This window comes from Arthrobacter sp. B0490, assembly GCF_002929355.1.
Classification (GTDB): Bacteria; Actinomycetota; Actinomycetes; order Actinomycetales; family Micrococcaceae; genus Arthrobacter_D.
In genome coordinates, this window is record NZ_PJIR01000004.1 from 172259 (window position 1) to 228129 (window position 55871).

Annotated in this window: 58 protein-coding genes and 3 tRNA genes (2 of these 61 running past the window's edge); 43 read left to right on the top strand and 18 right to left on the bottom strand. The window is 70.6% G+C overall.

Annotated features, from left to right (window positions below; all coding sequences use genetic code 11):
- From CXQ97_RS20550 to CXQ97_RS08810, 5 genes are all read left to right on the top strand, one after another.
- Window positions 1-600: the final stretch of a fibronectin type III domain-containing protein gene (locus CXQ97_RS20550; protein ID WP_306739667.1), read on the top strand. The gene continues 4413 nt to the left of window position 1, outside the view; the window shows 600 of its 5013 coding nt (coding positions 4414-5013); the start codon falls outside the window, past its left edge; its stop codon occupies window positions 598-600.
- 312 nt (window positions 601-912) lie between these two features.
- Window positions 913-1254 carry a thiamine-binding protein gene (locus CXQ97_RS08795; RefSeq protein ID WP_104180492.1) on the top strand — a complete coding sequence of 114 codons (342 nt, stop codon included), beginning with the start codon at window positions 913-915 and terminating at the stop codon, window positions 1252-1254.
- Between the two features lie 46 nt (window positions 1255-1300).
- Entirely contained in the window at window positions 1301-1837 is a 537-nt protein-coding gene (locus CXQ97_RS08800) for a GNAT family N-acetyltransferase (protein WP_258062440.1), read from the top strand.
- A 13-nt stretch (window positions 1838-1850) separates the two neighbouring features.
- On the top strand, window positions 1851-2663 hold the full coding sequence (locus CXQ97_RS08805; RefSeq protein WP_104180493.1) for a spermidine synthase: 813 nt from the start codon (window positions 1851-1853) through the stop codon (window positions 2661-2663).
- A 146-nt stretch (window positions 2664-2809) separates the two neighbouring features.
- Window positions 2810-4537 (top strand): sodium:proton antiporter, encoded by a 1728-nt coding sequence (locus CXQ97_RS08810; protein ID WP_104180494.1) that lies wholly within the window; start codon window positions 2810-2812, stop codon window positions 4535-4537.
- A gap of 4 nt (window positions 4538-4541) precedes the next feature.
- On the opposite strand, the gene CXQ97_RS08815 is transcribed toward CXQ97_RS08810, so the two are convergent.
- A complete protein-coding gene (locus tag CXQ97_RS08815) occupies window positions 4542-5432 on the bottom strand; it encodes a LysR family transcriptional regulator (RefSeq protein WP_258062441.1) in 891 nt (296 codons plus the stop codon).
- A gap of 130 nt (window positions 5433-5562) precedes the next feature.
- Here CXQ97_RS08815 and CXQ97_RS08820 point away from each other — a divergent pair, with 130 nt between their 5' ends.
- On the top strand, window positions 5563-6969 hold the full coding sequence (locus tag CXQ97_RS08820; protein ID WP_104180617.1) for an MFS transporter: 1407 nt from the start codon (window positions 5563-5565) through the stop codon (window positions 6967-6969).
- Window positions 6966-7751: a 3-hydroxybutyrate dehydrogenase gene (locus CXQ97_RS08825; protein ID WP_104180496.1), complete on the top strand. Its 786-nt coding sequence runs from the start codon at window positions 6966-6968 to the stop codon at window positions 7749-7751. The genes CXQ97_RS08820 and CXQ97_RS08825 overlap by 4 nt, the downstream gene beginning before the upstream one ends.
- Window positions 7752-7855: 104 nt before the next feature.
- Here CXQ97_RS08825 and CXQ97_RS08830 read toward each other — a convergent pair whose 3' ends face one another.
- Window positions 7856-9307, bottom strand: a complete 1452-nt coding sequence (locus CXQ97_RS08830) for an NCS2 family permease (RefSeq protein ID WP_104180497.1) — start codon at window positions 9305-9307, stop codon at window positions 7856-7858.
- A gap of 126 nt (window positions 9308-9433) precedes the next feature.
- Here CXQ97_RS08830 and CXQ97_RS08835 point away from each other — a divergent pair, with 126 nt between their 5' ends.
- Entirely contained in the window at window positions 9434-10045 is a 612-nt protein-coding gene (locus CXQ97_RS08835) for a copper resistance CopC family protein (RefSeq protein ID WP_104180498.1), read from the top strand.
- Window positions 10046-10129: 84 nt separating this feature from the next.
- Here CXQ97_RS08835 and CXQ97_RS08840 read toward each other — a convergent pair whose 3' ends face one another.
- The gene (locus CXQ97_RS08840; RefSeq protein WP_258062442.1) at window positions 10130-10783 is read right to left on the bottom strand and encodes an FAD-dependent monooxygenase; all 654 of its coding nucleotides are present in this window, start codon (window positions 10781-10783) and stop codon (window positions 10130-10132) included.
- A 269-nt stretch (window positions 10784-11052) separates the two neighbouring features.
- Between CXQ97_RS08840 and CXQ97_RS08845 the strand changes: the two genes are divergently transcribed.
- Window positions 11053-12072, top strand: coding sequence for a universal stress protein (locus CXQ97_RS08845; RefSeq protein ID WP_104180500.1), 1020 nt, complete (start codon window positions 11053-11055; stop codon window positions 12070-12072).
- 115 nt (window positions 12073-12187) lie between these two features.
- Here CXQ97_RS08845 and CXQ97_RS08850 read toward each other — a convergent pair whose 3' ends face one another.
- On the bottom strand, window positions 12188-12559 hold the full coding sequence (locus CXQ97_RS08850) for a metallopeptidase family protein (protein WP_258062443.1): 372 nt from the start codon (window positions 12557-12559) through the stop codon (window positions 12188-12190).
- A gap of 185 nt (window positions 12560-12744) precedes the next feature.
- Between CXQ97_RS08850 and CXQ97_RS08855 the strand changes: the two genes are divergently transcribed.
- The 13 genes from CXQ97_RS08855 (at window position 12745) to CXQ97_RS08915 (ending at window position 20909) form a co-directional block, all read left to right on the top strand.
- Window positions 12745-12817, top strand: a tRNA-Glu gene (locus CXQ97_RS08855).
- A gap of 86 nt (window positions 12818-12903) precedes the next feature.
- Window positions 12904-12977: transfer RNA gene (locus tag CXQ97_RS08860), tRNA-Asp, on the top strand.
- A 69-nt stretch (window positions 12978-13046) separates the two neighbouring features.
- Window positions 13047-13122 (top strand) — tRNA-Phe (locus tag CXQ97_RS08865).
- Window positions 13123-13439: 317 nt separating this feature from the next.
- Window positions 13440-13838 (top strand): hypothetical protein, encoded by a 399-nt coding sequence (locus CXQ97_RS08870; protein WP_104180501.1) that lies wholly within the window; start codon window positions 13440-13442, stop codon window positions 13836-13838.
- A gap of 122 nt (window positions 13839-13960) precedes the next feature.
- Window positions 13961-14425 (top strand): Asp23/Gls24 family envelope stress response protein, encoded by a 465-nt coding sequence (locus tag CXQ97_RS08875; protein WP_104180502.1) that lies wholly within the window; start codon window positions 13961-13963, stop codon window positions 14423-14425.
- A 7-nt stretch (window positions 14426-14432) separates the two neighbouring features.
- Window positions 14433-14624: a DUF2273 domain-containing protein gene (locus CXQ97_RS08880; RefSeq protein WP_104180503.1), complete on the top strand. Its 192-nt coding sequence runs from the start codon at window positions 14433-14435 to the stop codon at window positions 14622-14624.
- A gap of 35 nt (window positions 14625-14659) precedes the next feature.
- Window positions 14660-15040: a hypothetical protein gene (locus tag CXQ97_RS08885; RefSeq protein WP_104180619.1), complete on the top strand. Its 381-nt coding sequence runs from the start codon at window positions 14660-14662 to the stop codon at window positions 15038-15040.
- Entirely contained in the window at window positions 15037-15639 is a 603-nt protein-coding gene (locus CXQ97_RS08890) for a DUF6286 domain-containing protein (protein WP_104180504.1), read from the top strand. The genes CXQ97_RS08885 and CXQ97_RS08890 overlap by 4 nt, the downstream gene beginning before the upstream one ends.
- Window positions 15636-16298, top strand: coding sequence for a hypothetical protein (locus CXQ97_RS08895; protein WP_104180505.1), 663 nt, complete (start codon window positions 15636-15638; stop codon window positions 16296-16298). Before CXQ97_RS08890 ends, CXQ97_RS08895 begins: the two co-directional genes overlap by 4 nt.
- A 188-nt stretch (window positions 16299-16486) precedes the next feature.
- Window positions 16487-17833 (top strand): ABC transporter substrate-binding protein, encoded by a 1347-nt coding sequence (locus CXQ97_RS08900; RefSeq protein WP_104180506.1) that lies wholly within the window; start codon window positions 16487-16489, stop codon window positions 17831-17833.
- Between the two features lie 134 nt (window positions 17834-17967).
- Window positions 17968-18933: a carbohydrate ABC transporter permease gene (locus CXQ97_RS08905; protein ID WP_104180507.1), complete on the top strand. Its 966-nt coding sequence runs from the start codon at window positions 17968-17970 to the stop codon at window positions 18931-18933.
- Window positions 18930-19895 (top strand): carbohydrate ABC transporter permease, encoded by a 966-nt coding sequence (locus tag CXQ97_RS08910; RefSeq protein WP_104180508.1) that lies wholly within the window; start codon window positions 18930-18932, stop codon window positions 19893-19895. The genes CXQ97_RS08905 and CXQ97_RS08910 overlap by 4 nt, the downstream gene beginning before the upstream one ends.
- A gap of 3 nt (window positions 19896-19898) precedes the next feature.
- Window positions 19899-20909 (top strand): LacI family DNA-binding transcriptional regulator, encoded by a 1011-nt coding sequence (locus CXQ97_RS08915; RefSeq protein WP_104180509.1) that lies wholly within the window; start codon window positions 19899-19901, stop codon window positions 20907-20909.
- 158 nt (window positions 20910-21067) lie between these two features.
- Here the strand turns inward: CXQ97_RS08915 and CXQ97_RS08920 are convergent, their stop codons facing one another.
- The 10 genes from CXQ97_RS08920 to CXQ97_RS08965 form a co-directional block, all read right to left on the bottom strand.
- Complete coding sequence (locus CXQ97_RS08920) at window positions 21068-21913, bottom strand: hypothetical protein (protein WP_104180510.1); 846 nt, start codon at window positions 21911-21913, stop codon at window positions 21068-21070.
- On the bottom strand, window positions 21910-22719 hold the full coding sequence (locus CXQ97_RS08925) for an exodeoxyribonuclease III (RefSeq protein ID WP_104180511.1): 810 nt from the start codon (window positions 22717-22719) through the stop codon (window positions 21910-21912). Before CXQ97_RS08925 ends, CXQ97_RS08920 begins: the two co-directional genes overlap by 4 nt.
- Window positions 22720-22745: 26 nt before the next feature.
- Window positions 22746-23570 (bottom strand): ammonia-dependent NAD(+) synthetase, encoded by an 825-nt coding sequence (gene nadE / locus CXQ97_RS08930; RefSeq protein WP_104180512.1) that lies wholly within the window; start codon window positions 23568-23570, stop codon window positions 22746-22748.
- Window positions 23571-23911: 341 nt separating this feature from the next.
- The gene (locus CXQ97_RS08935; protein ID WP_104180513.1) at window positions 23912-24910 is read right to left on the bottom strand and encodes a sugar phosphate isomerase/epimerase; all 999 of its coding nucleotides are present in this window, start codon (window positions 24908-24910) and stop codon (window positions 23912-23914) included.
- Window positions 24907-26121 (bottom strand): Gfo/Idh/MocA family protein, encoded by a 1215-nt coding sequence (locus CXQ97_RS08940; protein ID WP_104180514.1) that lies wholly within the window; start codon window positions 26119-26121, stop codon window positions 24907-24909. The genes CXQ97_RS08935 and CXQ97_RS08940 overlap by 4 nt, the downstream gene beginning before the upstream one ends.
- 148 nt (window positions 26122-26269) lie before the next feature.
- Window positions 26270-27178, bottom strand: a complete 909-nt coding sequence (locus CXQ97_RS08945; protein WP_104180515.1) for a sugar phosphate isomerase/epimerase — start codon at window positions 27176-27178, stop codon at window positions 26270-26272.
- 37 nt (window positions 27179-27215) lie between these two features.
- Window positions 27216-28454, bottom strand: a complete 1239-nt coding sequence (locus CXQ97_RS08950; protein WP_104180516.1) for a substrate-binding domain-containing protein — start codon at window positions 28452-28454, stop codon at window positions 27216-27218.
- A complete protein-coding gene (locus CXQ97_RS08955) occupies window positions 28454-29545 on the bottom strand; it encodes an ABC transporter permease (RefSeq protein WP_104180517.1) in 1092 nt (363 codons plus the stop codon). Before CXQ97_RS08955 ends, CXQ97_RS08950 begins: the two co-directional genes overlap by 1 nt.
- A complete protein-coding gene (locus CXQ97_RS08960) occupies window positions 29542-30618 on the bottom strand; it encodes an ABC transporter permease (protein ID WP_104180518.1) in 1077 nt (358 codons plus the stop codon). Before CXQ97_RS08960 ends, CXQ97_RS08955 begins: the two co-directional genes overlap by 4 nt.
- Complete coding sequence (locus CXQ97_RS08965; RefSeq protein ID WP_104180519.1) at window positions 30615-32132, bottom strand: sugar ABC transporter ATP-binding protein; 1518 nt, start codon at window positions 32130-32132, stop codon at window positions 30615-30617. Before CXQ97_RS08965 ends, CXQ97_RS08960 begins: the two co-directional genes overlap by 4 nt.
- 138 nt (window positions 32133-32270) lie before the next feature.
- On the opposite strand from CXQ97_RS08965, the gene CXQ97_RS08970 reads away from it, so the two are divergent.
- The 3 genes from CXQ97_RS08970 (at window position 32271) to CXQ97_RS08980 (ending at window position 35219) form a co-directional block, all read left to right on the top strand.
- Window positions 32271-33479, top strand: a complete 1209-nt coding sequence (locus tag CXQ97_RS08970) for an ROK family transcriptional regulator (RefSeq protein ID WP_104180620.1) — start codon at window positions 32271-32273, stop codon at window positions 33477-33479.
- Window positions 33480-33610: 131 nt separating this feature from the next.
- Window positions 33611-34186 carry an orotate phosphoribosyltransferase gene (gene pyrE, locus CXQ97_RS08975; RefSeq protein ID WP_104180520.1) on the top strand — a complete coding sequence of 192 codons (576 nt, stop codon included), beginning with the start codon at window positions 33611-33613 and terminating at the stop codon, window positions 34184-34186.
- A gap of 31 nt (window positions 34187-34217) precedes the next feature.
- Window positions 34218-35219 (top strand): thioesterase domain-containing protein, encoded by a 1002-nt coding sequence (locus CXQ97_RS08980; protein ID WP_104180521.1) that lies wholly within the window; start codon window positions 34218-34220, stop codon window positions 35217-35219.
- Window positions 35220-35241: 22 nt separating this feature from the next.
- Here the strand turns inward: CXQ97_RS08980 and CXQ97_RS08985 are convergent, their stop codons facing one another.
- The gene (locus tag CXQ97_RS08985; protein ID WP_104180522.1) at window positions 35242-36021 is read right to left on the bottom strand and encodes an HAD-IIA family hydrolase; all 780 of its coding nucleotides are present in this window, start codon (window positions 36019-36021) and stop codon (window positions 35242-35244) included.
- Window positions 36022-36092: 71 nt separating this feature from the next.
- On the opposite strand from CXQ97_RS08985, the gene CXQ97_RS08990 reads away from it, so the two are divergent.
- From CXQ97_RS08990 to CXQ97_RS09020, 7 genes are all read left to right on the top strand, one after another.
- Entirely contained in the window at window positions 36093-36752 is a 660-nt protein-coding gene (locus CXQ97_RS08990) for a TrmH family RNA methyltransferase (RefSeq protein WP_104180523.1), read from the top strand.
- Between the two features lie 97 nt (window positions 36753-36849).
- Window positions 36850-37869, top strand: coding sequence for a class II fructose-bisphosphate aldolase (gene fbaA / locus CXQ97_RS08995; protein WP_104180524.1), 1020 nt, complete (start codon window positions 36850-36852; stop codon window positions 37867-37869).
- A 2-nt stretch (window positions 37870-37871) separates the two neighbouring features.
- Complete coding sequence (locus CXQ97_RS09000; protein ID WP_104180525.1) at window positions 37872-38291, top strand: DUF3151 domain-containing protein; 420 nt, start codon at window positions 37872-37874, stop codon at window positions 38289-38291.
- Between the two features lie 266 nt (window positions 38292-38557).
- Window positions 38558-38761, top strand: a complete 204-nt coding sequence (locus tag CXQ97_RS09005) for a helix-turn-helix domain-containing protein (RefSeq protein ID WP_104180526.1) — start codon at window positions 38558-38560, stop codon at window positions 38759-38761.
- A 171-nt stretch (window positions 38762-38932) separates the two neighbouring features.
- Window positions 38933-39430, top strand: coding sequence for a DUF2975 domain-containing protein (locus CXQ97_RS09010; protein WP_104180527.1), 498 nt, complete (start codon window positions 38933-38935; stop codon window positions 39428-39430).
- Complete coding sequence (locus CXQ97_RS09015) at window positions 39430-39729, top strand: helix-turn-helix transcriptional regulator (RefSeq protein WP_104180528.1); 300 nt, start codon at window positions 39430-39432, stop codon at window positions 39727-39729. Before CXQ97_RS09010 ends, CXQ97_RS09015 begins: the two co-directional genes overlap by 1 nt.
- Window positions 39726-40595: an oxygenase MpaB family protein gene (locus CXQ97_RS09020; RefSeq protein WP_104180529.1), complete on the top strand. Its 870-nt coding sequence runs from the start codon at window positions 39726-39728 to the stop codon at window positions 40593-40595. The genes CXQ97_RS09015 and CXQ97_RS09020 overlap by 4 nt, the downstream gene beginning before the upstream one ends.
- A gap of 31 nt (window positions 40596-40626) precedes the next feature.
- On the opposite strand, the gene CXQ97_RS09025 is transcribed toward CXQ97_RS09020, so the two are convergent.
- Complete coding sequence (locus CXQ97_RS09025; RefSeq protein WP_104180530.1) at window positions 40627-41226, bottom strand: hypothetical protein; 600 nt, start codon at window positions 41224-41226, stop codon at window positions 40627-40629.
- 237 nt (window positions 41227-41463) lie between these two features.
- On the opposite strand from CXQ97_RS09025, the gene CXQ97_RS09030 reads away from it, so the two are divergent.
- Complete coding sequence (locus CXQ97_RS09030; RefSeq protein WP_104180531.1) at window positions 41464-42753, top strand: adenylosuccinate synthase; 1290 nt, start codon at window positions 41464-41466, stop codon at window positions 42751-42753.
- A gap of 80 nt (window positions 42754-42833) precedes the next feature.
- Here CXQ97_RS09030 and CXQ97_RS09035 read toward each other — a convergent pair whose 3' ends face one another.
- Together CXQ97_RS09035 and CXQ97_RS09040 are read right to left on the bottom strand one after the other, a co-directional pair.
- Window positions 42834-43613: a SurA N-terminal domain-containing protein gene (locus CXQ97_RS09035; protein ID WP_104180532.1), complete on the bottom strand. Its 780-nt coding sequence runs from the start codon at window positions 43611-43613 to the stop codon at window positions 42834-42836.
- 118 nt (window positions 43614-43731) lie between these two features.
- Entirely contained in the window at window positions 43732-44238 is a 507-nt protein-coding gene (locus CXQ97_RS09040; RefSeq protein WP_104180533.1) for a DUF427 domain-containing protein, read from the bottom strand.
- An 81-nt stretch (window positions 44239-44319) separates the two neighbouring features.
- Here CXQ97_RS09040 and CXQ97_RS09045 point away from each other — a divergent pair, with 81 nt between their 5' ends.
- The 10 genes from CXQ97_RS09045 to CXQ97_RS09090 form a co-directional block, all read left to right on the top strand.
- Entirely contained in the window at window positions 44320-45126 is an 807-nt protein-coding gene (locus tag CXQ97_RS09045) for a carbon-nitrogen hydrolase family protein (RefSeq protein WP_104180534.1), read from the top strand.
- Between the two features lie 43 nt (window positions 45127-45169).
- Window positions 45170-46213: a LacI family DNA-binding transcriptional regulator gene (locus CXQ97_RS09050; protein ID WP_104180621.1), complete on the top strand. Its 1044-nt coding sequence runs from the start codon at window positions 45170-45172 to the stop codon at window positions 46211-46213.
- 141 nt (window positions 46214-46354) lie between these two features.
- Window positions 46355-48073: a ribulokinase gene (araB, locus tag CXQ97_RS09055; protein WP_104180535.1), complete on the top strand. Its 1719-nt coding sequence runs from the start codon at window positions 46355-46357 to the stop codon at window positions 48071-48073.
- Window positions 48070-48783, top strand: coding sequence for an L-ribulose-5-phosphate 4-epimerase (locus tag CXQ97_RS09060; RefSeq protein ID WP_104180536.1), 714 nt, complete (start codon window positions 48070-48072; stop codon window positions 48781-48783). The genes araB and CXQ97_RS09060 overlap by 4 nt, the downstream gene beginning before the upstream one ends.
- A complete protein-coding gene (gene araA, locus CXQ97_RS09065; RefSeq protein ID WP_104180537.1) occupies window positions 48780-50294 on the top strand; it encodes an L-arabinose isomerase in 1515 nt (504 codons plus the stop codon). Before CXQ97_RS09060 ends, araA begins: the two co-directional genes overlap by 4 nt.
- Before the next feature lie 57 nt (window positions 50295-50351).
- Complete coding sequence (gene chvE, locus CXQ97_RS09070) at window positions 50352-51467, top strand: multiple monosaccharide ABC transporter substrate-binding protein (protein WP_104180538.1); 1116 nt, start codon at window positions 50352-50354, stop codon at window positions 51465-51467.
- Window positions 51468-51576: 109 nt separating this feature from the next.
- The gene (gene mmsA / locus CXQ97_RS09075; protein WP_104180539.1) at window positions 51577-53106 is read left to right on the top strand and encodes a multiple monosaccharide ABC transporter ATP-binding protein; all 1530 of its coding nucleotides are present in this window, start codon (window positions 51577-51579) and stop codon (window positions 53104-53106) included.
- A gap of 4 nt (window positions 53107-53110) precedes the next feature.
- Window positions 53111-54346, top strand: coding sequence for a multiple monosaccharide ABC transporter permease (gene mmsB / locus CXQ97_RS09080; RefSeq protein ID WP_104180540.1), 1236 nt, complete (start codon window positions 53111-53113; stop codon window positions 54344-54346).
- 214 nt (window positions 54347-54560) lie between these two features.
- Window positions 54561-55115, top strand: coding sequence for an RNA polymerase sigma factor (locus CXQ97_RS09085; RefSeq protein ID WP_104180541.1), 555 nt, complete (start codon window positions 54561-54563; stop codon window positions 55113-55115).
- Window positions 55112-55871, top strand: partial view of a hypothetical protein gene (locus CXQ97_RS09090; RefSeq protein WP_104180542.1) — the start only. Its footprint extends 821 nt past the window's final position; only the first 760 of its 1581 coding nucleotides appear in the window; it begins with the start codon at window positions 55112-55114; its stop codon lies beyond the right edge, outside the window. The genes CXQ97_RS09085 and CXQ97_RS09090 overlap by 4 nt, the downstream gene beginning before the upstream one ends.

Sequence of the window (55871 nt, forward strand, 5' to 3'; positions counted from 1 at the left end):
GCGAACCCGGCCCTGCAGGCGGATCTGTTCGGCGACTGGCGCGAGGAGATCGTCACGCGCACGGAGGACTCGTCCGCCCTGCGCATCGCCACCACCGTCGACCCCACCGACCACCGGCTGAGGACGCTGCAGTCGGACCCGGTCTACCGGCTCGGGGTCGCCTGGCAGAACACCGCCTACAACCAGCCCCCGCACACCTCGTACTTCCTCGGACAGGACATGCAGGCGCCGGCGGCCCCGAGCATCGCCTACACGGGGGCCGACGCAGGTCCGGGCGACCTGGTCGACCCGGAGCCGGCCTTCGTGCCGGGACCGGCGACGGACCGGGACCTGAAGCCGTCGTCGCGCATCGACCTCGGTCTCGCCGACCAGAAGGTCGGCCGCGGTGCCCGCGATGTCACGCTGGAGAACCTGGAGGCGGGCGAGTGGTTCTACGCCTACCTCGATGACACCGGTCTCGGCTGGCGCCAGGCGTCCGCCGACGGGGAGATCACCGTGACCACGCCCGCCGGGACCCGTCCCGGCAACAACAGGATGGTCGTCCTCACCGCCGACGGCACGCTCCTCGGATGGGAGGCGCTCCGCGTCACCGGTCCCTGAGGGCCGGAGGTGACGGAGCCCGGACGGAAGACGTCCGGGCTCCGTCGTGCCCGCCCCCGGCCGGGCCATGCTCCGTCGGGCCTCCCGCCGGGCCGCCGCGCCGGATGCCCGGACCCGTGGCTCCTCCGCAACGGGTCCGGCACGATGCCGCGGGTCCGGGGCCCGGAACGCACACCCGCGCCGGGTGCGCGCCGCCGGAGCCGACTCCCGACGCCGCCCCGGGGCGCCCGGCAGCCGAAGCCGCCAGTCGGATACCCGTCCTCCCGCCGGCCTGCCCTGCCCACGGGCGTCGCCGCGTGCCAGACTGGGACCATGCTCGTAGCCTTCAGCGTCGCCCCGTCCGGCTCCTCCGACCTCTCAGACGAGAACCCCGACGGGTCGGTGCACGACGCCGTCGCCGCGGCGGTCGCCGTCGTGCGCGAGTCCGGCCTGCCGAACTCCACCGACTCCATGTTCACCACCATCGAGGGCGAGTGGGACGAGGTCATGGCGGTGGTGAAGCACGCCACCGACGCCGTCGCCCGCTACGGCAGCCGCGTGTCGCTCGTGCTGAAGGCGGACATCCGTCCCGGGCGTACCGGCGAACTGACCGGCAAGGTGGAGCGGCTGGAGGCGGCACTGGCCGAGCAGGAGCAGTTCGAGGGCCACTCCTGAAGCCACCCGACACCGTTCGGTGTCTTCAGGCCACTAAACTGACGACGTGACACAGCCCCTGCTGACGCTGCCCTACGTGATCCGGCCGGCCACGGTCGACGACGCCGAGGCCTACGCCCGCACGCACGTCGCCGGGCTGCACGAGACGTACGAGCGGCTCATGCCGCGCGCGTTCCACGAGTACTACGACGCCGAACTGCCCGCCATCATCGAGCGCCGACGGGCGGCCTTCGCGGACGCCGAGCGGCTCCCCGGCCGCGCACGCAGCTGGCTGGCAGCCGACGACGACGGAGAGCCCGTCGCGATCGCGACGTCGGGACCGGGACGCGACGAGGACCGGCCCGACTTCGAACTGCACCACATCTACACACTGCGCTCCACCCACGGCACCGGACTCGGGCAGCGCCTGCTCGACACCGCGATCGGCGCGAGGGCCGCCTACCTCTGGATCCTCGACGGCAATCCGCGGGCCGAGCGCTTCTACGTCCGCAACGGCTTCGTCCCGGACGGGACGTCCATGCTGTGCGGGCCCACCTGGCACCACAGGCCGATGTTCCGGATGCACCGCCCCGACCAAGAGTGAGAAGACTTCCCTGATGGCGAGACCCACCGGTCCGAGCCCCGAGATCGGCGAGTTCCCGATCGACACGGGGACCTGCGAACTCGAGCCCGACCCGTACACCCCGGACGGCTGGGTGCTGCGCATCAACGGGGTGCCCAGCTCGCACATCGACCTCGCGGATCCGCTGCACCTCGACTTCGAGTACATGCGGTGGATCGCGTCGCTCGTCGATTCCCGCTGGGCGTCCTCGGACCGGCTCCGCGTGCTGCACCTCGGTGGGGGAGCCTGCTCGCTCGCGCGCCGGTTCGCCGCCAGCCACCCCCAGGCGCGCCAGGTCGTCGTCGAACTCGACGGGCGCCTGGCCGAGCTGGTGCGCGGGTGGTTCGACCTCCCGCGGGCGCCCCTCGTCCGCATCCGGGTCGGGGAGGCCCGGGCCGTCACGGAATCGTTGAGCGAGGGCAGCCGCGACCTCGTGATCCGCGACGTGTTCGCCGGTGCCGTGACGCCGCCGCCCCTGACGACGCGGGAGTTCACGGAGGCGGCCAAGCGGGTGCTCGCGGACGACGGCGTCTACCTGGTCAACTGCGGCGACAGCCCGAACCTCGCCATGGCCCGGCGCGAGGCGGCGACCATCGCCGCCGCGTTCACCTCCACCGTGATCATCGCCGACCCCGCGATGCTGAAAGGCCGCCGCTACGGCAACGTGATCATCGCCGGGAGCGACGCCCCCCTCGGTGAGGACCCCGGACTGACCCGGGAGCTGCTCGGCGGGGGAGTGCCGGCGCACCTCTGGCGGGACGCCCGCGTGCGGACCTTCGCGGCGGGCGCGCAGCTCCTCACGGACTGACCGCCGGCGCGGCGGCGCCCGTCCGGTCCGCCGTCCGCATCGGTCCCGGGGCGACGCCGTCCCGTCGTCCTCCGGTCCCGGCGTCAAGCGGGGCGCCGCCCAGCGCCGGGACTCCCGTCCCCGGGCCCGCCCACTAGGCTGGCCGGGTGGAACTGGGACTGCTGGGCATCATCGGGATCGCCGTCCTGGTCGGCGTGGCCGTGCTGTCCAACCGCGTGGGGGTCGCGGCTCCGCTCATCCTCGTCGTCGTCGGGATCGGGCTCTCGTTTGTGCCGGGCGTGCCGAGCTTCAGCATCCCCGACGAGTGGATCCTGACCGGCATCCTGCCGCCCCTGCTCTACGCCGCGGCGATCAAGACGCCGGTGACGGACTTCCGCCGGAACCTCACGCCGATCGCCAGCCTGTCCGTGGCCCTCGTCGTCGTCTCGGCCCTCGTCACCGGGCTCCTCCTCCACGCCCTCCTGCCCGGGCTCGGCCTCGCGGCGGCCATCGCGCTCGGCGCGGTCATCAGCCCGCCCGACGCCGTCGCCGCCACGTCCATCGGCCGGCGGCTCGGTCTCCCGCCGCGGCTGCTCACCGTGCTCGAGGGCGAGGGCCTGGTCAACGACGCGACGGCCCTCGTGCTCCTGCGCAGCGCCATCGCCGCGTCCGCCGGTGCCCTGAGCGGCCTCGGTGCGGCCCTGGCTGACTTCGCCTTCGCCGTCGTCGTCGCGGTCGTGGTGGGCTACGCGGTCGGGGCCGTGACGGTCCTCGTCCGGTCCCGGCTCGACGACCCCGTGCTGGACACCGCGCTGTCCCTGGCCGTGCCCTTCATCGCCTTCCTGCCCGCCGAGGAACTCCATGCCTCCGGCGTGCTCGCCGTGGTGGTCGCCGGCATCTACACGGGGCACCACAGCGCCAGCAGGATCGACGCCCGCGCGCGCATCAGCGACAACGTGAACTGGCGGACGGTGCAGTTCCTGCTCGAGAACGGCGTGTTCCTGCTGATCGGCCTCGAGATCCGGGGACTGCTCCGAAGCATCGACCAGTCCCTGCTGACGGTCGGGCAGACGATCCTGATCGGCCTCCTCGCGACCCTCGTCCTGATCCTGCTGCGATTCCTCTGGGTCTTCCCGCTCGTGCTGCTCATGCGGCGCCTGCCGAGCCGGGCCGAGCGGCGCACGCTGCAGTTGAGCCGGGGACTGGGCCGGCTCCGGAAGCTCGGTACGCTCGATGCCCGGCAGGAGCGCCGCAAACGGGCCCTCACCCGGCTGTACCAGCGCCGCAAGGCGGACCTCGACCTGGAACGGCGGGAGGGCTTCGGCTGGAAGGGCGCCACCGTGCTCGGCTGGTCCGGCATGCGCGGCGTGGTGACGCTGGCCGCGGCGCAGTCCCTGCCCGAGTCGTTCGCCTACCGGGAGCAGCTCGTGCTGATCGCGTTCACCGTCGCCGTCACCACCCTGCTGGTGCAGGGCGGCACGCTGCCCGCACTCATCCGGGTGCTGAAGATCGAGGGGATCGACGTCGACGCCGATCGTGAGGAATCCGCGACCCTGTTCGACGAGCTGCGTACCGAGGGGCTGCGCGTGCTGGACGACCCGCAGGCGGTCATGGGCGAGGACGTCGAGGTCGACGACGACGTGCTGGACCGCGTCCGCGCCGACACGGGGATGCGGACGGAGTTCGAGTGGGAGAAGGCGCGACTGCCGGAGCAGAAGCTCGTGCGGTCGCCGCACCGCCAGTACCGCGACCTGCGACTGGCCGTGCTCGAGGCGGAGCGGCAGGCGCTGCTCGCCGCCCGGGCCCGCGGCACCTACTCCTCGCGCGTGCTGGCGAAGGCCCAGCGCATCCTGGACGTCGAGGAGACACGCCTCCGGCCCCGGAGCGGCGCGTAGCGCGTCAGCGGCGGCCCAGGAGCTGCGCCTCCATGGCCGCGGTCGCCCGGCGCAGGGCGTCGACGACGGCCGCCACCGCCGGCTGGCGCAGCGCATCGGCCCGCACCACGAGCCAGTAGTCGAGCTCCTCCGCGACGTCGGAGGGGAGGAGGCGGATCAGGTCGGCGTGCCGGTCCGCCATGAAGCAGGGCAGCAGGCCGAGCCCCGCGCCCGCCCGGGTGGCTTCGACGTGGACGAAGACGTTGGTCGAGCTCAGGGCGTCGCGCATCGTGGGCAGGAGCCGCCGGGGCGCATCGAGGCTGTCCACCTGCAGCATCGAGTCGATGAAGTACACGAGCGGGTGACGCACGGCCTCCTCGAGGGTGCCCGGCGCGCCGTGCGCCGCGAGATACTCCTCCGACGCGTACAGCCCGAGGACATAGGTGCCCAGCCGCTCCGCCTCCGCCCGGTGCACCTGCGGTTCGCCGACCACCACCTCGAAGTCGAGGCCCGTCCGCGTCTGCGAGGCCCGCCGTGTCGCGGTGATGATCTCGATGCTGAGCCGGGGGTGTGCGGCCCGCAGCCGCGCGAAGGCCGGAGCGGCGATGAGGGCACTGAAGCCGTCCGTGGCGCTCATGCGCACCACGCCCGAGAGCGCGCCGTCGTCGTCGCCCAGCCGGGCGACCGCCTCCGCGACGACGGCCGCCGCGTCCGCCGCCCGTCGGCCCAGGTCCGTCAGTTCCCATCCGCCGCTGCCGCGCGAGACGACGCGCCCCCCGAGCGCCTTCTCGAGGGCCGCGATCCGCCGGGACACCGTGGTGTGGTTCAGTCCCAGCGCATCGCCGGCCGTGGTGAAGCGCCCGCTCTGCGCGACGGCGAGCAGCACCACGAGATCCTGGGCATTGGGCGGGAGCATATCTGCAGTATCGCAGAGCAGGAGTGCCGATCTGGCCATTGGCGGACCGAAAGAGTGCAGGGATACTCGAAGGAACCAATCAGGGCCCCGACGTGGGTCCGCCATGTCAGCGTCGACAGAGGAGATCTTCATGAGCGTCAATCAGCGCTCGAACACCCCCGGTAACCAGCAGGGCGACGGAACGGCCGACGAGGCGTCGGGCCTCAAGCGGATCGTCGCGGCAGCCATGGTCGGGACGGTCGTCGAGTGGTACGAGTTCTTCCTGTACGCCACGGCGGCGAGCCTGGTCTTCGGGACCTTCTTCTTCCCCAACGCGGGCTCCGAGCTGGACGGCATCATCGCGGCCTTCCTCACCTACGCCGTCGGCTTCGTGGCCCGGCCGCTCGGAGGGATCGTCTTCGGGCAGATCGGTGACAAGCTCGGCCGCAAGCACACACTCCAGCTCACCATCATCCTCGTCGGCGTCGCCACCTTCCTCATGGGATGCCTTCCCGGCTTCGACTCGATCGGCTACTGGGCTCCGGCGCTGCTGGTGATCCTGCGCTTCATCCAGGGCTTCGCCGTCGGAGGGGAGTGGGGCGGTGCCGTGCTCCTCGTCGCCGAGCACAGCCCCAACCGGTCCCGCGGATTCTGGTCCAGCTGGCCGCAGGCGGCCGTCCCGGTCGGGAACCTCCTCGCGACGCTCGTCCTGCTGGGCATGAGCTGGATCCTGCCGCAGGACGAGTTCCTCAGCTGGGGCTGGCGCGTGGCGTTCTGGGTCTCCGCGATCATCGTGGTGATCGGGTACTACATCCGGACGCATGTCAGCGAGGCCCCGATCTTCCTCGAGGCGCGCGAGAAGATCGAGTCCGAGAAGGCCGTCAGCTACGGCGTCCTCGAAGTGGTCAAGCGGTACCCCAAGGGGGTCCTCGGAGCCATGGGCCTGCGGTTCGCGGAGAACATCCTCTACTACATCATCGTCAGCTTCACGATCGTCTACCTCAAGACCGTGCACCAGTACGACACCTCGCAGCTCCTGCTGGCCCTCCTGATCGCGCACGTGGTCCACTTCGCCGTGATCCCGCAGGTGGGCAGGCTGTCCGATGCCTTCGGCCGCAAGCCGGTCTACCTGGTCGGGGTGGTCCTCGGTGCCACGTGGGCGTTCTTCGCCTTCCCGATGTTCGACACCCTGAACCCCTTCCTGATCATCCTGGCGGTCACGATCGGCCTCGTCTTCCACGCCTTCATGTACGCGGGACAGCCGGCCATCATGTCGGAGATGTTCCCGACGCGCATGCGGTACTCGGGCGTCTCCCTGGGCTACCAGGTGACCTCGATCCTCGCGGGTTCGCTGGCACCGATCATCGCCACGGCCCTCCTGCAGGAGTACGGCAGCTGGGTACCCGTCGCCATCTACCTCCTGATCGCCTGCGCCATCACGCTGGTCGCCGTCCTGACCCTCAAGGAGACCCGCGGGATCTCCCTGCGCGACGTCGACGCGGAGGACGCGCGGCGCCACGGACTGGACGAGCCCGTCGTGGAACAGGCCAAGCCATGAGCACGACGGCGTCCCAGCCGGCGACGGCCCTGACCCCGGAGCCCCTCGCGGGCCGGCGTGCGCTCATCACGGGCGGCGCGAGCGGGATCGGTGCGGCGTGCGCCCGCGCGCTCGCCGGACGGGGCGCCCATGTCGTCGTCGCGGACCGGGATGCGGCCGGTGCCGGGGACCTGGCCGCCGACCTCGGCGGCGAGGCGTGGTCAGTCGACCTGCTCGACACGCGGGCGCTCGAGACGCTGACCCTCGAGGCCGACATCCTCGTGAACAACGCGGGGATCCAGACGGTCAGCCCCCTCGAGGACTTCGATCCCGAGGACTTCCGCCGCATCCAGCGGCTGATGGTCGAGGTGCCGTTCCTGCTGATCCGCGCCGCGCTCCCGGGGATGTATGCCCGGGGCTTCGGCCGGATCATCAACATCTCCTCGGTCCACGGCCTGAGGGCCTCGCCGTTCAAGGCCGCCTACGTGACGGCCAAGCACGGCCTCGAGGGGCTTTCCAAGGTCACCGCCCTCGAGGGCGGTGCCCACGGCGTCACGAGCAACTGCGTCAACCCCGGCTACGTCCGCACACCCCTCGTGGAGAACCAGCTGGCCGACCAGGCGCGCCTGCACGGCATCAGCGAGGAGGAAGTGCTCGAGAGGATCATGCTCACCGAGTCGGCCGTCAAGCGGCTCGTGGAACCGGAGGAGGTCGCCTCGCTCGTCGCCTGGCTGGCGGGCGACGACGCCGGCATGGTGACCGGTTCCTCCTACGTCATGGACGGCGGCTGGTCCGCCCGCTGAGCCGCGGCGGGACCCTGCTCCGGCGACACCCCGGATCCAGCGACGACGGCGGCCCCACCCGCCGTCGTCGCTTCTCCTCGCCCGGGCACGACGGCCCCGCCGGATCAGATGCCGAGCAGTTCCTCGATGGGTCCGATGCCGAAGAACACCACGAACGCCGCGGCGACGGCCCACATCAGGGGATGCACCTCGCGTCCGCGGCCCTGGATGGCGCGGATCAGCACGAAGGCGATGAAGCCCGCGCCGAGGCCGTTCGCGATCGAGTAGGTGAACGGCATGAGGGTGAACGTGAGGAAGGCCGGGAGGGCGACGCCCCAGTCCTCGAAGTCGATGCGCCCCACCTGGGCCACCATCATGAAGCCCACCACCACGAGTGCGGGGGCCACGGCCTCGAACGGGACGAGGCTGATGAGCGGCGTGAAGAACATCGCCAGCAGGAACAGCAGGCCGGTGACGACGTTCGCGAGTCCCGTGCGGGCGCCTTCACCGATCCCGGCACCGGACTCGACGTAGATCTGGTTGGAGGACACCGAGCCGGCACCGCCGGCGACCGCACCGAGCGCGTCCACGACGAGGACGCGGTTCACGCCGGGGATGTTGCCCTTGGCGTCCACGAGCTTCGCCTCGTTCGCGAGGCCCACCATGGTGCCCATCGCGTCGAAGAAGATGCTGAGCAGGATGGTGAAGGTCAGCAGGACCGCTGCCGTGCCGCCGAGGTGGCCGAAGGCGCCGAACAGGCTGACGTTGCCCACGAGGCCGAGGTCGGGCGCGCCCACCCAGGAGCCGGAGGGCAGTTCGGGGACCACGAGGGACCAGCCCGCCGGGTTCGGGTCCTGGCCCGGTGTGAAGCTGGGACCCACGTCGAAGACGGCCTCGAGCACGACGGCGAGCGCCGTCGCGGCCAGCACGCCGATGAGGATGGCCCCGCGCACCCTGCGGACCACGAGGGCGATGGTGAGGATGAGCCCGACGACGAACACCAGGGTGGGCCAGCCGATGAGGACGCCGCCGAACCCGAGGCCCACGGGCACCGTGGTGTTGGCGACGTCGGGCACCCGGCGCACGAAGCCGGCGTTGACGAGGCCGATCAGGGCGATGAACAGGCCGATGCCGACCACGATCGCCGTCTTGAGGCTCTCGGGTACCGCGTTGAAGACCGCCGTCCGGAACCCCGTGAGGACCAGCACGAGCATCGTGAGCCCGGCGAGCATCACGAGACCCATGATGTCCGGCCAGGTCAGCCCCGGGTTCGTCGCCACGGTGATGGCGACGAACGCGTTGACGCCGAGGCCCGTGGCGAGGGCGAAGGGGTACTTGGCCCACGCGCCCATGACGATCGTCAGGATGCCCGCCACGAGCGCGGTCACGGCGGCGACGCGCTCGAAGCCCAGTTCGGCGCCGGAGGAGTCGGCGCCGGCGAGGATGAGGGGGTTGAGGACCACGATGTAGCTCATCGCGAAGAAGGTGGCGAGACCGCCGCGGATCTCCCGGGAGAAGGTGGACCCCCGCTGCGTGATGTCGAAGTAGCGATCCAGCGCGGAACCAGTTTTGAGCATGGGGGATCCTCGGGCGAAGGGGCGGGGGGCGGTCGGGGAAAGTCTATCCCGGTGCCCGTCGGAGGCGCGGTTCGTGACGGCCGCGGTCCCAGCGCCCGGTCAGGGACTCCGCGTAGGGTTGGGGGCATGTCTGCCCTCCTCCTGCGCGCCCAGCATCCCGGGACGGCGCGTCGTCGTCCCCTCCGCCCCGTGACCGCGATCCTGCCGGCCGTCCTGCTCGCCCTCGCCGTGCTCCTCGGCGCCGGCGGGACGGCGAACGCCCACGACGAACTGAGCGGCACCGCTCCGGCCGAGGGCGCCACCGTGGAGGTGCTCCCGCCGAGCCTCGAGCTCACGTTCTCCAACGTGCCGTCCGGGATCGGCGCGCAGGTGCAGGTCCTCGACGAGTCCGGGACGGACTGGGCGGACGGCCCGGTGGCGATCGTGGACCGGACGGCCACCCAGCCGCTCCGCTCGGGGGCCCCGGCCGGTGCGTTCACCGTCAACTGGCGCGTGGTGAGCTCGGACTCCCACCCGATCGAGGGCACGTTCGCCTTCACGGCGCAGCAGGGCTCGACGACGGTGCCGGACGCGGCGAGCACCGCCGGTCCCGTGGAGGCGGAGGACACCACCAACGAGACGCAGACGGCCGGAGTGAGCGATTTCCCGTGGAGCATCGTCCTGATGATCGCGGCCCTCGTGGCGATCACCGTGGCGCTCGCCGTCACGGCACGCCGGCGGCTCGGCGCCGGCAAGTAGCAGGTCCCGGTCCGGCCCGGACCGGCACCGTCGGGGGCAGCCGGAGTGGACGTTCCTGCGGACGCCGTCGGGCGCCGGGGCGCGTCAGGCGCCCAGGGGGGAGACGGCCGGGTGCAGCGGGGCGATGCGGTTGAGCGCGGCGGGCCCCTGAGCCACGATCGCATCGCTCACGAGTTTCGCCTGGCGCACGATCTCGCGCGTGGTGGGCGTCAGCAGCTCTCCCACCCCGACGAGGTGCAGGCCGATGGCGCGCAACGCGGCCTTGAGGTCCCTGCCGATCGCGATGCCCATGGACCGCAGGAATTTCCGCAGTTCGTTCTGCGGGTACTTGGTCAGGACCACATGGTCGGCGAGGAGGACGCCGTCGGCCGTCTGCACGGCCCATTTCTTGCGGCCCACGGGACCCTTGATGAGTTTCGGGTGCCCGATGATGCTGAGATGCTCCGCCACGGTGGTCTGCCGGACGTCGAGCTGATGGGCGGAGGCATAGGCGCGGAGGAGCCGCATGAGTTCCGTACGCTCCGAGAGGGAGACGGAGTCCGTCATGACGGTGCGCATGGCACCCGAGTCGAAGCACTCGAGGCTCTCGACCACGATCGAACTGATGCCGCGGCGGCTCAGTTCACTGGCGACGGCGAGGCCGGACAGCCCGGAGCCGATGACCACGGTGCTCGTATGCTCCGCGGACGCGGGCGGCATGGACGCAGAGCGGACCGGGTCGAGCGGTAAGGGATCCACCGGGTCACCTCTCCACGAAGCATAGGGTTCCGTACGGTCCGGCGCCTCTTCCGGACCGTACGGACTCTTGGCTGCGAACGGGTCAACCAAGAGCACGACGCACGGAGGCAGACGGCCCATGGCCCCGGCCCCCGCAACGGGTCCTCGCAGCCTATATAACTTTTCAGACCCTGAATAGCCCGGTGGATGGACCGCGGACGAGCGGGTGCGCTACAAATGGGGGACCGGCCGCCAGAGGCGGTAGGACACGCGACCGAGGGAGGCTTGCCGTGAGCAACGAGCACGCAGAAGGCCCGTCGCACGGGCTCGCACAGCACGGGATCGTCGTCGGTGTCGACGGTTCCGACCAGAGCACGTGCGCCCTCCTCTGGGCCGCTCGTGAGGCCGAGCGGCGCGCGTCGCTGCTCTACGTGGTGACCGCCTACACCGTGCCCGTCTTCGCGGCGTCGAGCATGGACGCCGGCTACGCCACCGTGGACGACGACGTCATCCGTGAGAGCGCGCAGGCCGTCCTCACCGAGGCGCTGACGCACGTCGAGGGCATGGCCGTGGACGTGCGTCCCAGGATCGAGACGGGAGATGCCGCGGGCGTGCTCCTGGATCTCTCCGAGGAGGCCGAGCTCATGGTCGTGGGCTCGCGCGGACGCGGTGGGTTCGTGGGCCGTCTCCTCGGCTCCGTCAGCAGTGCCCTGCCCGCCCACGCCAAGTGCCCGACGGCGGTCATCCCCGTGTGCACGGGTGTGCGCCTCGGGCACCCGGAACTGGACAGGAAGCCGCGCAGGGACAGGGTCCAGGCGCCCGCCGCGGTGGAGCCGATCGTCGTGGTGGGCGTCGACGGCTCGGAGCAGGCGCGCACGGCCTCGCTCGCGGCGGCCGAGGAGGCGCGGTCGAGGGGACTCGCGCTCCGCGTCATCTGCTCGGTGGCACCCTTCAACGGCTCGCTCGCCTGGGTCCCGGCGCCCGTGGACCGGGAGGCCCTCCACGCGGACCTCGCCGTCCAGCTCGCCGCCGGCCGTGACTGGCTGAAGAGCCACTTCCCCGACGTGGACATCCGCGTGGACCTCGTGGACGGACCGCCCGCCGAAGTCCTCATCGAGGCCTCCGCGACCTCGGAGCTGCTCGTGGTGGGCACGCGGGGCCGCGGCGGGTTCGCGGGGATGCTGATGGGCTCCACGAGCCAGGGGGTCCTGCACCACGCCCGCGGACCGGTGCTGATCGTGCCGGACAAGGCGGACCCGCGCCTCGAGGACCGCAGCTCCTTCGGGCCGATGATCGCCCCCGTCCGCTAGGAACTCCCGGACGCCTCCCGCACACGGCGTCGGACGTCCCACACCGGCCCTGAGGGGCGGGATGCCCCGGCCGGGGTCCGACGCACCGGCCACCTCGCCGCGAGGCCGGGTCGCGTCAGTTCCAGCCGAGCTCGTGGAGCCGTGCGTCGTCGATCCCGAAGTGGTGGGCGATCTCGTGCACCACGGTCACCAGGATCTCCTCCACGAGTTCCTCCCGGCTCTCGCACAACCGCATGAGCGGTCCCCGGAAGATGCTGATGCGATCCGGCAGGGAGCCGGCATCCCACCACGAGTCCCTCTCGGTGAGCGGGGTCCCCTCGTAGAGGCCGAGCAGTTCGGTGTCCGCGGGTTCGCCCGGAGCAGGCTCGTACTCCTCGACCACGAAGATGGCCACGTTGTCCATGGCGCGGGCGAGGTCGTCGGGAATCTCGTCGATGGCGTCATCGACGGCTTCCTCGAACTCCTCACGTGAAATCTCGAACGGCACGCCCCGATCGTACAGACCGTGCTCCGGCCGCCCGGGAGGCACCCCCGCGTGCGGTCCCCGGAGGCCGGCCGTGATTTTGTGTATACGCCGAAGTGCCCCTATAGTCTTATAGGTCCACGACAGGGAATGATCCGCCGGAAACGCTTGCTCTCCGGAGGGTCGCAGGAACCCGACGTGTGGTCCGGGCCCCCATCGTCTAGCGGCCTAGGACACCGCCCTTTCACGGCGGCGGCACGGGTTCGAATCCCGTTGGGGGTACGCAGGAGAGGCCCTCACGGGCGGTCAGCCGGTACGAAAAGTGCTGGTAGGCTGGAACTCTTGCAAACGGCAAGTGAAGTTAGCAAGGCCCTGTAGCGCAGTTGGTTAGCGCGCCGCCCTGTCACGGCGGAGGTCGCGGGTTCAAGTCCCGTCAGGGTCGCTCAGGCGGCTGGATCCCCTCGGGGACCGGCCGGGCTGGATACGGTGATCATCGTCGCGATGATCGCAAGGCTCTGTAGCTCAGTTGGTAGAGCGTTCGACTGAAAATCGAGAGGTCACCGGATCGACGCCGGTCGGAGCCACCACAAAACCCCGTAGTTCCTCCCGGAACGCGGGGTTTTTTCGTGCCCGACGCCCGTGGTCCGACCGCCTCCCGGTCGACGTCCGGGTTCGCGCGATAGCATCGCGCCCGACGACCCCCGCCGCATCCCCGCTGGGCAGGCCCTCCGGTTGCCCGGGAGAACCACTTGGGATAGTAGTGGAGGTTTCGCGCGTTGAACCTCCGGGATCGCGCCGACACGAGAGGGCACCAGTGAGACTCCTGCATTCCGCAGCCGGGCTGTGTGCGCTCGCTGCAGCCCTCACGGGATGCAGCCCGGGCGGTCCTGCGCCCGAGGAGACCATGCTCACGATGCCCGCCAGCCCCTCCGCGGAGCCGGATACCGTCACCGGGACGCCGTCCGGGCCTGCCGCCCGGCCCGAGGGGAGCGACGCATCGGCGACCGGGGCGGCGGCCGATCCGTCCGAGCACTGCGTGATCGTGGCCGGCGGGGTCACCACGGCGATGCTCGCACCGCTGAGCCTGCGCTCGAACACGGACCCCGACGAACTCCTCGCCCTGGAGCAGCAGATCCTCGACCTCCGGGACAAGGTCCCCACGGAATTGCACGACGACTTCACGACCCTCGCCCACTCCGTGGAGGCACCCCCGAAGGGCTCCGGCACCTTCGACGAGAAACGCTTCCGGCGGGCCATGGCGCCCGTGCAGGACTGGCTCGGGGAGCACTGCACAGGCTCCTGACCCCGGCGTGCCCCGCCGTCGCGCCGGTCCGCAGGGAAGCGGTGCCCGCCCGCAGGGGTGCGTACCGCCCTGTCCCGGGCACGGTGGCTTAGGCTGGGCACAAGCGAAAGGGGCCTTCTCCGATGATCGAGCAACCTGTGGGGCGGCCGTTGCCCGTCCTCCCCGACGCACCCGCCGGACGGACGGTCATCGGTGATCCCGCCGCCGTGAAGATCGCCGCCATCGCCGCCCGGTCCGTGCCGGGAGTGCATGCGCTGGGACCGGGTGCCGGCCGTGCGCTCGGAGCGATCCGCGACGCCGTCGGAGCCAGTGAGCCCTCCCACGGGGTCAAGGTCGAGGTGGGGCAGACCCAGATCGCGGTGGACATCAGCCTGATCGCCGAATACGGCTACGCCCTCCACGCCCTCGCCGATGCCGTGCGGGGAGCCGTCTACGACGCCCTCACCGACATGGTCGGGCTCGAGGTCATCGAGGTGAACGTCGAGGTGCTCGACGTCCACCTGCCGCAGCCCGCCGAGACGAAGGCGGACCGCGTCCGCACCACCGGTTCCACGGGCGCCACGCAGATCAAGCCACCGGTCGAATGAGGAAGCCATGACGCCCACCACCACCGGCATGGCCGCCGGAGCCGTCCTCGCCTTCGCGGCACTGATCTTCGGCTTCTGGGGCTTCCTCCTCACCCTGGTGCTCGTGCTGTGCGGCGCCGTCGTCGGGCGGGTCGCCGAAGGCAAGCTCGACCTCCGCGGCGTCCTCGACGCCCTGTCCGGCCGACGCTCGTCCTCGTGACCACGGCGTCCGTTCCCGCCGCAGCCATCCACGCCGTGACACCCGCTCCTCCGCTCCGGCGCCCGGTACCCCTGTCCGGGCACAACCGCATCACCACGCAGGCGCTGACCAGCCTCGCCCGGGCCGCTGCCGCCGACGCCCTCGGCGTGCAGCCCGGCCAGGTCAGGGCGACGTTCTCGGACGACCGTGGCCTGCTGGCGCTCCTCCTCGCCCTGTCCCTGCCCGTTCCGCCCCTGGCCCGCGTCCTCGACGAGCCCGGGATCGTCGACTCCTTCGGGGGCCCGATCCTCACCCGCGCGGAGGCCGCCCGCGCCCCGATCCTCGAGCGGGTCGAGGAGCTCAGCGGCGCACGGCTGAGCCGCGTGGACATCCGGATCATCGGCAGCACGGTGAGCAGGGGGGCGAGGGTGCTGTGAGTGCGGACCCGGCCTCCCGCGGGGCGCCCGCGTCCACGGGGCGACTCGTGCGCCGTGAACTGCATTCCTCCCGGGCGCTCCCGTCGGTGGTCGTCGCGGTCCTCCTGATCGCAGGGTGCCTGCTCCTCCTGTTCGAGTCCGTGCTCAAGGCCGTGGGGGACGAGCCGTTCCTCCTCGACGTCGAGGAGGCGGCCGCGTGGCTCGGCGCCCTTCCCGGCGGAGTGCCCGGCTCGCTGCTCGGGGCTGCCTCCTTCCTGCTGCTGGTGCTCGGAGCGTTGCTCCTCCTGCTCGCCCTCCTGCCCGGACGACGCGCCCGCTACACGATCCCGAACGGGCGCGCCGCCGTCGTCGTCGACGCGGAGGTCGTGGCGTCGTCGCTGGCCCGTCGGGCGCGCGTCGCCGCCGGGGTGGCGCCCGAGCAGGTCCTCGTGACGGTGGGCCGCAGCCTCGTCACCGTGCAGATCAGGCCGACCTCCGGCGTCCGCGTCGACGCCGACGCCGTCCGGGCGGCCGTCGCGGACGACCTCCGGCGCTCCAGTGTGGAGCCCGGGCCGAGGATCACCGTGGTCGTGGCCGAGGCGGGGGTGATCGGGCAGTGAACACCACACCGAGGCTGCTCAACCGGCTCGTGCTCGGCGTCGTCGGGCTCCTCACCCTCGCCCTGGGTGCCACGGGGCTCGCCGTCCTGGCCCTGCCCGCCGTCTCCTCGTGGTGGCGCGCCGCGGCGCTGCGGGCCGGCGATGCGCTCGACGGGTTGCGGGCCCGGACCACGCTCGAGGGTCAGGCGGACACCTGGCTGTGGATCGCGCTCGCGGCCTTCCTCCTGTTCCTGATCGTGATGCTCGTCCTCTGGATCGCGGCCCAGGGACGAGGCCGGACCGGCCTGTTCGCGACGGGTGCCGGCGCGCCCGCGTCGGGCACGGCGTCGCCGGGGGCTTCCGGTCCGGCGGCCGTCGACGGCGGGACGGCGGGATCGGTCACGATCACGGCCGCGGCGGCGGAGCAGGCGCTGAAGGCCGCGCTGCTCGAACGGTCCGATCTCGCCGGTGCGGCGGTGAGCACCTGGCAGGTCCGGGGCGTGCCAGGCCTCCGGGTCCGCGTCCTCCCGCGGAAGGGGGTCCCTCCCTACGTGGTCGCCGCCGAGGTCGCCCGCCTCGTCGAAGCCCTCGACGCGGTGACCGGTTCCCGGCCGCCGGTCCTCATCAGCATCGATTCGGGTGCCCGGGTGCGCTTCACGCGGGCGGAACGCGTCAGCTAGCTCCCGTCGTGTGCGGCGGATCACAATTGCGCATCGAAGCGGTCGGCAGGGCGCGGCGGGTTGTCGAGGCGCTTTGCAAGCGCTTACGCTGACTTCATCATTCAGGGATGCTGAACACCACCGGTCGCGGGCCCCCAAGGGCCCGCGACCGGTCCGTGATGCACCCCAGGACAAAGGAGTCTGTTTCAATGGCGACCATTCGCTCACGGAAGTTGCTGCTGCCCACCGCAGCACTCAGTGTTTCCCTTCTCGCACTCGCCGGCTGCGGTTCCGAAGGATCCGACAGCGCCGGCGGATCGGGCGACGCGGACTGCGCGGCCTACGAGTCGTACGGGACGTTCGAGGACGCCGAGGTCAGCGTCTACTCGACCATCGTCGACGTCGAGGCCGAGCTGCTCGAGAACTCCTGGACGGACTTCGCGGACTGCACCGGCATCGAGGTGGCGTACGAGGGGTCGAAGGAGTTCGAGACCCAGATCGGCGTCCGCGCGCAGGGTGGCACGGCTCCCGACCTGGCCATCTTCCCGCAGCCCGGTCTGCTCGCCGCTCAGGCGGGCAACCTGAAGCCCGCTCCGCAGGCCGTCTCGGACCTCGTCGACGAGGGCTGGTCCCCGGACTGGAAGAAGTACGGCACGGTGGACGGCACGTTCTACGCGGCTCCGATGCTCGCAAACATCAAGGGCTATGTCTGGTATGACCCCGCCACGTTCGAGGAGAAGGGCTGGGAGGTCCCCGCAACCTGGGACGAGATGACCGAGCTGACCGAGAAGATCGCCGAGGAAGAGGAGATGAAGCCGTGGTGCGCGGGCTTCGAATCCGGTGAGGCGACCGGCTGGCCGGGCACGGACTGGGTCGAGGACGCGGTGCTCCGTGACCACGGTCCGGAGGTCTACGACCAGTGGGTGGCCCACGAGATCCCGTTCAACGACCCGCAGATCGTCGAATCCTTCGACCGTGTCGGAGAGATCCTGAAGGACGACGACTACGTCAACGGCGGGTTCGGCGATTCACGCTCCATCCTCTCGACGGCCTTCGCCGAGGCGGGCCAGCCCGTCCTCGACGGCCAGTGCGCCATGCACCACCAGGCATCCTTCCAGGCCGCCAACTGGCCCGAGGGGACGAACGTCGCCGAGGACGGCGACGTCTGGGCCTTCATGACGCCGCCCGTCGACCCTGCCGATGGCACCGCCATCACCGGCGGTGGCGAGATGGTCGGTGCCTACTCGGACCGCCCGGAGGTACAGGCACTGCAGACGTACCTCGCGAGCGCCGAGTTCGCGAACGCGCGTGTCTCGCAGGGTGGTGCCATCAGCGCCAACAAGGGGTTGGACCCGGCGTTGGCCGGATCGGATCTCGACCGCCAGTCCATCGAACTGCTCCAGGATCCCGAGACCGTCTTCCGTTTCGACGGCTCGGACCTCATGCCCGGCGCGGTCGGGGCCAACTCCTTCTGGAGCGGCATCGTGAACTGGCTCAACGGTTCGTCCACGGAGGAAGTCACGAAGTCCGTCGAGGACAGCTGGCCCGACTCCTGATGCACTGACGACCCGGACCGGCCTGCCCGCAGGCCGGTCCCGGTCAGGGTGTGACAGGGCGCGGCGCCACCCGCGCCGCGCCCTGTCCGACCCGCCCGACACCAGTTCGTGCTGCGCACCAAGGAGGCTGTGCTGTGGAAGATATTGCAGAAAAAGGGCTACAGGTGGTGGTGGGGCTCGCCGTCTTCGCCGCCATCATCGGCCTCATCATGTTGGTCGTCGACCGGGCGCCGAAAAGCGGCCGGGAGAAGGTCCAGATCGCCGGATTCCTGGCGCCGGCCCTCGTCCTGCTCGCCGTCGGCCTCGTGTTCCCCGCGCTGCAGACCTCGTACCTCTCCCTGACGGACCGGAACGGCGACTTCGTCGGACTCGACAACTTCGTCTGGATGTTCACGCAGCCCGAGGCGCTGGTGACCCTGCGCAACACGGTCATCTGGGTCGTCCTCGTCCCGCTGCTGGCCTCCTCGATCGGCCTCGCCTACGCGGTCTTCATCGACCGCGCCCGGGGCGAGAAGGCCCTGAAGGCGCTCGTCTTCATGCCCATGGCGATCTCCTTCGTCGGCGCGGGCGTCATCTGGCGCTTCGTCTACGCCTACAAGGGCCCCGAGCAGGACCAGATCGGGCTCTTCAACCAGATCCTGGTGTGGTTCGGACAGGAGCCGAAGCAGTTCCTGCTCGATGCGCCCGAGAACACCCTGTTCCTGATCGCGGTCATGATCTGGATCCAGACCGGTTTCGCCATGGTGGTCCTGTCGGCCGCCATCAAGGGCATCCCCACGGAGATCGTCGAGGCGGCGCGGCTGGACGGCGCCAGCGCCTGGCAGCAGTTCACCAACGTCACGATCCCGACCATCCGCGGGTCCCTGATCGTCGTCGTCACGACCATCACGATCGGCACGCTGAAGGTCTTCGACATCGTCCGGACGATGACGGCGGGCCAGTACGAGACGTCGGTGGTGGCCAACGAGATGTACACCCAGGCGTTCCGGGCCGGTGAACCCGGACGGGGTGCCGCGCTGGCCCTGGTCCTGTTCCTGATGGTTCTGCCCGTGGTCGTCTACAACGCCCGGTTGCTCCGCAAGCAGAAGGAGATCCGATGAGTACCGTGCCCCTGGAGAACACGAAGCCCCTCCTCACCGACGCGGGGGAGGACGGCCCGCCGGAGCGCCCCGCCCTGCAGAAGCGGGTCAAGCAGCGCCTGACGTCCCGCACCGCGACAGCGGCCGCGGTGATCATCGCGGTCATCTGGACCATTCCGACCTTCGGCCTGCTCGTCTCCTCCTTCCGGCCCGAGGACAACATCAAGGGCAACGGCTGGTGGAACGTCATCACCGACCGCCAGTTCACCCTCGAGAACTACGCCGACGTCCTCAGCCCCGGCGGCAGCCAGTCCCCGAACCTGCTGTCCTACTTCGTCAACTCGCTGGCCATCGTCATCCCGGGGACGATCTTCACGCTCGTCCTCGGGTCGATGGCCGCGTACATGTTCGCCTGGGGCCGGTTCAGGGGCAAGGACGGCCTGTTCATCTTCGTGTTCGCCCTGCAGATCGTGCCGCTGCAGATGGCGCTGATCCCGCTCCTCCAGCTCTTCACGCAGGTCCTGAAGTTCGGCGACTTCCAGCTGCTGCCCAGCGGCACGTACGCGCAGCTCTGGGTGGCCCACACCATCTTCGGGCTGCCGCTGGCGATCTTCCTGCTCCACAACTTCATCGCCGAGATCCCCGGAGAGGTGATCGAGGCCGCGCGGGTCGACGGCGCGGGTCACGGCACGATCTTCTGGCGGATCATCATCCCGCTCGCCACGCCCGCCCTCGCCTCGTTCGGTATCTTCCAGTTCCTGTGGCTGTGGAACGACCTGCTGGTCGCCCTCGTCTTCTCGGGCGGCGGGGCGGACGTCGCCCCCATCACGCAGCGCCTCGCCGAGATCCAGGGCTCGAGGGGCGGCGAATGGCAGCGGCTCACCGCGGGTGCCTTCGTCTCGATCATCGTCCCCCTCGCCGTGTTCTTCGGGCTGCAGCGCTACTTCGTCCGAGGGCTGCTGGCGGGCGGCCTGAAGGGCTGAGGCATGACGAGCATCGACGATGTCGCGGCGGCCCTCGGGGTGTCCACCGCCACGGTGTCCCGTGCCCTGCGCGGGCTGCCGGGCGTGGCCGACGAGACCCGCGCCCGGGTCACGGCGACCGCCAAGAGCCTCGGGTACGTGCCGTCGTCGGCCGCGTCCGGGCTGGCGTCGGGGCGCACCATGGCGATGGGCGTCCTCCTGCCCGCGATCGACCGGTGGTACTTTTCGGCGGTGCTCGAGGGCGTCGACCGGCAACTGCGTGCCGCCGGGTACGACCTGATCGTGTTCAGTCTCGGCAGCGACGGCGTCAACCGCGACCGCGTGTTCCACCGCTCGATCCTGCGCAAGCGCATCGACGCCCTCCTCGTCATGTGCATGCACCTGACGGCGGAGGAGCGGGAAGCGGTGCAGCAGCTCGAGTACCCCCACATCGTCGTGGGCGGTGCGGTCGAGGGCGTACGCCATGTCGGGATCGACGACGCCCAGGCGGCGCGGGACGCCGTCGAGCACCTGATCGGACTCGGCCACACGAGGATCGCGCACATGCGCGGCGGCGGATCGTTCGACATCGACTTCGAGGTGCCGCGCATCCGCGAGCACGCGTACCAGCAGGCCATGGCGGACCACGGCCTCGCCGTGCGGGAGGACTGGTCGGCGTTCGGCGACTTCGCGTTCGCCACCTCCCGCGTCTCGGCGCTGGCCCTGCTCGCCGACCCGACGGACCGGCCGACGGCGGTGTTCTGCTCCTCCGACGAGATGGCGTTCGGCGTGCTGCGGGCCGCGGCCGAACTCGGCATCGACGTGCCGGGCGCCCTGTCCGTCATCGGGATCGACGACCACGAGTTCGCCGAGCCCATGGGCCTGACGACCATCCGCCAGGACCCGGCGGACCAGGGCGCCTATGCGGCGGACCTCCTGCTGGGCGAGCTGCTGCGCAACGAGCCGGCGGAGTACCCGCCGGCCCGCCCCCATCTCCTCGTCCAGCGGGCGTCCACGGGGCCGCTCCGCGCCTGATCCCCGCGCTCGATCCCCGCGCCCCCGCCCGCCGTCGTTCCCGGCGTCGTTCCCGGTGTCCGACGCCCACACAGGTGTCGACGAGGGGCGCGCCGGGACCGCCCGGGCACGAGGCCCGGACGACGGGAACGACGGCGGTGCCCCCCGTCGGCGCGGCGTCAGGACGCGCGGGCGAGCTGGCGGATCGGGATCCACCGTGAGGCGAGGCGCCGGTAGGAGGCGGCCGCGCCCATCATGTCCGCCTCGGCGAGGCTCTCGATGCCGAGACGCACGTCCATGGGGGAGTCGTCCGGGAAGACCCGGTCAGCCACCGGCCCGTAGTCCACCTCGACCACGGCGTCGCGCCGGAACACCTCGAGCCACTCGACGATCTCCGTGAGCTCGTCCAGCAGGTCCATCTCCGGTGCGCCGATCGCGAGCTGGGCGACCGAGCGCCTGCCACGGTCGATGCAGTCGCCGATCCTCGCGGAGATCCGGACCGTCGAGACACGCCCGTCGTCCTCGACCACCTCCGTGAGGTCGTCCTCGTGGATCAGGACGAACCAGGCGAACGGCACCCCCCACGTCGCCGAGCGGGTGTGCAGCTTGGCGACGGTGTCCGCGAAGGTGTCCGGGTCCAGCCGCGCCTGGTGTGCCTCGCGGGCGACCTCGGGAACGAGCACGTCGATCAGGGGGCCGCGCAGGCTGTGGTCGAGCGACTCGGCCGCGAGGGTGGTGCGGACGGCCAGCTGATTGGGGCAGTAGTAGGGGGCCGTGGTGCCGCTGAGGCCGGGGAAGTGGGTGACCCGGACGAGGTCCGGCTCGTGGTGCGGGAAGGGATCGGAGACGCTGCGCAGGATCCGGCGCAGCGACTGCTCGTGCTCGAGGGTCTCGGTGAGGGTCCGCTCCCGCGCGCGCTGTTCGAGGATCACGAGCTGTTGCGCATCGGAGAACGCGTCGAGGGGCTCATAGACGCGGAGGTAGGAGACGTAGGGGAACGGCCTGCCACCGCCCGTCGGGCTCACGGCCCGCTGAGTTCCACGACGACGGGAGCATGGTCGGAGGCACCCTTGCCCTTGCGCTCCTCGCGGTCCACGAATGCGTTCGTGGCTCGGGCGGCGAGGGCGGGCGAGCCGAGGACGAAGTCGATGCGCATGCCCTCCTTCTTGGGGAACCTCAGCTGCGTGTAGTCCCAGTACGTGTAGAGGCCGGGGCCGGGCGTGTACGGGCGCGCCACGTCGGCGAACCCCGAATCGAGGAACGCCTGGAACGCGGCGCGCTCGGGCGGGCTCACGTGCGTGTAGCCGCCGTTGACGAACAGGTCGATGTCCCAGACGTCCTCGTCGCGGGGGGCGATGTTCCAGTCACCCATCAGGGCGATCTGCGCCTCCGGGTCCTCGTCGATCCAGCGCTGCGCATGGCCCCGGAGGACGTCGAGCCACTCGATCTTGTACGGCATGTGCGGATCGTCGAGCGCCCGCCCGTTCGGGACGTACAGGCTCCACACGCGCACGCCGCCGCAGGTCGCGGCGATGGCGCGGGCCTCCTGGACCGCCTCCGTCCCTGGCTTGCCGAAGGTGGGCTGGCCGGGGAAGGTGCGTTCGACGTCGTCGAGCCCCACCCGCGAGGCGATGGCGACGCCGTTCCACTGGCTCAGGCCGAAATGCGCCACCTCGAACCCGCTGTTCTCGAACAACTCCCAGGGGAAGTTGTCGTCCTTGCACTTGGTCTCCTGAATGGCGAGGACGTCGACGTCGGACCTGTCCAGCCACGCCTCGACGCGGTCGGCGCGGGCACGGAGGGAATTGACGTTCCAGGTGGCGATCTTCACGGACCCTACGTTACCAACGGCGGTGTTTACTCCCGCCACCATGAATCGAAGATACTCACGGGCACGGTGCGCTTGTGTCGTGTGATCCAGTAGCGGTGCTCGATCGACTTCGCCGCGTCGGGGTCGACGTCGCGTCCCTCGAGGTAGTCGTCGATCTGCTCGTAGGTCAGCCCGAGCTCGTTCTCGTCGGCCCGGCCGGGCAGGTCGTCGAGCAGGTCCGCCGTCGGGATCTTCTCGTAGAGGGCCGCTGGCGCCCCGAGTTCCTTGAGCAGGGCGCGGTTCTGGCGCTTGTTGAGGCCGAAGAGCGGCAGGATGTCCGCGCCGCCGTCGCCGAACTTCGTGAAGAAGCCCGTCACGGATTCCGCGCCGTGATCCGTACCGACCACGAGCAGGTTGTGCTGCCCGGCCACCGCGTACTGCGCCACCATGCGCGCGCGGGCCTTCGTGTTGCCCTTGGTGAAGTCGGAGATGCGCTCGCCGGTGGTGTGCGCGTACTCCTCCTGGAAGCCGTCGACGGCGGGCGCCACGTTGAACACCCTCGAGGTGCGCGGCTCGATGAAGGCGAGGGCCGCCTGGGCGTCCTCCTCGTCCTTCTGCACGTTGTAGGGCAGGCGCATCGCGATGAAGTCGGCGTCGATGCCCTCGGACCGCAGTTCGTCGACGGCGAGCTGGGCGAGCTTGCCGGCGAGGGTCGAGTCGAGTCCGCCGCTGATGCCGAGGACGAACCCGCGGGTGCCCGTGGACCTGACGTAGTCCTTCAGGAAGGCGACCCGGCTGCGAACCTCGGCAGCGGGGTCGATGGTGGGTTTGACGCCCATTTCCTCGATGATCTGTGCCTGGAGTTCACGCATGCCCCCTAGGCTACTCCGCTTCGATTTCTACGAGGTTACGAAATCAGGTGAGCTTCCGGCTCAGGAGGGGGCCGCCGCGCCGGGTGCCCAGACCCGCGGGGGATGTACCCCGGGTCTGGGCGGCCGCGCCGGGTGCACGGGCCGGACGGAGCCGATGGAGGGGGCCGCCGCGGCGGGTGCCCCGACCCGTGGGGGGTGTGCCCCGGGTCTGGGCGGCCGCGCCGGGTGTGCGGACCCGAGGGCCCCGACCCGGCGAGCCCGACGACCCCGCGGACCCGGACCCTGGCCCTCACCCGACGAGCCCGTCGAACCACCCGCCGGTCCCGGTCCCACCCGGCAGGCTACTGGCTGAACGCCGCGTCGAACGAGGTCTCGGACGGCGCGAAGTCGAAGCCCTTCAGGAAGGCGAGGGCCTCGGGTGCGCCCTGCAGGCGATCCATGCCGGCGTCCTCCCACTCCACCGAGATGGGCCCCGTGTAGCCGATGGCAGTGAGCGCCCTGAAGCTGTCCTCCCAGGGCACATCGCCCCGACCGGTCGAGACGAAGTCCCAGCCACGTCGCGGGTCGCCCCAGGGGAGGTGCGAGGACATGATCCCGTTGCGGCCCCCGCCCATGCGCATCTTCGTGTCCTTGCAGTCCACGTGGTAGATGCGGTCCTTGAAGTCGGAGATGAAGGCCACCGGGTCGATCTGCTGCCACATGAAGTGGCTCGGGTCCCAGTTGAGGCCGAACGCGGGGCGGTGGCCGATGGCCTCCAGGGTGCGCTGGGTGGACCAGTAGTCGTAGGCGATCTCCGAGGGGTGGACCTCGTGGGCGAAGCGGACGCCGCACTCGTCGAAGACGTCCAGGATGGGGTTCCAGCGGTCGGCGAAGTCCTGGTAGCCCGCCTCGATCACGCTCGCGGGGACGGGCGGGAACATGGCCACGTACTGCCAGATGGAGGAACCGGTGAAGCCGACGACGGTGTCCACGCCGAGCCTCTTCGCGAGCCGCGCCGTCAGCTTCATCTCCTCGGCGGCGCGTCGACGCACACCCTCCGGGTCGCCGTCGCCCCACACCGTCGGCCCGACGATCGCCTGGTGGCGGAAGTCGATCGGGTCGTCGCAGACGGCCTGGCCCTTGAGGTGGTTCGAGATGGCCCAGACCTTCAGGCCGTTGCGGTCGAGGATGTCGAGGCGGTCCTGGATGTAGGCGTCGTCGTCCCACCGCCAGGCGTCGAGGTGGTCGCCGGACACGGCGATCTCGAGGCCGTCGTAGCCCCACCGGCCGGCGAGCTCGGCGACCTTCTCGAAGGGGAGGTCGGCCCACTGGCCGGTGAACAGGGTGAAGTTGCGGGTCATGCAGTCTCCTTGGCTGGGACGGGCGAGTGGGCGGGGGTGGCGGAACCGACCTGCACGACGGCGCTCCTGGCCGCTGCGCTCTCCTCGACGGCGGCGAGCACGCGCTGGAGCTGGAGGCCGGCCTCGAAGGAGGGCTGGGTGGGCTCGCCCGTCCGGATGGAGGTGAGGAAGTCGCGCAGCTGGTGCGTGAACGTGTGCTCCCAGCCGATGATGTGGCCCGGCGGCCACCATGCGTCGAGGTAGGGGTGTCCCGGCTCGGTGACGAGGATGCGGCGGAAGCCCTGCTCGGTCGCCGGGCCGGCCGCCTCCATCAGCCACAGCTCGTTGAGGTTTTCCAGGTCGAAGCGGAGTGCCCCGCGCTCGCCGAAGACCTCGATGCGCAGGCCGTTCTTCACCCCGGTGGCCATCCGCGAGACCTCGACGGTGGCGACGGCCCCTCCGGAGAGTTCGGCCGTGATCCAGGCGGCGTCGTCGACGGTGACCGGTTCCCGCCCGTCGGGGCCGGGCCGCTCCTCCACGAAGGTGCGCAGGCGGCCCGAGACCTCCGCGACGTGCTGCCCGGTGAGGAACTGCACCTGGTCCAGGGCATGGGAGGCGATGTCGCCGAGCGCCCCCGAACCGGCGGTCTCCCGGCGGAGCCGCCAGGTCATGGGGGACTCGGCGTCGGCCAGCCAGTCCTGCAGGTAGGCGACGCGCAGCTGGCGGATGGGGCCGAGCCGGCCGTCCGCGATGAGGTTCCGGGCGTGGGCGAGGGCCGGGACACGCCGGTAGTTGAATCCGACCATGGACTGGACGCCGTGGTCGCGGGCCCGGACCGCCGCGGAGACCATCTCGGCGCTCTCGTCGATGCTGTTCGCGAGCGGCTTCTCCACGAGGACGTGCTTGCCCGCCTTCAGCGCCTCGATGGCGATCTCGGCGTGGAGGTACCCGGGGGTGCAGATGTCCACGATGTCGACGTCGTCGCGGTGGATCGCCTCGCGCCAGTCGGTGGAGGATTCCTCCCAGCCGTAGCGCTCGGCGGCCTCCGCGGTCCGCTCGGCGTCGCGGCCGACGATGACGCGCCGCGCGGTGGCGGGGACGTCGAAGTGGCTGCCGACCGTGCGCCAGGCCGCCGAGTGCGCCTTGCCCATGAAGGCGTAGCCGATCATGGCGACGCCGAGGGGGCGGGTCGGAGACCCGTCCGGTACCTGACCGGCAGAAGGGGATGTCATCGTGTTCCTCCAGGAGGGTGCGGTGGGGCGCGGCTACTCGACGGAGTGGACCGCATTCCAGTATGTCGGACTTCTGCCGACCGTCGGGCAGAAGATCGTGATCGGGAACCCGTCACCGCACCCCACCGATCCGAGGTGGTGCTCGGCGTCAGGAGGGGCCCTGCAGCGTCGGGGTGGTGCGGCGGGTCTGGCTGGGCTCCGCCCGACGGAGGAAGGCCAGTCCGTCCCGGGCCAGGTGGTCCTGGCTCGAGGCCAGGGGACGCCAGATCGACGCCGCGACGGCGATGCTCGCGTTGTGTGCGGTGAAGCTCTCGATGTTCACCGGCCCCTCGTACCGCACGTCGTCGAGCGCGGCGAAGAGTGCCGGCCAGTCCGTCTGGTCGCCCCCCGGCGCCCCGCGGTCGTTGCCGCACACCTGCAGGTGGACCAGATGCGGGCCCGCCCGCCTGATGGCCTCCGCGGAGGAGCGCTCCTCGATGTTGAGGTGGTACGAGTCGAGCGCGAGGCCGATGCCGCTGCCGAGCAGCGGCCCGAGTGCGGCGAGGGCCTGGGCCACGGTGTTCAGGAAGGACGTCTCGTACCGGTTGAGCGGTTCGATACCGAGGACCACGCCGGCGGCGACGGCATGGTCGGCGACGGGTGCGAGGTTCTCCCGCAGTTCCGCGCAGGCCGCGTCGCGCTCGTCGTCGTCCATCCTCCAGACCCGGCCGGTGGCGGAGTAGAAGGGGCCGCACACCGTCCCGGCCCCGATCGCCTGGGCCAGGTCGATGCAGTCCAGCAGGTAGCGCTGGGTCTCGCGGGTCGCCGCGGGAGAGGCGCCGACCAGGTCCCTGCCCGGCGCCATCGCCCCGACCACCGTGGGGACCAGGCCCGTGGCGGCCACAGCGTCGCGCACCACCTTGGCCGTGAGGTCCCCCGCGTTCTCGAGGGGGAGTTCCACGCCGTCGAACCCCAGATCGGCGATCCTGGCGAGCAGAGGAGGCAGGTCCGCGTCCGTCAGCGGTGAGGTCCACACCCACGTGTTGATCCCGAGAGGGCGGGCTGCGCCGTCATCCATGGTCCTGCCTCCTTCCTCAGCCGTGCGTCTCCGTGCGTCAGGGGATCTGGCGTTCCTGCCACACCGTCGGGTAGCCGGGCAGGTCCTCGCCGCCGAACTTGGCGTAGTGCCCGTCGGGCATGCCCTCGTTGGCGGTCAGGAACTCGCCGCGCTGGTCCTCGGTGATCGGCGACTGGGGGAGCACCCACTCGGCCGGCACCTCCTCGCCCGCGAAGATCTTCTGCAGCGCCAGCAGCGGGGTGCGCCACTGGAAGTTCGAGTACACCGGGGCCAGGGCGTCGATGCCCGTCTCGTCCCACTTGCGCAGGAAGCTCATCTCGTCCTCACCCGTCATGACGGGCAGGTCCGCGCCGGCGTCCTCGAAGGCCTCGATCGCGGCGACGGCGCCGTCACCCGCGTCCATCCAGATGCCCTGGACGTCACCGGTGGCGAGTTCGTCCGAGATGATCGACTTGATCTCCACGGGGTCGGCACCGGTGAAGTAGTCGACCGCCTCGATACCGTTCTCCTCGAAGATGCGCTCGGCCGCCGCCCACCGCTGCTCGAGGACGTCGACGCCGGGGAGGATGCGCAGCGCCACCACCTTGTCGCCCTCCCCGAGCCGCTCGCTGAGGAACTCGGCGGTGTCGATACCCCAGGCGAACCCGCCGATGGGGTGGATGAACGAGACGGCGCAGTCCGTCTGCACGCCGCGGTCGAAGACGACCACCGGCTTGCCGGTCTCGCAGGCGCGCTCGACGGCGGGCGTCATGGCCGCCGTCGAGTTCGGGGAGATGACGAACGCGTCGCAGTTGCCCTCGGCGATGAAGTAGTCGATGTCGGCGATCTGCGTGTTGTCGTCGTCCTGCGCGTCGCGTGTCTCCATCTCCGAGATGACGCCGGCGTCCTGCAGCACCTGGAGCTGCTGGTTCATGGTGATCCAGCCCGTCTGGCGCCAGGGGTTGGAGATCGAGGCGTTGGAGAAGCAGACCTTCTGCGGACCCTCGGCGGCGAAGGCCGCGGTGTCCGTCATCTCGCCGTCGATGTACTGCAGGTACGGCTGCGCGGGGTCACCTTCGAAGGTGGCCGACCGCTGTCCGTCCTGCTCGTCGTAGACGGCCTGGTCGAACCACTCCGTGCCGTCCTCGGAGGGCTGCGCGGCCTCGGTGGATTCCGAGCTCGCGGTGCCCTCCGCGGCTGGTGGGTCCTCGATGGATGAATCGGTGGTGCAGGCGGTCAGGGCGAGCAGCGACGTCGCTGCGATCACCGTGACCTTGCCCAGGATGCTTCCACGCATCATGTTCCTCCCTCAGTGCCCGGTGCGGGCGTCGGTGCTGCTATCGGACGGTGCTCGTCATGGGCCTGTGTGCTCGCGCCGCGGCGCTTGCGCTGCCAGTTCCGGGACGCGGCGGCGACGGCGACGATGATGATGGCGCCCTGGACGCTGTCGCGCCAGGTCGACTCGACGCCGAGGAAGTTCAGGAGGGTGAACAGCAGTTCGAGGGCGAAGGCGCCCGCGGCGGCGGACAGGACCCAGCCGCGCCCACCGCCCAGCACCACCCCGCCCAGGACGACGGCGGTGATCGCCGTGAACTCGTAGCCCTGCCCGACGGACGGGTGGACGCCGGCGTACCCGACGAGGATCACGCCGGCCGCGGTGGCGGCGAGGGAGGAGAGCATGAAGGCCCGCGTGCGGATCCACCAGACGGGCGCGCCGGTCAGGGCGGCGGCGTGGGGATTGTCCCCGACGGCCACGAGCGTGCGGCCGTAGGGCCTGCGCATGAGCCAGAAGGCCGCGCCCGCGACGACCGCGAGGAGGATGACGGGGTAGGGCAGCACCTCGAGGACGGGGATGTCCTGGATGCCGCCGCGGCCGATCTGCCGGAAGCTGTCCGCCGGGTTGCCGGTGGCCGCGCCGCCCGTCCAGAACAGGACGAGACCGAGCAGCGCCAGCATCGTCCCGAGGGTCACGATGAAGCTCGGCACCTTCAGGAGCGTCGTCACGAGGCCGTTCACCAGTCCCACGAAGGCCCCGAACACGATCATGAGGGCCAGGACCGGGAGGGTGCGCGACTCGTCCTGGCCGATCAGGTTGCCCGCGATGATGACCTGCGCGGTCACGACCGATCCCATCGAGAGGTCGAACTCGCCGGAGACGATCACGAAGTACTGCCCGATCGCCGCGATGGCGATCGGGGCCGTCCGCCCGATGAAGCGGATCAGGGAGCCCGGCTCGCCGAAGGAGGGGTTCGCCGCCAGGACGGCGACGAAGAGGACGGCGACGAGGACGAAGATCGCGCCGCTCGGGGTGCGCAGGGCACGGAGGACGCGCTCACCGCGGGGGGACCGGTTCTGCTGGAGGACCGCGCGTTCGGTGGCGACGCTCACGCCGGCACCTCGTTGCGTGCATCGGTGCCGTCCCCGCGGGCCGGCCCGTTCCCCTGCCGGGACGCGCCCGGTCCCGGCGGCGGCGCCGTGTCGCCCGGGCGGGTGGGCCCGCGGCCGAAGCGCGCGGGCCGCTGCGCCGTCCTGCGCCGCGCGTAGACGGCCACGGCGACCACGATCACGATGCCGCGGACGACGTCCTTGAGGAACGGGTTGACCTGCAGGACGCTCATGATGTTGTCCAGCATGGCGAAGATGAGGACGCCACCGAGCGTGCCCACGAGTGAGCCCTTCCCGCCGGCGAGGAGTGTCCCGCCGAGCACGACGGCGGCGATCGACAGCAGGTCGTACCCGCCCTGGGAGCCGATGGTCGGGCTGCCGACGCCGAGGCGGGCGGCCAGCAGCAGCCCCGCGAGACCCGCCATCGTGGAGCAGATGACGTGCGCGGCGATGACGGGTGTCCGGGTCCGGACGCCGGACATCCTCGCCACCGGCGCGTCGCCCCCGACGGCGTACATGGCGTGGCCCAGGCGCGTGGTGTTCAGCATGACGAGCACGACGGCGGCGCACGCGAGCATGATGAGCGTGGACACCGGGACGGGGCCGATCCCCGTGGCCCCGATGAGGCGGAACGCGAGGGGCGCCTGCCCCGCGCTGCCCTGGTAGGTGGAGCCGAGGTAGCCGCTCACGATCAGTCCCATGCCGAGGGTGGCGATGAAGCCGTGTACCTTCAACCCTGCCACCACGGCTCCGTTCGCCAGGCCGATCAGGGCGGAGACGAGGAGCGCCAGGAGCGCCGCGGGCAGGATGTTCCCCGCCTGGTTCGCCATGATCCCGGCTCCGACGAGGCTCGAGAGGCTGATCACGTAGGGGACGGAGAGGTCGAGGCTTCCCACGAGGATGACGAGCGTCTGGCCGATGGCGATGAAGCCGAGGATGCTCGTCCCGGTGAGGATGTCGGAGATGTTGCCGGCGCTGAAGAAGTTGCGGCCCGTGGTGCCGACGAGGACGGTGCCCGCGATGATGGTCACCAGGGCGACGAGGTAGACGATGTGCGTCGACGTCAGGCGGTTCACGGGGACACGCCCCGGGCACCGGTCGCCAGCTGCAGTACCTGTTCCTCCGAGGCCGTCGGCGGCATCTCACCGGCGATGCGCCCGTCCCGCATCACGATCACGCGGTCCGACATGCCGAGGACTTCGGGGAGCTCGCTCGAGACCATGAGGATGGCCTTGCCTTCCTGCGCCAGCCGGCGCATCAGCGAATAGACGGCGACCTTCGCGCCGACGTCGATCCCTCGCGTGGGTTCGTCGAGCAGCACCACCTGCGGGTCGATCGCCAGCCACTTCGCGAGGACGACCTTCTGCTGGTTGCCGCCCGAGAGGAACTGCACCTCCTGGTCGAGGTCGCGGGCCACCACCTCGAGGGACGAGAACACGCCCGGTGCTTCCCTGCGGGCGGCGGCCGTGCGGCGCGGATACACGGAGCGCACCACGCCGAGCGCGTTGTCGAGGATCGACTGGTTGAGGCTCAGGCCCTGCGCCTTGCGGTCCTCGGTGATGAGGGCGATCCGGTGGCGGATGGCGTCCCTGGGTGAACGCGGCCGGTAGGACGCGTTCCCGAGCGTCATGGTCCCCCGCGTGAAGCCGGCGGCACCGAAGACCGCCTCGACCAGCTCCGTCCGCCCCGATCCCTGCAGCCCGGCCACCCCGACGATCTCGCCGGCGCGGAGCACCAGGTCGACGTCGTCGAGCTGGTCGTTGCCGCCGCCGCTGATCTGCAGCAGCGGATCCCCCACGGTGGTGCCCGGGAGGGCCCCGGGGAAGAAGGCCGAGATGGGCCTTCCCACCATCGCGCGGACCAGGGAGGCGTCGTCGAGCCCGGACGCGGGGGAGGAGGTGACGATCCGGCCGTCCTTGAGCACCGTGATCGTGTCGCAGAGGTCGAAGATCTCCTTGAGCCGGTGGGACACGTAGAGGATGGCCGTCCCGCGCGTCCGGAGCCGGTCGATGATGCCGTAGAGCAGGTCGACCTCGGGGCCCGCGAGTGCCGCGGTGGGCTCGTCCATCGAGATGATGCGGGCGTCGTAGCTCACGGCCTTGGCGATCTCGACGATCTGCTGCTGCGCCACCGAGAGCGAGCTGACCGACGCCGTCGGGCGGATGCTCGTGATACCGAGTTCCTCCAGCAGGTCGGCGGTGGCCTGGTTCATGGCCCGGCGGTCCACGAGGAGGCCCTTCCGCGGTTCCCGTCCGAGGTAGATGTTCTGGGCGACGGTGCGCTCCGGCAGCAGGTTGAATTCCTGGAACACCGTGGACAGGCCCGCCTGGTGCGCCTGCACAGGGTGGGTGAACTCGACCGGTTCGCCGTCGAGCTCGACGCGTCCGGCGTCCCGGACGTACACGCCGGCGAGGAGCTTCATGAGCGTCGACTTGCCGGCGCCGTTCTCGCCGACCAGCCCGTGGACCTCGCCCGGGAAGAGTTCGAGCGAGGCGTCCTGCAGCACGGGCACTCCGAAGAAGCTCTTCGAGAGCCCTGTCACGCGCAGGATCGGGGTGGGAGCCCCTGGGGTGCTGACGTCGTCGTCCACGCGGCCACTGTGACACGACCGCACACTTTTGTCGAGGGACCGTCAAAAGATGGCTCCCAAATGTTATGGCCGGCGGGAGGGGCCATCGGAAGTGGCGAGTGCTTTACTGAAAGGGTGCTCATCACGTCATCGACCCGGATGCCCGATGGGGTCCCCACCCAGCGGCCGTCGGCCCTGGCCGCGTCCGGCGCCAGCGAGGTCTTCCAGGTGCTCCGGGACGGCCAGCCCCGCACCCGTGCGCAGCTGGCGCAGGTCACGGGGCTGGCCCGATCCACCGTCGCCGCGAGGATCGACGCCCTGATGTCGCTCGGGTTCGTGGCCCCGTTCGGTGGTGCCGCGTCCACGGGTGGGCGGCCGCCGTCGCTGTTCGCCCTGAACCCCGGAGCCCGCGTGGTCGTCGGCGCCGACCTCGGCGCCACCCACGCGATCGTGATCCTCGCGGACCTCTCCGGGCGGGAGCTCGGGCGCGCCCAGCAGCAGATCCGGATCGGCGACGGGCCGGAGGCGGTCCTGGGCTGGCTGGCGGCCGCCATCACGGGCCTGCTGGAGAGCGACGGCCGGGCGGCGGACGAGCTCGCCGCCGTCGGCATCGGCCTGCCGGGTCCGGTGGAACACGACACCGGACGGCCCATCAATCCGCCCATCATGCCCGGCTGGGACCGGTTCGACGTGCCCGGCTTCATCCAGCGCGACTTCCCCGTCCCGGTCCTCGTGGACAACGACGTGAACATCATGGCCCTGGGTGAGCTGAACGCGAGCTGGCCCGGCGTGGCGGACCTGATGTTCATCAAGGTGGCCACCGGCATCGGGGCCGGGATCATCCTGGGCGGGGTGCTGCAGCGCGGCGCGCAGGGCACGGCCGGAGACCTGGGCCATGTGCGGGTTTCCCGCGGCGGGGAGACCATCTGCCGCTGCGGGAACGCGGGCTGCCTCGAGGCCATCGCCGGCGGGCCCGCGCTCGCCGCGGCGCTCAGCGAGGCCGGCGACAGGACCCTCACGGGCAGCCAGGACGTCGTCGAGCTCGTCAGGTCCGGAGACGTCCAGGCGCTGCAGGCGGTACGGCAGGCGGGACGCGACATCGGCGACGTCCTCGCGACGTGCGTCAATCTCGTCAACCCCTCCGTGATTGTGGTCGGCGGGGCGCTCGCGCAGGCCGGCGAGCACCTCCTCGCCGGGATCCGCGAGGTCGTGTACACGCGCTCGCTCCCGCTCGCCACCGAGCACCTGCGCATCGTCCCCTCGGTCTCGGGGCAGAACGCGGGTGTCGCCGGCGCCGCGGTGCTCGCCATCTCCCACGTCCTCTCGCCCGAGGCGATCGACGCGGCCAGCGCACGCCTGGCCGGCTGACCGGGACGACCCGACCGGCCCGGAGGAGCGGGATCCGGCGCGGATCCCGCGGGCCGCGCGGGGACGACGGCGCAGCCGCGGCGGGCCCGGCGCGTGACAGGACGCCGCCCGCCCGTCGATAGACTGGCCGCATGACCGCCGAGACCTCCGCGCAGACCACCGACCGCACCCGGCTCCTCGAGCTCATCAGGGAACTCGCCGTCGTGCACGAGCGCGTCACCCTCTCCAGCGGCGTCGAGGCCGACTACTACATCGACCTCCGCCGCATCACGCTCCACCACGAGGCCTCCACCCTCGTGGGCCGGGTCATGCTCCAGCTGCTCGACGACGCCGGGATCACCTTCGAGGCGGCCGGCGGCCTGACGATGGGCGCCGACCCCGTGGGCACCGCCGTCATGCACGCCGCGGCGCGGTCGGGCCGGCCGATCGACGCGTTCGTGGTGCGCAAGACCCAGAAGACGCACGGCATGGGCCGCCAGGTCGAGGGACCGGACGTGTCCGGCCGTCGCGTCGTCGTGCTCGAGGACACCTCGACCACGGGCGGCTCCGCGCTCACCGCCGTCGAGGGCGTGCGCCGCGCCGGCGGTGACGTGCAGGCCGTCGCGGTCATCGTGGACCGCACCACCGGGTCGAAGGAGCGCATCGAGGCCGAGGCCGGCGTGCCGTACCTCTTCGCGTTCGGCAAGGACGAGCTCGGCCTGGCCTGACCGGCGCCCGGGCGGCCGCGGGGACCGGCACGTGAAGGACGACGACGGCCGGGTCCTGCAGCGCGCGCAGGACTTCCGCGAGTCCTCCCGCCGGTCCTTCCTCCTCGGCTCGGCGGCCGCCGCGGTGGTGACCGCGGACCTCGCGTTCACGCGGGTCATCCAGTCCCAGCGGGACCAGACGCGCATCCTGCCGCTCGACGACGACGCCGCGCGGGCCCGGTTCCCCAACGACCGCTGGGTCCTCTTCCCCGGGTACAAGACGAGCTGGGAGGAGGGCCTCTGGATCCTCAACTCGCTGCGCCCGGTGCTCTCCAGGCGGGCGCAGCTCGCCGTCATGGGCTACTCCAACCGTGGCCTCGACATCAACAACATCGTGGCGACCCTGAACCGCTACGTGGAGAACTTCCGCCTCGAGAAGCTCTACTTCTACGGCCACAGCTTCGGCGGCATGGTCGCCGTCGAGGTCGCCGCGCGCCTGCGCGACCGCGGGATCCCCGTGGAGCTGATCCTGCTCGACTCGTCCCCGTCCAGCCGGTACGACGTCCGGGACCAGCGCATGTTCGACGGCGTGGTGCTGCTCTACGAGGCCGGGGTGCGGGTACCCATCAGCGTCCGCGGGACCTACGAACTGGGCGAGCGGATCGTCCACAAGAACGAGCGGACCTGGAGCCAGATCGTCGACCAGACCCTCGAGCAGCTCTCACCGCTCGCCCCCAGCAGCGAACTCATCCAGTCGGAGTCCTCGTACATCTACCACTTCGACGTCACGCGGTTCCGGCTGTCCCTCGGGGACACCAGGGTGGTGTTCGCCGGGAACCCGGACGACGGCGTCGTCGACTACGCGACGGCCCGCGCCGGCTGGGCGCGGGAACTGCCCGACAACGTGGTGTCCGTGGACCACGTGACGGAGGGCGCCCTGCCCGCGCACGCCAGTCCGCAGTGGAACCCCGGCATCTACCAGGGCATCGTCGCCGCGGTGCAGCGCGAGTACGTCCCCGTGCCCCGCGGCGGCGGCACGAAGCAGGCGTTCTGACCGGTGGGGCCTGTCGCTCCGCTCAGACCTGGTCGATCAGGTCCGCCACCGACGTGCAGATCTGCGCCGGCCGGAACGGGTAGGCGTTGATGTCCTCCGGCTGCGTGATGCCGCTGAGCACCAGGACGGTGTGCAGCCCCGCCTCCATGCCCGCGATGATGTCCGTGTCCATGCGGTCGCCGATCATCGCCGTCGTCTCCGAGTGCGCGTCGATCCGGTTCATGGCCGAACGGAACATCATCGGGTTCGGCTTGCCCACGATGTACGGGTCGCGGCTCGTCGCGGCCGTGATCATCGCAGCGATGGCGCCGGTCGCCGGGAGGGGGCCCTCCTTCGACGGGCCGGTCACGTCGGGGTTCGTGGCGATGAACCGGGCGCCCTCCAGGATCAGGCGGACCGCCTTCGTGATCGCCTCGAACGAGTAGGTGCGGGTCTCGCCGAGCACCACGTAGTCGGGGTTCGTGTCGGTGAGGACGAACCCGGCCTCGTGCAGCGCCGTGGTCAGCCCGGCCTCGCCGATCACGTACGCCCTGCCTCCCGGCAGCTGGTCCTTCAGGAACTGGGCCGTCGCCAGCGCCGAGGTCCAGAGGTTCTCCTCGGGGATCTCGAGCCCTGACGCCTTCAGCCGTGCGGCGAGGTCACGCGGCGTGTAGATCGAGTTGTTGGTCAGGACGAGGAACCGCTTCGACGTCGCGACCCACCGATCGATCAGTTCGGCGGCGCCGGGAATGGCATGGTTCTCATGCACCAGCACGCCGTCCATGTCGGTGAGCCAGCACTCGATGTGTTCGTTCTCGCGCATGGGGCGTCCTTCCGGGGGAGTTGACCGTCCGCTGCCAGTCTTCCACCTCCGGCGCCGTCTAGGCTTGAACGGTGGAACAATCCCTGCCGAACTCGAGTCCCGTCCTGCCCGCTTCCGAGGCGCCGGCGGTCGGCGTCGGACCGTGGGAGGGCGACTGGCCGGACGGCGAGCACTGGGATACCGACCTGCTGGCGGCGGGCGACACCCGGAACGTCACCGACGGGTACCGGTACTGGACCCACGAGGCCATCGTCGCGGACCTCGACGAACGGCGGCACGGGTTCCACGTGGCGATCGAGAACTGGCAGCACGACCTGAACATCGGCTCCGTGGTGCGCACGGCCAACGCCTTCCTCGCGAAGGAGGTGCACATCATCGGACGGCGGCGGTGGAACCGGCGCGGCGCGATGGTCACCGACCGCTACCAGCACGTGCGCCACCACCCTACGGTGGCCGAGTTCACGGCCTGGGCGGAGGCGGAGGGGCTCACGGTGATCGGAATCGACAACTTCCCGGACTCGGTGCCGCTGGAGACCTACGACCTCCCCGAGAACTGCGTGTTCGTCTTCGGCCAGGAGGGCCCCGGCCTCACCCCCGAGGTGCACGAGGCGGCGGAGGCCACCCTCTCGATCGCCCAGTTCGGGTCCACGCGCTCCATCAACGCCTCGGCGGCCGCAGCGATCGCCATGCACGGCTGGGTGCGCCGGCACGTGTTCGGCCAGCACGTCTGAGCAGGTCCGCCGCCGCCGTCATCCGGCGGCTCCTCCTGCGACCGGCAGGTCCGCTCGCTAGGATGAAACCAGCATTTCCCACCACTAAGGAGTCCGTATGCCTATCGCAACCCCTGATGTCTACGCCGAGATGATCGACCGCGCGAAGGCGGGCGGCTTCGCGTTCCCGGCCGTGAACGTGACGTCCTCCCAGACCCTCAACGCGGCGATGCGCGGGTTCGCCGAGGCCGGCTCCGACGGCATCGTGCAGGTCTCCACGGGTGGCGCCGCCTACTGGTCGGGCGCGAGCGTCAAGGACATGGTTGCCGGGTCGCTCGGTTTCGCGGCCTTCGCCAAGGAGGTGGCCAGGAAGTACGACGTCAACATCGCCCTGCACACCGACCACTGCCCTAAGGACAAGCTCGACGACTTCGTCCTGCCGCTGCTGGCCGCATCGGAGGACGCCGTGAAGAACGGGCGCGACCCCGTCTTCAACTCGCACATGTGGGACGGCTCCGCGGAGACCCTCGAGGAGAACCTGCGGATCGCCCGCGAGATCCTGCCCCGCGCCGCCGCGGCGAAGATCATCCTCGAGGTCGAGATCGGCACCGTGGGCGGCGAGGAGGACGGCGTCGAGAACGCCATCAACGACAAGCTGTACACCACCGTCGACGACGCCCTGGCGACCATCGACGCCCTCGGTGCGGGCGAGCACGGCCGTTACATCACCGCCCTGACCTTCGGCAACGTCCACGGCGTGTACAAGCCGGGCGGCGTGAAGCTCCGGCCCGAGATCCTCAAGGAGATCCAGGACCAGGTGGGCCAGAAGATCGGCAAGGACAAGCCGTTCGACCTCGTGTTCCACGGCGGATCCGGCTCCTCCGAGCAGGAGATCGCCGACGCCGTCTCCTACGGCGTCATCAAGATGAACATCGACACCGACACCCAGTACGCGTTCACGCGACCCGTCGTGGACCACATGCTGAAGAACTACGACGGCGTCCTGAAGATCGACGGCGAGGTCGGCAACAAGAAGACCTACGACCCCCGCGTGTGGGGTGCCTCGGCCGAGGCCGGCCTCGCCGCCCGCGTGGTCGAGGCCGCGGCGTCCCTCGGATCCGCCGGGAAGAAGCTGTAGCCGTGTCCGACGAGTTCCGGAAGAACCTGCTGGGCCCCGAGCCCACCCTCCTGCCCGAGGAGCCCGACGTCGTCGGGCGCCTCGCGGCCGGCGACGAGGCCGTCGACCTCGCGGCGAAGCATCCGACGTCGTCGCTCGTCTGGGCGATCCTCGCGGACGAGGCCTACGCCGAGGGGCGGACCATCGAGTCCTACGCCTATGCCCGGACCGGCTACCACCGCGGCCTGGACTCCCTGCGGCGCAGCGGCTGGCGCGGCGCAGGACCCATCCCGTACGCCCACGAGCCCAACCGCGGGTTCCTCCGTGCGCTCTACGCGCTGGGGAGGGCCGCGGCGTCCATCGGCGAGATCGAGGAGGCCGAGCGGATCGCGGTGTTCCTCAGGGAATCCGACCCCGAGGCGAGCGCACAGCTCGCCGGCTGACCGGCGCAGGCCGATCCGGCTCGGGGGAAGCACGAAGAACGGGTTCCGCTGCGGCGGGCCCGTTCTTTCTGCTTGCCCGACCGCATCGTCCCGTCGGGCGGGACCCTGCGTGCCCGGTCCAGCCCGACCCGCGTAGCGAAGGTGGGCACGGTACTCGATGGTGCTGGTGATTAACGAGTAGTCCTCCTCCTTGTGCCGCTGTTACCAGCGCGACCAGAGTTAAAGGCTCCACAGACCGTGGTGAGGCGAATGGAAGTGGGGCGGAGATGGCCACGAGCGCGAGTACGGGTCAGTTGTTCACGGTGGCGGAGGTGGCCGCCATGATGCGGGTCTCGAAGATGACCGTCTACCGGATGGTGCAGTCGGGCACCATCCACAGCATCCGGTTCGGCCGGTCCTACCGGGTGCCGCAGAGCGCGGTACGGGACTACATCGACGCGGCGAACCCGGGGTCCGACTACACGATCTGATCGCTGCGCGGCGCGTCGCGGACGTCCCCACGGCACACGTGCAGGTCGGCACGGCAGGGCGGGTGGCGGACCGGATCCGTACTGGATCGGTGATCAGCCCTCCATCGACATTGTTGTGAAAGGTGTCGATTAACGATAGCTTCGTACTGACAATCAGTAGAAGGAGCTGTCATGGGAAAACCAACCGTCCTCGCACTGCGGATCGTGCTGTGCATGATGTTCGCCGGGTCCGTCGTCATCCAGGCGGTCATGGTGCCGTTGCTGGCGGTCGATCTGGAGCAGGCGGACCCCGACGTGGCGCTGATCCGCACTCCGCTCGTGGTGTTGACCGTGCTCGTGATCCTCGCCCTGCAGGTGGCGATGGTCTGCGTCTGGGGGCTCCTGACCATGGTGCGGCGGGAGACCGTGTTCTCGGGCGGGGCCTTCCGGCTGGTGAACGTGGTGATCGGGGCGTTCGCCGCGGCCAGTCTGCTGACCTTCGGGCTCGGCGTCGCGCTCGCACCCGGTGAGGCCGTGGCGCCCGGGGTCGTCCTGCTCATCGGCGGGGTGACCGTGTCGATCGCCGCCGTGGCGCTGATCGTGCTCGTCCTCCGGGCGCTGCTGGTGCAGGCGGTGGACCGGGACGCCGAGGCCCGCCAGCTGCGCACCGAGCTCGACGAGGTGATCTGATGCCGATCGTGGTGCGGATCGACGTCGAACTCGCGAAGCGGAAGATGAGCGTGGGCGAGTTCGCGGAGCGCGTGGGCCTCACGCCCGCCAACGTGGCCGTCCTCAAGAACGGGCGGGCCAAGGCGGTCCGCTTCAGCACCCTCGAGGCCATGTGCCGGGTGCTCGGCTGCCAGCCCGGGGACCTCCTGGAGTGGTCCGACGACGCCGCGGACGACGCCCCGGACGGTAGCCAGGACGGCACCGGGGATCGTGCCGACGGCGCCGCAGGCAGGGCCGCCCTCGGCAGGGACGGCGCATGAAGGGCATGTCCCGGTTCTTCCCCGCGGCACCCGGGCCGGGTACCGCCGGCGACGCGGGCCTCTTCGGACCCGACTCGGCCGCCTGGCGGATCGCCCGCGAGCGGCTGATCGTCGCCGGGGGCCCGGCTGCGCTCCTGCTGCAGCTGGCGCACCCGCTGGTGGCCGAGGGGGTGCGCGCCCACAGCGGGTTCGCGGGCGATCCGTTGCAACGGCTGCGCGGCACCCTCGACGCCGTCCTCACCGTCACGTTCGGCGACCAGGCGCAGGTGCGCGCCGCCGCCGGGCACGTCGCCCGCAGGCATCGGCCCGTCCGAGGTACCCTCCCTGTGCGCGGCGGGTCGATCCCGGCCGGGACGCCCTACAGCGCGACCGATCCGGATCTGGCCCTCTGGGTGTTCTCGACGCTCGTGTGGACCGCCCTCGAGGTGACCGATGCCTTCCACCGGCCGGTCCCTGCGGTGGAGCGGGAGGCGTACTACCGGGACATGAGGCGGTTCGCGCACTTCTTCGGCGTCCCGGACGCGTTCCTGCCGACGGACTACGCGGGGCTCGACCGGTACCTGGCGGAGCAGGTCCGGACCACGCTCGACGTCGGGGCGGCGGGGGAGCAGCTCGCCCGGCAGGTCCTCGCACCCGAGCCGCCGCTCGTGCCGTGGCCCCTCCGCGGCGTCCCCTCCGTCCTGGCAGCGGGCGTGCTGCCGGCCGTCCTGCGGGAGGCCTACGCGCTCCCATGGCGGCGGCGTGAACGCGTGGTGTTCGCCCTTGCGTGCAGGGTCGCCCGGCTCGCCGTCCCCCTGCTGCCGGCGAGGATCCGGTACTGGCCGCACTACCGGGTGGCCCGGGACCGGGTGGGCGCGGACCGCTGACGGGCCGGTACTCAGGCGGCCGGCGGGGCGGTCAGTCCGGGCGGCGGATCGTCGTCGTCACCGACACCAGCTGCGGGCGTGGAGGGGCGGAGCTGAAGCCGAACCGGACGGGCGGGAGCACCGGCGCCAGGGTGCCGAGGTCGGAGCCGCGCCAGGTCGCCGTCGCGCCGGAGATGGCCCGTGCCGACGTGACGCCGTAGTACTCGGTGCGTCCATGCCCAGCGGACCCGGCCGTCGCGACGCCCTTCACGAGCCGTGACGCCACCGGGTTGATGAGCGCGAGCCAGCGGGGATGCGTGGCCAGGCGCTTCGGGACGAGGCCCAGGAGCCGACCGAGGACGGTGGCGCCGCCGACCCCGGCGCGGAGCTGCAGGTCCCCGGCGTCGACGACGAGCCGGTCGCTCGTGAGCGTCGACGTGACGGGCGTGAGCACGACGTCGTCGAACGTGTAGGTGGCCTGCACGTAGTCGGCGATCTCCCTGTCCGGCGCGAGCAGCGTCCGCCGGCCGGAGGGGTCCTCCAGCATGACGTCCGTGAACGCCCCGAACGGCGAGGCGGCCCATCGGCCGACCACCAGGCGGGTCCCCGAGGTGGTGCCGATGCCGGCGATGTGTCCTTCGAAGCGGTCCATCCCCCCATTCTGCATGGGGCGTCCACGGACGCACCACGGGAACGCTCCGCCCGGAGTGCTCCCGGCCCGGCGGTGGTCATGCGCGGCTTTTTGCGGCGCCTCCCGGACGGCTCGGCTAAACTCGGACGGTAAGAGCCCCAGTGGTCGCACGACGTGCGGCCGGTTGGGGCGTTCTGATGCACGGCGTCCTTACCGCGGTTGCGCGGGGAGGGCCCGTGCCGAATGGGGGAGGATCCCATGCCAGCAATCGTGATCGTCGGAGCCCAATGGGGCGACGAGGGCAAGGGTAAGGCCACGGACCTGCTGGGCGGCCGGGTCGACTACGTCGTGAAGCCGAACGGCGGCAACAACGCCGGGCACACCGTGGTCGTCAACGGCGAGAAGTACGAGCTGAAGCTCCTTCCCGCCGGCATCCTCAGCCCCAACGCCGTCCCGATCATCGGCAACGGCTGCGTCATCAACCTCGAGGCGCTCTTCGAGGAGATCGACGGGCTCGAGGCGCGCGGGGCGGACACCTCGAAGCTGCGCGTGTCGGCGAACGCCCACCTCGTGGCGCCCTACCACCAGGTGCTGGACAAGGTCACGGAGCGCTTCCTCGGCAAGCGCGCCATCGGCACCACCGGCCGGGGTATCGGCCCCGCCTACATGGACAAGGTGGCGCGCCTCGGGCTGCGCGTCCAGGACGTGTTCGACGAGTCGATCCTGCGCCAGAAGGTGGAGGGTTCCCTCAAGCAGAAGAACGAGCTGCTGGTGAAGGTCTACAACCGGCGCGACGTCGAGGTCGAGGAGGTCGTGGAGTACTTCCTGTCCTTCGCGGAGCGGCTCAAGCCGCTCGTCATCGACTCCACCTTCGTGCTCAACGAGGCGCTCGACGCCGGCAAGGTGGTCCTCATGGAGGGCGGCCAGGCCACGTTCCTCGACGTGGACCACGGCACCTACCCGTTCGTGACTTCGTCGAACCCCACCGCGGGCGGGGCGTCCGTGGGCTCGGGTATCGGGCCCACGCGCATCTCCCGGTCGATCGGCATCATCAAGGCGTACACCACACGCGTGGGCGCGGGGCCGTTCCCCACGGAGCTGTTCGACGACATGGGCATGTACCTGCAGACCAAGGGCGGCGAGTTCGGCGTCAACACGGGCCGCCCGCGCCGCTGCGGCTGGTACGACGCCGTCCTGGCGCGCCACGCCTCGCGCGTCAACGGCTTCACCGACTACTTCGTGACCAAGCTCGACGTCCTGACGGGCATCGAGACCATCCCCGTGTGCGTCGCGTACGACGTCGACGGCGTGCGGCACGACGAGATGCCCATGACGCAGACCGAGTTCCACCACGCCAAGCCGATCTTCGAGTACTTCGACGGCTGGACCGAGGACATCACGGGGGCCCGGACCATCGAGGACCTGCCGGACAACGCGCAGACCTACGTGCGGGCGCTCGAGAAGCTGTCCGGTACCCGCTTCTCCGCCATCGGCGTCGGCCCGGACCGCGACCAGACCATCGTGGTGAACGACCTCATCGGCGGCTGACGCCCGACGCGACGACGGCCCCCGGAGGAGAGTCCGGGGGCCGTCGTCGTGTCGGAGCCGGGTCGGGCCCGGCGGCCGTCCTACAGATTGACCGTGATGTCGGCTCCTTCGCGGAGCTCCCCGATCAGGGACTGTGCGGCCTCTGAGGTCTTCTCGCCCGCCAGCTGCTCCTCGATCTGCGGTCGCACCTCCTCGAGCGGAGGGATCGGCGTCGCGGTCTGGCCGCTGGCTGCCTGCTGGGCGACGGCGGCGTCGTAGGTCTCCTGGATCTCCTGGTCCGTGGGCTTCGTGTCGCCGGCTTCCTCGGCCAGCAGCGCGTCGAGCTTCACCTGGTTCTCCAGCTGGGTGTCGAACGCGGCATCGTCGAGGCCCTGTTCGGCGAAGGCGGCCCGCAGCTCCTCCTCCGAGCCCAGCTGGCTCGACTCGAGGAGTGTGGCGATCGCCGCGGTCCTGGCTTCGGCCGTCGCCTCGATGCCGCGCTCGTCCGCTTCCTGGCGCAGCAGCTCGGTGCTGACGAGGTTGTCCGCCACGGTCGTCTTCAGCTGGTCCTGGTCGACCTCCTCGCCGCTGGCCGCGGCCTGCGAGGCCGCCTGCTGGAACTGCCCCTCGTAGGCGGTGGTGAAGTCCTCCCGGCCGATGTCCGTGCCGTTGACGACGGCGACGACCTCGGGGATGCCCTCGAGATCCGGTGCGGCCTGCGCGGCCTCTCCCGGAGCGGCCGACTCGACCGGCGCCTCGCTCGACGCGGCCGAGCTCTCCGGTTCCCCGCCCTGGGCGCTGCAGCCGCCGAGGACCGCGATCGAGCCGATGAAGGCGGCCGCCAGGAGGCGCCGTCCCTGGATAGTTCGAGTGATGGTCATGCGGACCCGTCCTTGCGTTGCGTGCGATGGTCAGCCTGCGACTGTAGCATCGCGGCCTCCCCGTGCACCGACCGCGCCCTCGGTGCGAGCTGGACGCCGGCCGCCGCCGGCGGGCCCGCTACCAGCCCCAGGTCCCCGCGCCGCCCTTGAACGGTCCGACGATCGCCGCCGTGATCCAGCCGCCGTAGAAATCGCCCTCCTGCGCCTGTACCGTCTCGCCGGCCACGGTGCAGCTGTCCATCTGCGACGGATAGATGGCGGCGCGCGTCGCCAGGTCCTCGTAGTCGCGCACGGGTGAGGGGTAGGTCCAGGCACCGCGCGGGCTGCGCGCTGAGCCGGCCACGACGTCGAAGTAGCTCGCCGCGCCCTTGAACTCGCAGTGCGTGGTGCCTTCCACCGGGACCAGGACACCCGGGGCGAAATCAGGGATCGGCAGGTAGTAGACCGGCGGGTGGCTCGTCTCGAGTACCCGTACCGCGTCGCCCGTGGTGGCGATCAGCAGGCCGCCGAACCGCACCTCGATCGTCGCCACCGTCCGCTCCACCCTCGGCGGCCTCGGGTAGTCCCAGACGGACTCCTGGCCGGGCCCGGGCGGGGTCCGCTTGCGCTGCATCGGGTTCCTCATGGGAAGAAGGCTACTCCGGCGGGCCTTCCGGGGAGTCTGTACGCTGGACGAAAGGCACGGCACACACGTGAGGGCGGGAACATGTTGGTCAGCGTTGGGCAGTTCCGGCCGGGTGGGGACACCCCGGCGAATCTGGCGGTCATGCGGGAGCTCGCGGCCGAGGCCTCCTCCCAGGGGTCGGACCTGATCGTCCTCCCCGAGGAGTCGATGTTCTCGATCGGCGCGGTCGAGGGGCCGCTGCAGCAGGCGGTCGAGGCCAACTGGACCTCGTTCGTGCAGCAGCTGTCCTTCATCGCCGCCGAGCACTCCCTCGGGATCGTCGCCGGCGGCTACGAGCCCAGCGGTGAGGAGCGGCCCTTCAACACCCTCGTCCTCATCGACGCGACGGGCCGGATCGTGGACACCTACCGCAAGCTGCACCTCTACGACGCCTTCAGCTACCAGGAGTCCACACGCATCAAGCCGGGCGACGGCGGCATCACGGTCGCCGAGATCGGCGACGTCCGGGTGGGCCTCCTGACGTGCTACGACATCCGGTTCCCCGAGCAGGCACGCGCGCTCGCCGACGCCGGGGCCGACCTGCTCTGCGTGCCGGCGGCCTGGTTCAGGGGCGAGCACAAGATCGAGCACTGGGAGACGCTGCTCAAGGCCCGGGCCATCGAGAACACGCTCTGGGTGGCGGCCGCCGGCACGTCCAGCGGCCACACGATCGGCCACTCGGCCATCATCGATCCCATGGGGGTGCCGCAGGTCCACCTCGAGGACGAGGAGCGTGGCGTCGTCACCACCGAGGTCTCGCGCCGCAGGGTCGACGACGTCCGCGAGTTCCTGCCGGTGCTGCGGAACCGGCGCTTCATCGAGAACAACACCATTGTCGACTCCCACTGACGCGGCGGGCTCCGCGGCGACCGGTTCCGCCACGGAGAGGCGCATCCGGCCGACGGACCCCGTCCGTGCCGCCAACATCCGTGACGTCGCACGCAGGGCGGGGGTCTCCCACCAGACCGTCTCCCGCGTGATCAACGGGCATCCGAGCCTCCGGGCCGAGACCCGCGACCGCGTGCTGGCGGCCATGGACGAGCTCAGCTTCCGTCCCAACCGGGCCGCCCGCGCCCTCGTCACCAGTCGGTCCACCACCATCGGGGTGCTCGTGAGCAAGGGCTTCGAGTACGGGCCGGCCGCGAGCCTGCATGCCATCGACAGCGCCGCGCGCGAGGCAGGGTACGCCGTCGACGTCGCGCACCTCGACGACGCGGAGGGTGGCTCCATCCGTGCGGCCCTGGACCGGCTCCTGACCCACAACGTGGACGGGCTGATCATCCTGGCGCCGCAGACGCAGACCCTCGCGGAGATCGAGCACCTGTCCATCACCCTGCCGTTCGTGACGGTCCACTCCGCGCGGGCCCACGACGACCACCGGCTCTCCGTCGACCAGTCGGGCGGCGCCGCGCTCGCGACCCGCCACCTCCTGCAGCTCGGGCACCGGCGGATCGTGCACATCGCCGGCCCCGACGGCTGGTTCGAGACGGAGGCGCGCGTGCGGGGGTACCGGGGCGAGATGGAGGCCTGGGGGTCGGAGGCCGAGGTGCTGCTGTCCGGGGACTGGACGGCCGAATCGGGCTATCGCGCGGGACTCGTCCTGCTGGGGGATCCGGGTGTCACCGCGATCTTCTCGTCGAACGACCAGATGGCACTCGGGATGCTCCATGCGTTCCGCGAGCACGGACGACGCGTACCGGAGGACGTCAGCGTGGTGGGCTTCGACGACGTCCCGGAGGCCGCTCACTACTGGCCGCCCCTGACCACGGTCCGGCAGAACTTCCCGGAACTGGGCCGGCGCTGCGTGGCGCGACTGCTGGGCCTCATCGGCGAGGACGGAACCGGAGCAGGCGTCCGCGCGGCCGCGGGTGCCGTGCCCGACGTCGTCCCGGAGCTCGTGATCCGCTCCTCGACGGCACCTCCGACCCCGCGATAGCGTCTCCCCACGCAGGGTCGTTGACACACGCCACCTCCGCACCCCACACTGGGATCCGCGAATGTGAACGGTCACATCCCGCGACGACGATCCACCAGAGCACTGCTTCGCGGTCTCGAGAAGAACAAAGAGGTCCTTCCCTTGAGTGACTCCACCCCGGGCGCACCCGGGACGTCCGCGGACGCCCCCCGGCCCACCTACGTCATCGGCGTCGACTACGGCACCCTGTCGGGACGCGCCGTCGTGGTCCGCGTCTCCGACGGGGCCGAACTCGGCGCCTCCACGCTCGAGTACCCGCACGCCGTCATGGACTCGGTGCTCGCGGCCACCGGTGAGCAGCTCCCGCCCGAGTGGGCCCTGCAGGTGCCCTCCGACTACGTCGACGTCCTCCGTGACGCCGTCCCGGCCGCCGTGCGGGAAGCCGGCATCGACCCGCAGGACGTCATCGGCATCGCCACCGACTTCACGGCCTGCACCATGGTGCCCACCCTCGCCGACGGGACGCCCCTCAACGAGGTGCCGGGCTACGAGGGCCGGCCGCACGCGTACGTGAAGCTCTGGAAGCACCACGCGGCGCAGGGCCAGGCCAACCGCATCAACGAGCTCGCCGCCGGGCGCGGAGAGGCGTGGCTGCCCCGCTACGGCGGGCTGATCTCGAGCGAGTGGGAGTTCGCCAAGGGACTCCAGCTGCTCGAGGAGGACCGCGAGCTGTACGACCTCATGGACCACTGGGTCGAGGCCGCCGACTGGATCGTGTGGCAGCTCACCGGGGAGTACGTCCGGAACGCCTGCACCGCCGGGTACAAGGGCATCTACCAGGACGGCGCCTACCCGTCCGAGGACTTCCTCGCCGCCCTCAACCCCGACTTCGCCGGGTTCGCCCGCGAGAAGGTGGAGCACACCATCGGCGCCCTCGCCTCGCAGGCGGGGACCCTCTCCGAGGAGGCCGCGGGTTGGACGGGGCTGCCGGCGGGCATCGCGGTCGCCGTCGGGAACGTCGACGCCCACGTCACCGCACCCGCGGCCCAGGCCACGGACCCCGGCCAGATGGTCGCGATCATGGGCACCTCGACGTGCCACGTCATGAACTCCGACCGCCTGAGCGAGGTGCCCGGCATGTGCGGCGTGGTGGACGGGGGCATCGTCGAGGGCTTCTACGGCTACGAGGCCGGCCAGTCCGGCGTCGGCGACATCTTCGCGTGGTTCGTCGCGAACCAGGTGCCCGGGGAGATCCGCGACGCCGCAGCGGCACAGGGCCGGAGCGTGCACGAGTACCTGACCGAGCAGGCCCGGGCCGAGCCCGTCGGAGCGCACGGCCTCGTGGCCCTCGACTGGCACTCCGGCAACCGCTCCGTGCTCGTGGACCACGAGCTCTCCGGCATCGTCGTGGGCCTCACGCTCGCCACGAAGCCGCACGAGGTCTACCGCGCCCTGCTGGAATCGACCGCGTTCGGCACCCGCACGATCGTCGAGACCTTCAACGCCTCCGGCGTTCCCGTGACCGAGTTCGTGGCCGCGGGCGGCCTCATCCGCAACCCGTTCCTCCTGCAGGTCTACGCCGACGTGCTGAACATGCCCCTCTCCGTGATCGGCAGCGCCCAGGGGCCGGCCCTCGGATCGGCGATCCACGCCGCCGTCGCCGCAGGTGCCTACGAGGACATCCACGCCGCCGCCGCGGCGATGGGCCGCCTCGACCGCGCCGCGTACACGCCCGACCCCGAGCGTGCCGCCGCCTACGACGCCCTGTACCGCGAGTACACCGAACTGCACGACTACTTCGGGCGCGGCGGCAACGACGTCATGCACCGGCTGAAGGCGCTCCGCCGCGCGGCCCGTACGCAGCAGGCCGTGACCGCATGAGCACGTTCGATCCCGGGACCGAGGCCGCGATCACCGCCGTCCGCCAGGACGTCGCAGCACTGCACGCCGAACTCGTGCGCTACGGGCTCGTGGTCTGGACGGGCGGCAACGTCTCCGGCCGGGTGCCCGGCGCCGACCTGTTCGTGATCAAGCCCTCCGGTGTCGGCTACGACGAGCTGACACCCGACAACCAGATCCTCTGCGACCTCGACGGCAACGTCGTCGAGGGCACGCCCGGATCGGAGCGGTCGCCGTCGAGCGACACCGCAGCACACGCCTACGTCTACCGCCACATGCCCGACGTCGGGGGCGTGGTACACACGCACTCCACCTACGCCGTGGCCTGGGCTGCACGCGGCGAGCCGATCCCGTGCGTCCTCACCGCCATGGCGGACGAGTTCGGCGGCGAGATCCCCGTGGGTCCCTTCGCCGTCATCGGCGACGACTCGATCGGCCGCGGCATCGTCGACACGCTCACCGGCCACCGCTCCCGCGGCGTGCTCATGAAGAGCCACGGACCGTTCACCATCGGCAGGGACGCGAAGGACGCCGTCAAGGCCGCCGTGATGCTCGAGGACGTGGCGCGCACCGTCCACATCTCCCGTCAGCTCGGGGCGCCCCTGCCCATCGAGCCCGAGCACGTCGACTCCCTTTTCGACCGGTACCAGAACGTGTACGGTCAGTCCTCGACCCCAGGAGCCCCTGCATGAGCCCCCTCAGTACCACCCTCGACGCCTACGAAGTCTGGTTCCTCACCGGCAGCCAGGACCTCTACGGCGAGGAGACCCTGCAGCAGGTCGCGGAGCAGTCCCAGGAGATCGTCCGGATGCTCGGCGCCGCGGGCCTGCCCGTGAAGGTGGTCTGGAAGCCGACGCTCAAGGACTCCGCCTCGATCCGCCGCATGGCGCTCGAGGTCAACGCCGACGACGCCGCGATCGGCGTGATCGCCTGGATGCACACCTTCAGCCCGGCGAAGATGTGGATCGCGGGCCTCGACGCCCTCCGCAAGCCTCTGCTGCACCTGCATACCCAGATCAACGTGGCTCTGCCGTGGGGCGAGATCGACTTCGACTTCATGAACCTCAACCAGGCCGCCCACGGCGACCGCGAGTTCGGGTACATCCAGTCGCGCCTCGGCGTGCCGCGGAAGACAGTCGTCGGGCACGTCTCCGATCCGGGCGTCTGCGCGAAGGTCGCCACCTGGCAGCGGGCCGCCGCGGGCTGGGCAGCCGTACACGAGCTGAAGGTCGCCCGGTTCGGGGACAACATGCGCAACGTCGCCGTGACGGAAGGGGACAAGACGGAGGCCGAGCTGCGCTTCGGCGTCTCGATCAACACGTGGGGCGTCAACGACCTCGTCGCCGCCGTCGACGCCCAGTCCGAGGCCGCCGTCGACGCCCTCGTGGCCGAGTACGAGGAGACCTACGACGTCGTCCCCGAGCTGCGCCGCGGCGGGGAGCGCCACGAGTCGCTGCGCTACGGGGCGCGCCAGGAACTCGGGCTGCTGTCCTTCCTCGAGGACGGCGGCTTCGGCGCCTTCACCACCAACTTCGAGGACCTCGGCGGGCTCCGGCAGCTGCCGGGTCTCGCCGTGCAGCGGCTCATGGCCCGCGGCTACGGCTTCGGCGCCGAAGGCGACTGGAAGACCGCCGTCCTCGTCCGGGCCGCGAAGGTCATGGGTGCGGGGCTGCCGGGAGGTGCGTCCCTCATGGAGGACTACACGTACCACCTCGTCCCCGGGGAGGAGAAGATCCTCGGGGCGCACATGCTCGAGATCTGCCCCACCCTGACCACGTCGAAGCCCTCCCTCGAGGTGCACCCGCTCGGCATCGGCGGCAAGGAGGACCCCGTCCGCCTCGTGTTCGACACGGACGCCGGCCCCGGCGTCGTCGTCGCGATGTCGGACATGCGGGACCGCTTCCGCCTCACGGCGAACGCCGTCGAGGTCGTCCCCCCGGACGCCCCGCTGCCCAACCTGCCGGTCGCGCGCGCGGTGTGGAAGCCCGAGCCCAGCCTCGAGACCTCGGCAGCGGCATGGCTCAGTGCCGGCGCCGCGCACCACACCGTCCTCACCACCGCCGTGAACCTCGAGGTCTTCGAGGACTTCGCGGTGATCGCCGAGGTCGAACTGCTGCGGATCGACGCCGGGACGAGGCTCCGTGACTTCCAGCGTGAACTGCGCTGGAACGCGGCCTACTACCGGCTGGCGCAGAAACTCTAAGACCTCCTCCTGAAAGCCGGCACCGTCGCCGGAAACCACTCACAAGAAAGTTCCACCATGAATCGGAAATACCTGGCCGGCATCGCGGCCGCCAGCATCCTCACCCTCAGCCTCACCGCCTGCGGTGGCAGCCGGGGCGGCGGCGACGCCGCAGCCGAGGGCGGATCCAACGAGGGCGCCAAGATCGGCGTGGCCATGCCGACGCAGCAGTCCGAGCGCTGGATCGCCGACGGCGAGAACGTCAAGAGCCAGCTCGAGGAGCTCGGTTACGAGGTGGACCTCCAGTTCGCGAACGACGACATCCCCACCCAGGTCTCGCAGATCGAGAACATGATCAACGGCGGCGTGAAGGCCCTCGTCGTCGCCTCGATCGACGGCACCACCCTCACGAGCGTCCTCGATCAGGCCGAGTCGCAGGACATCCCTGTCATCGCCTACGACCGCCTCATCAACGGCTCGGACACGGTCGACTACTACACCACCTTCGACAACGAGGAGGTCGGCGTCCAGCAGGCCACGTCGCTGCTGACCGGCCTCGGCATCCTCGACGCCGACGGCAAGGAGACGGGCGCGAAGGGTCCGTTCGACGTCGAGCTCTTCGCCGGCAGCCCCGACGACAACAACGCCACGTTCTTCTGGAACGGAGCCATCGAGACCCTGCAGCCCTACCTCGACAGTGGTGTGCTCCGCGTGCCCAGTGGCCAGACCGACTTCGAGCAGGCCGCCATCCTCCGCTGGCTGCCCGACACGGCGCAGGACCGCATGGAGGACCTGCTCACCGTCGGCGGCGGCGAGCGCCTCGAGGGTGTCCTCTCCCCGTACGACGGTCTGTCGATCGGCATCATCTCGGCCCTGACCTCGGGCGGCTACTCCACCGACGACCTGCCCGTCGTCACGGGCCAGGACGCCGAGGTGGGCTCGGTGAAGTCGATCATCGCCGGCGAGCAGTACTCGACGATCTTCAAGGACGTCCGCGAGCTCGGCAAGCAGGCCGTTACCATGGTCGACGCCCTCATGAAGGGCGAGGAGCCCGAGGTCAACGACACCGAGACGTACGACAACGGCGTCAAGGTGGTCCCGTCCTACCTGCTCGAGTCCGAGATCGTCACGGTGGACAACTACGAGGCCTCCCTCGTCGACACCGGCTACTACACCGAGGACGACCTCAAGTAGCCGTCCCGCACCCCCGACACCTGCGGCTCCGGACCGTGCCGGTCCGGAGCCGCAGGTGCCCTCGCCCGGCCGCTGCCGGGACCTCCACTCGACTAAGCGAGGCCTGACCATGGCGGAGAACATCCTCAGGATGCGCCGCATCACCAAGACCTTCCCAGGCGTGAAGGCACTGCAGGACGTCAACCTCGACGTCGCGCGGGGAGAAGTCCACGCGATCTGCGGGGAGAACGGGGCCGGCAAATCGACCCTGATGAAAGTGCTGTCCGGCGTCTACGCGCACGGGACGTACGACGGCGACATCGAATTCGAGGGCTCCGTCGTGGAGTTCAAGGACATCCGCGACAGCGAGCGCGACGGCATCGTCATCATCCATCAGGAACTCGCCCTCTCACCGTTCCTGTCCGTCGCGGAGAACATCTTCCTCGGCAACGAGCGCGAGAAGCGTGGTTTCATCAACTGGAACGAGACGAACGTGGAGGCGGGCAAGCTCCTGCGCCGCGTGGGGCTCGACCTCAACCCGGTCGTCCGGGCCGGCGACATCGGCGTGGGCAAGCAGCAGCTCGTCGAGATCGCCAAGGCGCTGTCCAAGAACGTCAAGCTGCTGATCCTCGACGAACCCACGGCGGCCCTGAACGACGAGGACTCCGCGCACCTCCTCGGGCTCGTCAAAGGACTCCGCGCCGAGGGCATCACCTGCATCATCATCAGCCACAAGCTCAACGAGATCCGGGAGATCGCCGACTCGGTGACCATCCTCCGCGACGGACGCACCATCGAGACGCTCAGCCTCCACGACGGCTCCGTCACCGAGGAACGCATCATCAGGGGCATGGTGGGGCGCGACATGGAGAGCCGCTACCCCGAGCGCACGCCCGCCATCGGCGAGGAGGTGCTGCGGGTGGAGGACTGGACCGTGCACCACCCGCAGGAGAGTTCCCGGGTGATCGTCGACTCGGCGAACCTCTCCGTCCGGGCGGGCGAGGTGGTCGGCATCGCGGGACTCATGGGCGCCGGGCGGACCGAGCTCGCCATGAGCATCTTCGGCCGGAGCTACGGCTCGCACATCACGGGCACCCTCTACAAGAACGGGACCCCGATCACGGCGCGTACCGTCGGCGAGGCCATCGGCCACGGGATCGCGTACGCCACCGAGGACCGCAAGCGCTACGGCCTCAACCTGATCGACGACATCAAGCGCAACGTCTCCGGTGCCGCCCTCGGCAAGCTCGCGAAGCGCGGCTGGGTGGACGGCGGCCGGGAGGCCGTCGTCGCCGGTGACTACCGGAGGTCCATGAACATCAAGGCACCCTCCGTCACCGCCATCACGGGCAAGCTCTCCGGCGGCAACCAGCAGAAGGTGGTGCTCTCCAAATGGATGTTCTCGGACCCCGACGTCCTCATCCTGGACGAGCCCACCCGCGGGATCGACGTCGGCGCCAAGTACGAGATCTACACGATCATCAACCGCCTGGCCGGTGAGGGGAAGGCCGTGATCGTCATCTCCTCCGAGCTCCCCGAGCTCCTCGGCATCTGCGACCGCATCTACACCCTCGCCGAGGGCCGCATCACCGCGGAGGTGCCCATCGAGCAGGCGACACCGGAACTCCTCATGCAGCACATGACCAAGGAAAAGGACTGATTCCATGGCAACCACCGTCAAGGACCCCCACGTCGCGACGACGCCTCCCGACGTCAAGGGCGGGTTGTCCTTCCTCACCAGCAGGCTGCGGCAGATCGGCATCTTCGTAGCACTCCTCGTGATCGTCACCCTGTTCCAGGTGCTCACCGGGGGAGCGCTGCTCCAGCCGGACAACGTCTCGAACATCATCGTGCAGAACAGCTACATCCTGCTGCTGGCGATCGGCATGGTGATGATCATCGTCGCCGGGCACATCGACCTGTCGGTCGGCTCCGTGGCGGCGTTCGTCGGCGCGATGTCCGGCATCATGATCCAGGACTGGAACTTCCCCTGGTGGGCGGCGTTCCTCGGATCGCTGGTCATCGGCGGCCTCGTGGGTGCCTGGCAGGGCTTCTGGGTGGCGTACGTGGGAATCCCCGCGTTCATCGTCACCCTCGCGGGCATGCTCGTCTTCCGCGGGCTCACGCAGATCGTGCTCGAGAACCAGCGCATCACCGGATTCCCGGAGGAGTACCGCCAGCTCGGCGGCGGCTTCCTGTTCCCGGGACTGTTCCCACCCGAGACCAACCTCCTCGACTGGACCACCGTGGGGCTCGGCATCATCGCCGTCGCCCTCCTGGTCTTCACCCAGCTCCGCGGACGGGCCACCCGCGCCCGCCTCAAGCTCGAGGACGAACCGAAGGCCTGGTTCTACACCAAGCTCGCGTTCATCGTCGTGATGATCCTGGGCGTGACCTACCTGCTGGCGGGCTCCCGCAGCGGGACGCCCATCGTCCTCGTGGTGCTCGGCGTCCTGATCGTGGCCTACAGCGCCGTGATGAGCAACAGCGTGTTCGGCCGCCACATCTACGCCGTCGGCGGGAACCTGCAGGCAGCCCAGCTCTCGGGCATCAACACGAAGCGCATCGACTTCATGCTGTTCGTCAACATGGGTGTCCTGGCGGCGCTGGCCGGCCTCATCTTCACGGGCCGCCTCAACTCCGCCGGCCCGGGTGCGGGCAACCTGTTCGAGCTCGATGCCATCGCTGCCGCGTTCATCGGCGGCGCGGCGGTGACGGGCGGCGTGGGCACCGTGATCGGCGCCATCACCGGTGGCCTCATCATGGGCGTGCTCAACAACGGGATGTCCCTGCTCGGCGTCGGCATCGACGTCCAGCAGTTCATCAAGGGCATGGTGCTCCTGCTCGCGGTCGGGTTCGACGTCTTCAACAAGCGCCGTGCCTCCAACGCCCTGAAGTAGGACCCCGGGAGGACGGCGGGAAGAAAATCCGGCGTCGGCGTAACTTTTCCGTCCCTCCCGACGATTACCCCTGTGTAAGCGCCGCACCGAGGCTTATCCCCCAACGGGCCTCGGTGCGGCCTTTTTCTTGCCAGGCCCGGGTGCGTCCGGCGCAGGGGGCGCGGGGGCGCCGCTACGATGGGTGTCGCCGTCCCGCTCGAACAAGGAAGAGACCGTGGTCACATCGCTGCCTGATGATGCGCTCGACCGCGCACAGGCCGGTGAACCCGCGGCCCTCTCCCTGATCTACCAGGTGCTGAGCCCTGCCGTGCTGGGCTACTTCACGGGCCGCAGGGCGGACGACCCGGAGGCATCGACGCAGGATGTCTTCCTCACGGTCTTCTCGAGACTGGACTCCGTCTCCGGCGGACCGCGGGGGCTGCGCACCTTCACCTTCTCGGTGGCGCACGCGCGACACGTCGACGAGGTGCGGAGGAAGCTGCGGGCGCCGGTCCTCGTCGGCTACGAGGCCGACGGCGACCAGCGGACCACCGACTCGGCCGAGACGGTGGCGCTGGGGAACCTCGACGCCGGAGGGGCGACCGGCCTGCTGGCACAGCTCAACGCCGAGCAGCGTGACGTGCTCCTGCTGCGCATCGTCGCGGAACTGCCGATCGAGCAGGTCGCGGAGATCCTCGGGAGATCCGCTGGATCGGTCAAGCAGCTGCAGCGGCGGGGACTGCTGAAGCTGAAGGAACTCGTGAGACCCAACGAATCGGAAGCGCTATGACTGGACGTGACACCCCGTCGCCGGACTCCGTGCTGCACCTCCTGGAGGAGGCCGGCGTCCCCGAGGACCCCGCGCTCGTCCATGCCGTCCGGACCATCGGTGCACTCGGCGGCCAGCACGCGCCGGACGCCTCCGCCGAGCTGGCACAGCTGATGGCGGACGGCGGCAGGGCGCCGAGGAGCCGCCGGAACAAGCGCCGCATCACCTTCATCGGAGGTGCCCTGGCGGTGTCGATGGGCGCGGGCATGTCCGGGGTCGCGGCGGGGACGCTCCATCTCCGCGAAGGGCTCGACGACGCGGTCGATTCGATCGCCCGCTTCTCGGTCCGCAACGACGCTGACCACGCGCAGGACGCGCCGGACACGCTGGCCGACGGCCCGAAGCGGCGGGTCCCCGCCGTCGTCGTCCCTCCCCGTGGGGGCGGGGCCGACGCCTCCGAAGCGCCGGGTCCTGCGTCGGGTCCTGCGCCTGGTGCTGCGCCTGCGGCCTCCATCGAGGCCCCGGGATCCGGCGGTTCTCCCGGCCCGGGCGGCCTCGCGGAATCCGCGTCGCCCGGAGCGGTATCGGCCGGAGTGGTGGCCTCGGATACCGGCGTCGGGGGAGCCGCTGCACCCCCCGCCGCGGCTCCCGCCGCCTCGGAGGTCCGGCACCCTGCTGGAGCGGTCCCACCAGCGCCGGTCGTGCCGACGCCGCCGGCCCGGGCACCCGGCATCGTCACGGCTCCGGCCGGTCCACCCGTACGGCTGGCCCTACCCG

What these genes read in the sequence shown, in the direction of transcription:
- CXQ97_RS08900 (WP_104180506.1), top strand. Translation starts at nt 16,487, where the DNA reads ATGGCGACCATTCGCTCACGGAAGTTGCTGCTGCCCACCGCAGCACTC.
- mmsB (WP_104180540.1), top strand. Translation starts at nt 53,111, where the DNA reads ATGGCAACCACCGTCAAGGACCCCCACGTCGCGACGACGCCTCCCGAC.
- CXQ97_RS09015 (WP_104180528.1), top strand. Translation starts at nt 39,430, where the DNA reads ATGCCGATCGTGGTGCGGATCGACGTCGAACTCGCGAAGCGGAAGATG.
- CXQ97_RS09010 (WP_104180527.1), top strand. Translation starts at nt 38,933, where the DNA reads ATGGGAAAACCAACCGTCCTCGCACTGCGGATCGTGCTGTGCATGATG.
- CXQ97_RS08875 (WP_104180502.1), top strand. Translation starts at nt 13,961, where the DNA reads ATGATCGAGCAACCTGTGGGGCGGCCGTTGCCCGTCCTCCCCGACGCA.
- CXQ97_RS08915 (WP_104180509.1), top strand. Translation starts at nt 19,899, where the DNA reads ATGACGAGCATCGACGATGTCGCGGCGGCCCTCGGGGTGTCCACCGCC.
- chvE (WP_104180538.1), top strand. Translation starts at nt 50,352, where the DNA reads ATGAATCGGAAATACCTGGCCGGCATCGCGGCCGCCAGCATCCTCACC.
- CXQ97_RS08945 (WP_104180515.1), bottom strand. Translation starts at nt 27,178, where the DNA reads ATGGATGACGGCGCAGCCCGCCCTCTCGGGATCAACACGTGGGTGTGG.
- CXQ97_RS09060 (WP_104180536.1), top strand. Translation starts at nt 48,070, where the DNA reads ATGAGCACGTTCGATCCCGGGACCGAGGCCGCGATCACCGCCGTCCGC.
- mmsA (WP_104180539.1), top strand. Translation starts at nt 51,577, where the DNA reads ATGGCGGAGAACATCCTCAGGATGCGCCGCATCACCAAGACCTTCCCA.
- CXQ97_RS08830 (WP_104180497.1), bottom strand. Translation starts at nt 9,307, where the DNA reads ATGCTCAAAACTGGTTCCGCGCTGGATCGCTACTTCGACATCACGCAG.
- CXQ97_RS09025 (WP_104180530.1), bottom strand. Translation starts at nt 41,226, where the DNA reads ATGGACCGCTTCGAAGGACACATCGCCGGCATCGGCACCACCTCGGGG.
- CXQ97_RS08820 (WP_104180617.1), top strand. Translation starts at nt 5,563, where the DNA reads ATGAGCGTCAATCAGCGCTCGAACACCCCCGGTAACCAGCAGGGCGAC.
- fbaA (WP_104180524.1), top strand. Translation starts at nt 36,850, where the DNA reads ATGCCTATCGCAACCCCTGATGTCTACGCCGAGATGATCGACCGCGCG.
- CXQ97_RS08910 (WP_104180508.1), top strand. Translation starts at nt 18,930, where the DNA reads ATGAGTACCGTGCCCCTGGAGAACACGAAGCCCCTCCTCACCGACGCG.
- CXQ97_RS08950 (WP_104180516.1), bottom strand. Translation starts at nt 28,454, where the DNA reads ATGCGTGGAAGCATCCTGGGCAAGGTCACGGTGATCGCAGCGACGTCG.
- CXQ97_RS08870 (WP_104180501.1), top strand. Translation starts at nt 13,440, where the DNA reads ATGCTCACGATGCCCGCCAGCCCCTCCGCGGAGCCGGATACCGTCACC.
- CXQ97_RS08970 (WP_104180620.1), top strand. Translation starts at nt 32,271, where the DNA reads ATGCCCGATGGGGTCCCCACCCAGCGGCCGTCGGCCCTGGCCGCGTCC.
- CXQ97_RS08815 (WP_258062441.1), bottom strand. Translation starts at nt 5,432, where the DNA reads ATGCTCCCGCCCAATGCCCAGGATCTCGTGGTGCTGCTCGCCGTCGCG.
- CXQ97_RS09045 (WP_104180534.1), top strand. Translation starts at nt 44,320, where the DNA reads ATGTTGGTCAGCGTTGGGCAGTTCCGGCCGGGTGGGGACACCCCGGCG.
- CXQ97_RS08805 (WP_104180493.1), top strand. Translation starts at nt 1,851, where the DNA reads ATGGCGAGACCCACCGGTCCGAGCCCCGAGATCGGCGAGTTCCCGATC.
- CXQ97_RS09030 (WP_104180531.1), top strand. Translation starts at nt 41,464, where the DNA reads ATGCCAGCAATCGTGATCGTCGGAGCCCAATGGGGCGACGAGGGCAAG.
- CXQ97_RS09035 (WP_104180532.1), bottom strand. Translation starts at nt 43,613, where the DNA reads ATGACCATCACTCGAACTATCCAGGGACGGCGCCTCCTGGCGGCCGCC.
- CXQ97_RS08985 (WP_104180522.1), bottom strand. Translation starts at nt 36,021, where the DNA reads ATGCGCGAGAACGAACACATCGAGTGCTGGCTCACCGACATGGACGGC.
- CXQ97_RS08880 (WP_104180503.1), top strand. Translation starts at nt 14,433, where the DNA reads ATGACGCCCACCACCACCGGCATGGCCGCCGGAGCCGTCCTCGCCTTC.
- CXQ97_RS09040 (WP_104180533.1), bottom strand. Translation starts at nt 44,238, where the DNA reads ATGAGGAACCCGATGCAGCGCAAGCGGACCCCGCCCGGGCCCGGCCAG.
- araA (WP_104180537.1), top strand. Translation starts at nt 48,780, where the DNA reads ATGAGCCCCCTCAGTACCACCCTCGACGCCTACGAAGTCTGGTTCCTC.
- pyrE (WP_104180520.1), top strand. Translation starts at nt 33,611, where the DNA reads ATGACCGCCGAGACCTCCGCGCAGACCACCGACCGCACCCGGCTCCTC.
- nadE (WP_104180512.1), bottom strand. Translation starts at nt 23,570, where the DNA reads ATGCGTGAACTCCAGGCACAGATCATCGAGGAAATGGGCGTCAAACCC.
- CXQ97_RS08825 (WP_104180496.1), top strand. Translation starts at nt 6,966, where the DNA reads ATGAGCACGACGGCGTCCCAGCCGGCGACGGCCCTGACCCCGGAGCCC.
- CXQ97_RS08935 (WP_104180513.1), bottom strand. Translation starts at nt 24,910, where the DNA reads ATGACCCGCAACTTCACCCTGTTCACCGGCCAGTGGGCCGACCTCCCC.
- CXQ97_RS08835 (WP_104180498.1), top strand. Translation starts at nt 9,434, where the DNA reads ATGTCTGCCCTCCTCCTGCGCGCCCAGCATCCCGGGACGGCGCGTCGT.
- CXQ97_RS08795 (WP_104180492.1), top strand. Translation starts at nt 913, where the DNA reads ATGCTCGTAGCCTTCAGCGTCGCCCCGTCCGGCTCCTCCGACCTCTCA.
- CXQ97_RS09005 (WP_104180526.1), top strand. Translation starts at nt 38,558, where the DNA reads ATGGCCACGAGCGCGAGTACGGGTCAGTTGTTCACGGTGGCGGAGGTG.
- CXQ97_RS08940 (WP_104180514.1), bottom strand. Translation starts at nt 26,121, where the DNA reads ATGACATCCCCTTCTGCCGGTCAGGTACCGGACGGGTCTCCGACCCGC.
- CXQ97_RS09020 (WP_104180529.1), top strand. Translation starts at nt 39,726, where the DNA reads ATGAAGGGCATGTCCCGGTTCTTCCCCGCGGCACCCGGGCCGGGTACC.